A 57671-nucleotide genomic window follows, 5' to 3' on the forward strand; every position below is an offset into this window, starting at 1 on the left:
TAAGGCGGATATCATAATGTGTAGCTTTTGGTCATTTTGTTATTTAGATAAAGTGAAACCCTCAAAAAACAATTGTGTATTCAAGGTAACGGATGAATTTCATAACTGTTTGCTCACTGCTATTGAAAGCAGCGATAGTCCTTTAAAAGAGGAGTTGATAAAAGAAGCAAAATCAGACTTTGCTCCACATACTACAACGCCTTATGGGGTAGCACACCCCAAAGATTTTTTATATCCAGAAAAAGCAGAACTTACCCAAGCACTCTACGATTTCGTCTGTAAGGCAGCGGAAGCTACGGGGTGTAGGGTGAAGTAATAAATCTTTCATAATTTTGAATACAAATAAAAAAAATTATAAAATGAATATACAAGAGCAAAATGTTCCCCAATCCTACCGAGATTTATTTGCTACTATTCCTGAAAAATCTAACTTTTTCTACGAATATGCACGCCGTAAGAAACCCACTCTTCCTAAAAGAGTTTATGTAATACAAGGTTTTTTCTCTCTTACTCGTGAAACCGATGATCGTGGTGAAGAGATGATACCTACTTATCAACTACTTGCACAAAAAGACTTTTTCTACAAATCAATAGAAGGTAATAGTATAGACAAACTTCCTTCAGTTGAAGTTCTAAAAACAGCTTTTGCCTTTGGTGTTTCCGATGGTGGTATACTTTTCTTCCACCCCGAAAATCATAGTGTGTGGGTAATATATGATGACCTTTATACCGAATTAGTAGCTGATACCTTTGATGAATTTCTTGAAAAAGCAACTTTCCAAAGACAGTGGGATTTTAAATAAAAATATAACATACATTTAAATAATTTTATATATGCAAAAAGTTCCTACCTATCTAAGTGAAAATACTTGTAATATAAAATCAGGTGATTATCTATCAGTGGATATACAATCGAAAAATGGAAATACACTCTTTGAAGTGTATTATTATGGTGATTTATTTGAAGCAAAAGGAGAAAAACTGCCTTTTATTGTAAATTATTATACTGATGAGGTTGAAATCCCTTGTAAAATAGTAGCCAAAGACACAGAAACAGGCGAAGAAATATTGCTTTTTGACGGCTACCGACACGGCTATAATGCGATGTTTTGCGATGAGTTTGACCCAGAAGAAGTTAAAAAACGAGCTTTGGTAAAATACGATATTGCTCCTTGCAAAATCCACATAGATTTTGGGTATTCTATTGATTACGAAGAAGAAAAAGAAGATTATGAAGTAGACGAAGAAGATAGAGTAACCCTTATCAATGGAGAAACTATTTCTTGGGAAGAAGTGAAAAGAAATGGCTTTGACTATATCTCTATCATCTGTCAAACTGAAAATGGAGAAAAAGCAGAGATTGTATCTTTAGAATTAGCTTAAATAATTAGCAAATTATTACTACCTTTGCACCCTAATACCTAACACCTGAAACCTAACACCTATGGTATATAATCACAAAGAAATAGAAGCCTTTTGGCAAGAATATTGGGCTAAACACCAAACTTTCAAAGCCCAAAACGACAGTACCAAACCTAAGTACTACGTGCTTGATATGTTCCCTTACCCCTCAGGGGCGGGCTTACACGTAGGGCATCCGCTGGGCTATATCGCCAGCGACATCGTGGCGCGCTACAAGCGTCACAAAGGGTTCAATGTGTTGCACCCTCAGGGTTATGATAGCTTTGGTCTGCCAGCCGAGCAATACGCTATCCAAACAGGGCAACACCCTGCGGTTACTACCGCGCAGAACATCGCTCGTTACCGCGAGCAGTTGGATAAAATAGGCTTTTCATTCGATTGGAGTCGCGAGGTGAAAACTTCCGACCCCGATTACTATCGTCATACCCAGTGGATATTTATACAACTCTTCAACTCGTGGTATAACAACACAACCGACAAGGCAGAGCCTATCGAAACGCTTATCGCTCTCTTTGAAACAGAAGGCAATAGCAAGGTCAATGCTGCCTGCGACGACGATACCCCCACCTTCACTGCGGAACAGTGGCGTGCTTTTTCATCAGAAAAACAACAACAAATCCTCCTCAAATACCGACTTACCTACTTGGCAGAAACCGAAGTAAACTGGTGTCCTGCCTTAGGTACTGTACTCGCCAACGATGAAATCGTCAATGGCGTATCCGAGCGTGGGGGTCACCCTGTAATTCGCAAGAAGATGACTCAATGGAGTATGCGCATCACCGCCTATGCCGAACGCCTCTTGCAAGGTTTAGACACCATCGATTGGAGTGAGAGCATCAAAGAAAGCCAACGCAACTGGATAGGAAAATCAGTAGGAGCCTCTATCAACTTTGTGCTCGCCTCCGGCGAGCACAAAGTTGAGGTCTTCACCACTCGCCCCGATACCCTCTTCGGTGTTACTTACCTTACCCTTGCCCCTGAACACCCCTTAGTATTGCAAATCACTACTGAGGAGCAACGTGCTGAGGTAGAGGCTTATATAGCAGCTACTGCCAAACGTTCAGAGCGCGACCGTATGGCGGATACCAAAACCGTATCAGGAGCTTTCACAGGGGCGTATGCCGTGCACCCACTTACCGGCAAGCAAATCCCTATTTGGATAGGCGATTATGTATTGGCAAGCTATGGTACAGGGGCTGTAATGGCAGTGCCTGCTGGTGACGACCGCGATTATGCCTTTGCTAAACACTTCAAGGGCGCCAAAGGAATGCCCGAAGTGATTAACATTTTCGATAAAGATATTTCAGAAAACGCCTTTACCGACAAAGAGGGAATGACTTACCAAAACTCTGACATTCTCAATGGTTGCACTAACTTTAGCGAGGCAGTAGCCAAAGTGCTAGAAGCCTTAGAAGCTAAGGGCGCAGGCAAAGCCAAAGTGAATTACCGTCTCCGTGATGCTGTCTTTTCACGTCAGCGTTATTGGGGCGAACCTTTCCCTGTATACTATAAAAACGGCTTGCCACAGATGATAGGGGAAGCTTATTTGCCTATTCATCTGCCTGAAGTAGAGAAATACCTCCCTACCGAAGAGGGCAACCCACCGTTGGGCAATGCGACCACTTGGGCGTGGGATACTGTAAACCATAAGGTAGTGAGCAATGAGCTTATTGATAACCAAACGGTATTCCCGTTAGAATTGAACACTATGCCAGGTTGGGCAGGCTCTTCTTGGTATTGGTTGGAATATATGATGGAAAAAGACGCACGTGGAACCTTCCCTACCAAAGCCGTAGTAGACTACTGGCAAAACGTAGACCTCTACGTAGGAGGTAGCGAACACGCCACAGGACACTTGTTATACTCTCGTTTCTGGAACAAATTCCTCAAAGATCGCGGTTTTGCCCCTACTGAAGAGCCTTTCAAAAAACTGATTAATCAGGGGATGATATTGGGTATGAGTGCCTTTGCATACCGAGTGTTATGGGAAGTGAAAGATGAGCAAGGTAATGAAGTGAATTTAGTTGAAGTAAAAGAGCTTTCATCTAATAACTTTCCTCCTATATTTGTTTCAAAGAAATTCAAGGATGATAAGTTGGCGATTGTTTTATTAGAGAAGATTTTCCCTAAATATCCTCAATGGGTGGAGTTTATGAAAAAACTCTCAGGAAAAATAATTAATACTATTATCCAACCTATCCACGTAGATGTTTCTCTCCTCAAAGATACTTCTGATGAATTAGATATTGATAAATTTAAGGCGTGGCGTAAAGAATTTGCTAATGCTGAATTTATCTTAGAAGAAGACGGCAAGTATATCACAGGGCGCGAAGTCGAAAAAATGTCAAAATCTAAATACAATGTGGTAAACCCTGATGATATTTGCGAACAATATGGAGCTGATACATTGCGTTTGTACGAAATGTTCTTAGGACCTTTGGAACAAGCTAAACCTTGGAACACAGCAGGTATTTCGGGGGTATACAACTTCTTGCGCAAGCTATGGCGTTTGTATTTCAATGACAATGGTTGGCAAGTAACCGATGAAGCCCCTACACCCGAGATGCTCAAAGCACTGCATAAAACGATTAAAAAGGTAAATGAAGATATTGAGAATTTCTCCTTCAATACTTCAGTGAGTCAGTTTATGATATGCGTGAATGAGTTATCATCGCTAAAATGCCACCATAGAGACGTTTTAGCGCCTCTTGCGGTATTGGTAGCTCCCTTTGCTCCACATATCGCTGAAGAGCTTTGGAAAAGGCTTGGAAACACCGAAAGCGTGGCGTTTATCCCTTATCCCGTACACGAGGACAAGTATTTGCAAGAGGACAGCAAGGAATATCCCGTATCGTTCAATGGCAAAGTACGCTTCAAACGCGCTTATGCTACCAGTATGACTCCTGCCGAGATAGAGCAAGCCATCCTTGCCGATCCTCAAACCGCAGAACAGCTACAAGGCAACACCCCTAAAAAGGTAATTGTAGTGCCTAATAGGATTATCAATATAGTGAGTTAGTAATGAATTTCAGGGGGTTAGTTTTTAGAATTTAAAAATTAACCCCTAATTATAATGAATTACAACTATGAACCCAGAAATCACACAAAAATTCTCAGATAAGTTTCTCCCCGAAGAAAAGGAAATCATAGCCCTTATCGAAACACCTACTAATGGAGCAAGTTATTATAACGGAGCTTGGGTGCCTTCTAACGATCCTTTAGCTTACATAGATGTAGAAACAGGAGAACTTTTTTATAAAAACACTCGCATAGAATGGCTTGTTGAAAAAGATTGGAAACATTTCTTTCAGGCACAAAAGGCATTTCGCCTAAAAGTACGCCCTATAAAACCCGAAAACGCTTCTAAAGTTTTCCAACACACATTTATGTTGGTCGAAATAGTAGAGGAGAATGTAACAGAACCTCGTTTTGAGGCTATTTTAGAAGAATATAATACCGAAGTAACCTATGAAGACGATGATTTTTCGCTGGAGTTGAACAAAATATACGGCAGTTTCGAAGGAGGAATGTATTACCAGGAGGAAAAAGATGGGCTTTCACTAAATGTTCATACCGATGATATCGAAAAACTAAAAGAACTCCTAAACCTTTTTAGGCAAACAGCCCTTGCTAACTTCAAAGCGTGGATAGAACATCTCAAAACCTTTGCTGCAGAAAAGCTCACAACTTTAGCCAACAAATGGCAAAAAGAAGAAGATGCCAATGCTCCTGAGATTACTCCTAAGCACTTTGCTGAGCGTATGAGTATAACAGAGTTAGTTCTCTTTGATGATGAGCGTTTCTGTATCTATTTTGACGATGACGATATGTTCTGGGGGCACGCTATTACCGTATATGGCAACCTCAGCGGCAATCTCAAAGAGGCTACTATCGAGGGGTAAAATATTTAATACTTAACAAAACTCAAAATCAATGATTATTCCTTTTAGCACAAAGAAAAAAATCAAATATCTGTTTTTCTCTATCCTATTGATTCCTATCGCAATAGGGTTAATTGTTCTTACTCTATCCGCTCATAAGATACGAATATCTCTCTTAGGGATATCCTTAGGATTATTGGCAGGAGGTTTTTACCTATTATACCAATTTACAAAAGATCTTATAGCCCTTAGAAAGAGTAATGAGGGGGTTATCCTTACTCCTGAATACTTGGAAAGTCATACCAACACCCTAGGCAAGGAGGTAGGACGGATTCCTTGGAGCGATATAGCCTCTATAGAGAGGAAAAAGTTCTATGGAGTACTTATCCATATCAAACTCAAAGATCCTCAAAAATACATAGGTAGAATTAAGGACAAAGACCTGCAAAAAGGATTTGATGGTATCTATATGGACAATAGTGAACTACAAATCTCTTTTGAAGAATTAGAAAGACTTATCAATGAGTACTTTCAAAAATATAGATAATCAAAAGCCCTGATATTCTTATTTTAATAAACTATCTTGAAAAAATCTCTGAAATGGTTACTAGTATCACAGAAATAGCATATCCTATGGAAGAGGAAAGCAGACGAATCTTGGCTACTAGAATAAAAAAGAGACTATCCCTTTGCTGATAGCCTCTTTCATTTTATCCTAAGGATTCTATTCTCCTTTTTTATTTTTATAGCTATTATAACCTGAGAAAAGCATAAAAACCCCAAAAGCAACAAAGAAAAGAAGCACTCCTATAGCTCCTGCTATATCATAGATGAAGTTAATAAGCCGGTTCATCTCAATAGTTCCTCCTTCTTGCTCCCAACGAGTAATTTCAAAGTATTGCCATATTCCTACTCCAATGACAAATATTGCAATAAGGATAGCTATAATAAGAGGTTTTTTAGGATTTTTATCTCCCTTACCTCCATACATACTTCTTTCAATAAATTTTTCGTCTGACATATTTTATTCCTTTTTACGTTTTACATTTTCTATATTTCCATAGGTACGGACTTGGAACCCGCCCTGGATACCTTGAATTTCAAATGTGATTCTGTCTTGATCTAGTACCTTGAACTTGCCGTGGAAAGTACCTGCAGCATCCAGTTGTTCTAATACATAATCTTCTGCTCGAGTTCCCTCTGGTAAGTTTTCTATAGGCAAAAGCTTACAGATACTATCAGGAGTCACTTCCAGAACCTCTACCCAAGCTCCTGTATGCCCTATAGCTGTTACTTTCCCTTTTTCATCATACCTCTTGATGGGAACATCTACTTTATATTGCTCCCCTACAAGTGGTAGCTTAGTAAGTTCTGTAAAGGCTTCTTGCTTCTTACGAGGTTCTAGTACTACTTCCTTGAATATTGCCCAGATAATAGCCATTAGGACTAGCAGAACAATCCCTAAAAATATCTTTCCCCAGAGAGTAACTTTCCAGCCTTTGTTAGGAACAGGACTTATTGATTTCTGTTGCTCAAAAAACGCCTCCATCTCAGGTGTCCATTTAGAGGTTGGAATATCTTTTTTATCGGAAGCCCTATAGAATACCCCAAAAGGCTTTTTATGATACACCTTTGTAAGAGGAGTTACTGCTAATAACTGGTGTAGGACAAGGCGCATCGCCTCCTTCTTTCCTATAAGAGGACATACAAGGTCGAAAGTGGTAATCTCCTTATAGGGAATATATTGGTTTGAAACGGTATAGAACATCTTTGCTTTTTTTATTCTTCTACAATAAGATCCTGATATTCTTTTTTGAACTCAGCAGGTCTGAATATCTTCTTATAAGTAAGGTTCATTTTGGAACCATTATCAGTAACCGTGATGCTCTCTGGAAACTCCTCATTAAGCCCATAACGCCAAGGTTTTCCTTCTGTGTGAGGAATAAAGTAACCTTCTACTGCTTCAAAGGGTCCATAATACACATCTCCATCAAGGGTAAAATCCTTAAAAAGAAGCTTGTACATATGATTCTGTTCAATAGGAATATCTGAATAATTCTCTGCTACTAGTACATATTTGGTATTGGTAGGATTGATAATAGAACCTCCTTGACCTTTGGCATATTCAAAACTAACTTCCTCTCCTTGAGGTGTTTTAAGGGTATGATTCCCTACATTAAGCTCTAATTCTTCGAAGGAATTGGCTTTAAGCTGGTATTCTTTCCCATCGATAGAGAAAGTGATGTCTGCAGAGGTAGGATTATCTACCACTATCTCTTCTTTATCCTTTCCACAAGAGGCTAGCCCTAAGGAAAGGATGGATAAAAGTAAATACTTTTTCATCTGTAAAAAACTTTTTATTAAAAAATTAGATTTATAGGAGGCAAAGGTAAAGTATTTTTTTGAAATAAATAAAAATTATTCCTCCTCTATTATTTTTTTGTTTTTATTGCGAAAAATTAAAGTTTTTTTCTTATATTTGTAGTCTTAAAACTAAAATTTTAAAAACATCTAGACTTATGGACAGACATTTTTTATCCCTTGCCTTAGCAGGAACCGCTATTTTCGTGACACAGAACGTTATAGCGCAAGAAGAAACCCCTAAAATAGAGGAAGAAAAGTTACATACATTTGAAGTATCAGCTCAGCTACGTCCTCGCTTTGAGTATCGTAATGGAGCTTACTTACCTCTTTCTAAAGGAGATGAGCCTTCTATTTTGGTAAATAACCGTACGCGCCTGAATTTTGATTATGCAAGTACAGGTAATTACCCGTTAGGAGTGCATCTTTCTTTACAAAATGTGAACATCTGGGGGCAAGCACCACAGATACAAGTAACAGATAAGACAGGTGGACTTTCTGTATTTGAGGCTTATGCAGTTTTCCCATTAGCTGATAAATTTTCAGCCAAAGTAGGTAGGCAGATGATAGCTCTTGATGATGACCGTATCTTTGGTTCTCTAGACTGGCATCCTGCAGGAAGAAGCCACGATGCTTTAAATATCAATTGGAATCCTAATGAAAATTTACAAATCAGAAGCTTCTTTGCTTTTAATCAAAACTATTTAGATGGAACTCGAGTTATAAACATTAATAGCCCCAAAGGACAACATTTTGTTTCTTCCAATGCACAACCTTATCAGCATATGGAAACCCTTCACGCTCATTATGCTTTCTCAAAAGCAACACAGCTTTCTTTCCTATTTAGCAACCTAGGTTTCAGAAATGATACTGCTCAGAAAACCTATGATATGCAGACCTTTGGAGTACATTATATAGGAGCAGCTGCTGATTGGAAGTATGGTTTCTCTGGTTATGTACAAACAGGTAAAAATGTTAATGGAACAACTAAAGGAGCTTACCTACTTGCCGTGAATGCAGGCTACAAGTTCTCTCCGGATTTTTCTCTAAATGCAGGTCTTGACTATCTTAGTGGAAATGATAGTAGCGGTACTTCAACTACTGATAAAGCTTTCAATCCTTTTAGTGGCACAAACCATAAGTTCTACGGATTTATGGATTACTATTATGTAAGCTTCTCTCCTTCTGTAGGGCTTATTAATCCATACCTAAGCGCTAATGTACGCATCAATGAAAAGAGTAATTTATCAGCTACTTATCATCATTTTTCTTCTGCAGGAAAAATGGCAGATGCTAATAGCAACAAACGTCGTAGCTTAGGCAACGAAATAGACCTTGTATATAACCTTAAAGTACAGCCTTTTGTAAGCCTACAAGTAGGATATTCTACTTACTTTAGTAATAAACATTTGGAAGCTCTTAAAGGTGTTAGTCAAGCTCGTGGTTATCAAGATTGGCTCTGGTGTAGCCTTAACATCAACCCTAAATTATTCTCTGCAAAATTCTAGTGTTTCCATTTATTATATTGAAACTGACGGTATATCACATATATTCCGTCAGTTTTTCTATTCTCTTATAGGTATTAAAAGAATTTATAAACAAAAAAAGGCAACACTTCTTTGAAATATTGCCTTTTGGTGACCGCGAGAGGCTTCGAACCCCTAACCCTCAGAGCCGAAATCTGATATTCTATCCAGTTGAACTACGCGGCCAAATTCTTATAGTTTAAATAAAAATAGTTCTTTGTTGTCCTAAGAAAGCACTTTCTTAACAAGAGTAGCAATTAGCTTCCCATCTGCTTTTCCTGCAAGCTCCTTAGTTGCCTCTCCCATTACTTTTCCCATATCCTTGAGAGAAGTAGCCCCTAATCGACTCACTATCGCTTGTAGGTGGGCGGTTACTTCCTCCTCTGAGAGCTGTTCTGGGAGGAATTTTGCAATAATTTCAGCTTGAGCTAGCTCAGGAGTTGCCAAGTCCTCTCTGCCTTGTTCTTGGTAAAGCTGTGCGCTTTCTCTACGTTGCTTTACCAATTTCTGTAAGAGCTTAATCTCGTCTTCTTCGGAAAGTGTATCACCTGCTTTTGCCTCTGTCTTAGCAAGCAATATAGCAGACTTCACTGCACGCAAGGATTCCAAAGCAACTGTGTCTTTTGCTTTCATAGCCTCCTTAAGGGCTTCCATTATTTTTGACTCTAAGCTCATTATATTGTGTTTAATTTCAAGGGCAAAAGTACGTATTTTTTCAGAAATATAAAAATTTTTTTCTTCCTTCCTCTTCTGGTTCTTTTTGTCTTAATTGGTGAAGAGTAATTCACGATACTTGGTTAGTGTCCAGAGCTCATCATCCACCATAAGTTCCAGCTTATCACAGTGGTAGCGTATGGGATCAAAGAAAGCCTTGACCTGATGGCAATATGCGTGTGCTTTTTCCTCAAAAGTAGGAAGTGTATTGGCTTGCTTGCGAGCTTGGATCATTGCCTCTACATTGGTATGTATCTCCTTAATATGTCGGGAAATCCGCTGGATCAAATCTATCTGTTCAGAAGCTACGTCTTGATAATTCTCTGCGAAAATCTCCTTAAGTCCTCGTACATTCTCAATCAGTGTATTCTGATAGCGGACGGCTGTAGGCACCACGTGATTCCGTGCGATATCTCCTAATACACGAGATTCTATTTGTATCGTTTTCACATATTCCTCTAAAGCTATCTCATAGCGTGCTTCCACCTCTACCCTACTGAGCACTCCCATTTCTTCAAAAAGAGCCAAGGCTTTAGGAGAGATATTCTCTGTAAGAGCCTCAGGAGTTGTTTTGTGATTCGAAAGACCTCGACGAGCAGCCTCTTCCTCCCATTCCCTGCTATAACCATCTCCTTCAAAACGTATTTTTTTGCTCTGTTTAATATATTCTCTGAGTACCTTAAAGAGGGCATCTTCTTTCTTGATTCCTTGCTCTATAAGTGCATCTACCGCCTTTTTGAATGCTGTCAATTGCTTAGCTACAATGGTATTAAGTACCATCATTGGCTTCCCACAGTTGGCTTTGGAGCCTACCGCGCGAAACTCGAATTTATTCCCTGTAAAAGCAAAGGGAGAAGTTCGGTTACGGTCAGTAGTATCCAGAAAAAGATCGGGTATCTTGCCTACTACATTCAGCTTGAGGTCTGCTTTTTCCTCCATAGAGAGCTCCTCAGAAGCATCCTCAAGAGCATTGAGCACCTTGGTTAGTTGTTCTCCTATGAAAACGGAAACAATCGCAGGGGGTGCCTCATTGGCTCCCAACCGATGGTCATTACTTGCTGAAGCTACAGAAGCTCTTAATAAGGGTTCATATTCGCATACTGCCTTGATGGTACAAATAAAGAAAGTGAGGAATTGTAGGTTCTTCATCGGAGTTTTTCCTGGAGAAAGCAAATTGACTCCTGTATCGGTAGCCAAAGACCAGTTGTTATGCTTCCCTGAACCATTAACTCCTACAAAAGGTTTCTCGTGGAAAAGGACAGTGAAACTATGTTTTTCAGCTACCTTTTTCATCACATCCATCAGCAGGGCATTCTGATCCACCGCCAAGTTGGCTTCTTCAAAGATAGGAGCAAACTCATACTGATTAGGAGCAACCTCATTATGCCTTGTTTTGATAGGAATTCCCAAGAGCATACACTCCTGTTCGAGTTCTCTCATATAACTAAGAACACGGCTGGGAATAGCTCCAAAGTAATGATCCTCCATTTGTTGCCCTTTAGCAGCTTGATGTCCCAAAAGGGTACGACCTGTGATGGTAAGGTCAGGACGTGTCCTAGCCAAAGAGGCGTCTACCAGAAAATATTCCTGCTCCCAACCAAGAGTAACCATTACTTTTTTTACATTTTTATCAAAATACTGGGCTACAGCCGTAGCGGCTTGATCTATTGCGGTAAGTGCCTTGAGTAGAGGCGTCTTATTATCCAAGGCTTCTCCTGTATAAGAAATAAAAATCGTAGGAATACAAAGAGTAGTTCCATATACAAAAGGTGGAGATGAGGGATCCCAAGCAGTGTAACCTCTCGCCTCAAAAGTATTGCGAATACCTCCATTGGGGAAGCTTGAAGCATCGGATTCCTGCTGTACGAGCTGCCCTCCTCCGAACTTCTCGATAGCTTGGTCTCGCCCAATAGGTTCAAAGAAAGCATCGTGCTTTTCCGCTGTTCCTCCTGTAAGGGGCTGGAACCAGTGTGTATAGTGAGTCGCCCCCTTGCTCATTGCCCAATCACGCATCGCTATAGCTACCTGATCCGCCATAGAACGTTCTATCTTTACTCCTGAGTGAATGGCTTGCATTACTGCCTCAAACGCTTCACGGGTCATCACCGCACGCATCGCTTTTTCATTAAATATGTGAGAGGCAAAAAGCTCTGAACGTTTAGAAGACTCTGTTACTACTACAGGGACTTTTCTTTGTGCTTCTGCTAAAGCATTAAATCGTAATGGGGTCATTATACTTGATTTTTTAGTTATTCTAACATCAGAGCGCCTACGGTAGCATTGCTGGTCTCATCAATGAGGATAGCACTTCCCATAGGAGGATTCTCAGCAAAAGAATCATATACTAATGGAGTTGCTGCTTTTATTCGTATCTTAGCAATTTCATTAAGCTTTATACTTTCTACGTCCGCTTGTTGTTCAAGGGTATTTACATCTATCTTATAGGTAATCTCCTTTACAATTACTTTTACCAATCGGCTACGTTGTTGTAAAAGGTATTTATTCCCTTCCTGCAAGGAACGTTTATCCATCCAGCATACAATGGCTTCAGCTTCCTGACTTTCAGAAGGTTTATCAAAATCCTCATTCACAAAATAGTCTCCCCGTGAAATGTCTATATCATCTTCTATGTGTATCACCACAGGATCACCCGCTTGGGCTTGAGCCACTTCCTCTCCATTACGCTCTATCTTACTAATAGTAGTAGAAGCTCCCCCTGGAAGAATAACAATGGGGTCTCCCTTATGATAAATACCTGAAATTATCTCTCCTGCATAGCCTCGATAATCGTGCAAGGCTTCTGTCTGAGGACGAATGACATATTGTACTTGAAAACGCGGTTTCTGGTAGCTGTTTTTGTTAATTTCCACAGCTTCTAGAAAATCTAAAAGCGAACTTCCCTTATACCAAGGCATTGCCTGAGTAGTATTTACAATATTATCCCCTACAAAAGCTGAAATAGGGAAGTAATGTACGCTCTTGAGCCCCAATCGCTGAGCTATTTGCTCATATTCTTTCTTAATAGCACTGAAAACGTCTTCAGAATAGCCTACCAAGTCCATTTTATTCACCGCTACTACAACCTCAGATATATTTAGTAGCGAAGCAATAATGGAATGACGGCGGGTCTGTTCTGTTACTCCATTTCGAGCATCCACCAAGATAATTATCAGGTCGGAATTGGAAGCCCCTGTAATCATATTACGTGTATATTGAATATGCCCCGGAGCATCAGCAATGATAAATTTACGCTTAGGAGTGGAGAAGTAACGATAAGCAACATCAATTGTAATTCCCTGCTCGCGTTCGGCACGTAAGCCATCCGTGAGAATAGCAAGGTCTACACCATCTTCATTTTTATTCTTGGACTGTTGTTCCAACACTTCTAACTGATCGGCTAAGATACTCTTGCTATCATAGAGCAAACGACCAATGAGAGTACTCTTCCCATCATCCACACTTCCTGCTGTGATAAATCTTAATATATTCATTTCTTAATTGATTCGTTAGAGTTTTTTAGTTCTTTTTTACAATAGTGTCATTGGGTTGTACAATGGCTGGCTGTTGTGCCTCAATTGTTTGTATTTCAGCATAAGGTACAGCGTCCAGCTGTTTCTTAAGAGGTGCTACAAAGGCTAAGTAGCGTTCCTTAAGCTTCCCATCAATAGGTACTGCATCGGGGAGTTTTTCCTTAAGCGGATCCACCTGTTGTCCATTTTTCCAGAATCGGTAACATACGTGAGGTCCCGTGGCAAGGCCTGTACTTCCTACTAGCCCGATGACTTCGCCCTGAGCTACAGATTTACCTTTTTTAGCAATAATTTTAGACATATGGAGGTATTGAGTCTCATAGGTGTTATTATGGCGTATCTTTACATAATTCCCATTCCCTGAAGTATATCCCGCTTGAATAACGGTACCGCTTGCTGTAGCACGGATAGGAGTCCCTGTAGGAGCTGCATAATCGGTACCAAAGTGCCCTTTCATCTGATGAAGAATAGGGTGGTAGCGCATCCCAAAATGGGAAGTGATCTTGAAGATATCCAGAGGAGACTTCAGGAACATTCGCTTCATCATATTCCCATTTTCATCATAGTAACCATACTTCCCTGCTGCTGAATCCAAGGGAAAGTTAAAGGCATAGAAAGACTTTCCTTTATGCTCAAAGAAGGCTGCTTTCACCTGTACCAAGCCCGCATTGATGGTATCATCTACATAACGTTCGTCATAGATAATCTTGAACTTATCATCCTCTTGGAGATGAAAGAAGTCAATAGTATAATCAAAAATCTGAGAAAGCTTATAGGCTGCCGCAAAGGACATTCCAGACTTCATTACATCTTCAATCAGATTATTTTTGATATAACCGCCCCCTTCTCTCTCCACAACGGTTACCTTGCGATCAATCTGCCTTACTGCGATAGAATCGCTTACTTTAACCTCTATGAAATGTAACAAGTTCGGCTGATAGATGAAATACGCAAGCGAATCTGGCTTTTTTTTATCGAAAATAAAGGCATAAGGTTGCCCTGCTTGGAAGTCTTTCGGACGAAGATACTCCTTGGCTAGTTCTGCCAAAGCTGCTACTTTTTTAGGAGAAACATGCTGTTTATTAAGGAGCTCTCCGAAGGTATCTCCTGACCTGAGTGTATCCTTCACTACATTGTAATCCAGAAGATTAAACCCATATTCGTAAGTTGGCTTAGGAGGTGGTGGTAACTCCTGTGTGGGTGGAAGTTGCTCCTTAGGTTTTTCCTTACAACCTATCATCATAACAGAAAGACCTATACAGAAAATACTCACTCGTAGCATTCTATTCATAGATTGGGGTTTTAAAAGCGAGCAAAGTTCGTGTTTTTTCCTGAAAAATAAAAGCTTTTTAAAAAAACTTTTTCATTTATTGAGAAGAAAAAGAGAGGAGAAAGAAATCCCTTAGAAGATGAATAACTCAGCTAGTGAGGAAAAGAGATGAATTTTCTCTATAGCAAAATAAGCAAGGGATAACTAAAAAATTAAGGCTTGATAACAAGAAAATATCATCGTTTTAACGTGCCTCCTGCTTGACTTTTAGTCCTAAATGTTGTATCTTTGCAAAAATTTTTAAAAAATTATGGATACACTCATTCAAGAACTGAAAGAAAAAGTAATAGAAGTATTGAACCTAGAGGAAGTAAGCCCTGAGGATATCGCTACAGACACTCCTCTTTTTGGTAATGATGGATTAGGGTTAGACTCTATTGATGCTCTGGAACTCATTGTTCTTTTGGATAAAAATTATGGCATTCGCCTTGCCGACCCTAAGCAGGGAAGAGAAATCTTCTATTCCATCGCTACAATGGCGGACTATATCAGTAAGCACAGAACTAAATAATGAATCCTGAGAGAATCGTTATTACAGGAATGGGCATTTGCTCCTGTATAGGGGATAATGTACAGGAAACTTTCACACATCTTTCCCAAGGCAAGTCTGGGCTTTCAACCATAGAACTACTAGATACCTTACACCAAGACCATATCAAGGTAGGGGAGGTAAAGCACACTAATGAAGCCCTAACCAATATCCTAGATATTCCTAAGGAAAATAGTTATTCACGAACTTCTCTACTGGGAATTTTAGCCTTACGTGAAGCCATTAAGAATGCCTCTCTTGATGAAGAATCCCTTCATTCGCTTGGGCTAATAATGGCTTCTAGTGTAGGAGGAATGGATATGACCGAACGGTATTTCTACGACTATGCTACTAATATTCCTGCTCGTAGGTATATTACTTCACACAATATAGGAGAAATTACCCAGCAAATGGCGTCCTACTTTGGGATAAAAGGCTTCGTAACCAGCCTTAGCACAGCTTGTTCTTCTTCTGCCAATGCAATTATTACAGCTGCCAACCTCATCCGTACAGGGCGAGCACGCACTCTAGCAGTGGGAGGAGCGGATGCACTTTCCAAATTCACTATCAATGGTTTCAATGCCCTAATGATCCTTTCTGATAAGGAAGCAACTCCCTTTGACGAGCATCGCAAAGGACTGAACTTAGGAGAAGCAGGAGCTTTCCTAATCCTAGAAGCAGAATCTGAGGCACTTAAGCACGGACGCAAAATCCTTGCCCAACTCTCCGGATGGGGCAATGCCAATGATGCTTATCACCAAACAGCTTCCTCAGAGGATGGGGAAGGAGCTTTCCTAGCCATTGAGAAAGCCCTCCATTGTAGTGGGCTCTCCCCTAAGGATATTGACTATATCAATGCTCACGGAACCGCTACAGTGAATAACGACCTCTCCGAAAGTCGCGCTCTAATCCGTATTTTCTCTGAAGAACAAATGCCTGACCTGAGTTCTACTAAACCTTTTACAGGACATACGCTTGCAGTAGCTTCAGCAGTGGAAGCCATCATTAGTATCTTATCTATAGAAAAAGAGATGATATTCCCTAACCTGAACTTCCAGACTCCTATGAAAGAAGTGAATATCAAGCCGGTAACTGTCCTTAAGCAAAAGCCTATTCAGCACGTTCTTTCTAATTCCTTTGGATTCGGAGGTAACTGTTCAGCACTGATTTTTTCAAAATATCTATCTTGATGTAAAAACCCTTAAATCTATAAAAAAATGTTTAACAACGCTATTTTCAACCTTCACAGAGTCTCTCGCTTAAAGCTCTTAGCTTATTTGGAGAAAGCTACTCCTGAGCAACTTGCCCTTATCCCTGAGGGATTCCACAATAATGTCCTCTGGAACATTGCTCACTGTGTGGTAACCCAACAATTGCTTTGTTATGAAAAAGCAGGACTTACTCCCCTTGTAAGCAAAGACCTTATTGACAAATATAAGAAAGGAACCTATCCTAATGGACACATTCCTTCAGCTGAAGAAATTGCTTCTCTTAAGGAACTTCTTCTAAGTACCCAGGAACAGCTTGAAGCCGATTACAAGGCTGGAAAATTCAAGGATTTTACGCCCTACACTTCTTCATATGGCTTTACCCTCAATAACATAGAAGATGCTATTGTATTCAATAATACGCACGAGGGAATGCACGTAGGGGTAATTATTGCACTCAACTATTTCCTATAAGCTCCTAAAAGGTGCGTATAGGCAGTAGCTTCTTGGCTTCATTCTTTGAGAAAGATTGTAGGCGACCCCTAGCAAGAGAAATGCCATAGGATTGCCAGTGGTCTTTCTCAGAGGATGTCCAATAGGCTTCATTAGGCAGATGCAGAAGGCTTTTATGCTCATAAATAGCCAATAATTCTGCTATTGAAGGAATATACCAATCCGAGTGCCCTCCTGCATTATATTGCTGTATATAGGCTCCTATGCTGCCTGCTGAGGCACAGGAAGAGCTCAGAAAGCGTGTATTCCGTTGTCCCTCTGCCAAGCCTCCTCTTGTCTGTCCTAAGAGAGTTCCTACACAACCCCATTGGAGAGCGTCCTGTGGCAAGTCTTCTTCCAGAGGAATCAATAAGCCGTGTGAAGCCCCCGCCACATATCCAGGGTCTCCCTCCCGTAACAGATAGGCTACACGCCCTCCTTGATGCCGATCTCCTATACTTAAGGAAGCTGTTCGGAAAGTTTTCACCTCTGAATAAGCTGTTCCTGCAATATTAGTGGCAAAAGCACGTACGTAATAGGTCGTGTTCCGTTCCAATCCTTCTACCCTATGGAAAAAGCTTCCTATAATATTTTCCGAAAAGCCTACCTGCTGAGTATCTGCTCCTCCTAATACAGGATTTGCTTGTGAAGTACTCCATAGGAAACCATAGCGTGTAAGAGCTCCTCCACCATTAAGTAAGAGTTGCCCTGCAAACTTAGCCGAAGAGGAACTTATCTCTGTTATTTCTCCTATAGTAAGTGTTGGGAGAGTTACAGTAGCCGTAGTGAGAATTTCTGTATTGGAATAAGCTGTTCCACGTTCATTGGTGGCAAAAGCGCGTACATAATAGCGTGTTCCTATAATAAGAGAGTAAATAGTAGCTGTAAAAGTGCCCACTCCTGTCCCTGCTTCTACATAGGCATCGGCTAAAGTAGGTTGTGGATTTGTTTTGCTATACACAAATCCTCTTCGTGAAATCACCCCAGCCCCGTCATTCCCTACGGTTCCTCTTATCTCAAAGGTAGTCGCTGAGGAAGACACATAACTAATCCTTAGTTGCGAAGGTAATTCCACTGCTATGGTGGTAAATGGCACCACCTCACTGTAAGTAATTCCAAATTCGTTCTTAGCATAGGCTCTTACAAAGTAGTTCGTCCCCTGAGTGAGCCCTGTAAGAAGGATAGAGAAATTTCCCAATTCCTCTCCCGATACAATTATTTTTGTACCATTACCCTCTACAGGATTATTGGTATGGACACTATAGAGAAAACCTCTTTCGGTAAGAGAACCGCCTTGGCTTGCCTCCACTGTAGCCAACAACCTTACGGAAGTAAGCGTACGTTCCTGATAGGAGAGAAATCTTACTCCTGTAGGAGGCGCTGTAGGAAGCGTCTGGAAAGGGATGATATTCCCATAAGTAGTTCCTTTGGAATTAGTTACAAAGGTACGTACATAATAGGTAGTTGCAGGAGCAAGTGCTGATAAATCATAGATAATGTCCCCCTCTGTATGTTGGCCTTCTACTCTTATAGCTCCGTTGTCTAGTGTAGGTTCTCGCTGAGAATCACTATAAAGAAACCCTGCCTCAAAGGTCTCTGTCCCTCCTGTATGCCCAAGCGTTGCGGTAAGCCTAGCGGTAGTTTTGGTTATTTGAGAGGGAGGAAGTAGGGTAGCTCCTTGAGGAAGAGATATAGGAAGTGTCCGGAATTGAACAACATTGGCTAATGCCTTCCCAAAATGTGTCTGTGCAAAAGCGCGTACATAATAGGTAGTCTCTGCTCTAAAGTTTGCTAGAGTAAGTGAAAGTGTATCTGTAGCAGAGGAACCCGTCACCGAAAGAGTGTGGTCTTCACTAGTAGGGCTTTCCTGCGTGGTGGAATAATAAAAACCATAGGTTTCAATAGGATAGCCTCCCGTATCGGAGAGAATACCCTTAAGAAGTACTCCATAGGCTCCTACTTCAGGAGTTGCCGTAGTAAGCACAGGCAAAGAAGGTTTTTCGGTAGTGAATTGGCGCACTTCTCCCACGGCGGTTCCTTGTGCATTGGTCGCAAAAGCCTGATAATAATACGTAGTAGCAGGGCTCAAGTCTGTTGCTTTCAGTGTATAATCTCCTCGCCCTATCCCTTGGGTAGTATGTACGATTTTCCGCTGTCCAGGCTCAGAGAGTTGCTCAGGACTTGTGCCATAATAAAAACCCCAAGTAGAGACCCACGCTCCATAATCATCATTAATAGTTCCCCTAAAAGTAACCGTATTTTTTCCAACAGATTCTTGTGGGTAGGTTATGATAGTTCTAGGAAGCTGTTCCTTGAAATTATAGACTTCTTTGCTACAGGAAAGAAGCATAAAAGGCAGAAGAATGCAAATATATTTTCTCATTACTTATTCCGTTTAAGATTATAGGTAATTCCTAGGGTATATTCTGGTGCATAAAGCTTTTCTGTAATAGCTATAAAGGACATTCCCCCTATGAGGTTCCATCGGGGTATCAGCCGAAAAGTCGCTCCCAGATACCCTGGTAGATAAGTCTTTTTCTCTAGCGAACGCTGGTGATTATAACCATTCTCAAAGGGATAATAGTGTTGTCCTATACCTCCGCCTATATTGAGATAAGCCCAATAAACAAGCCGAAAATTCGCCCCTCCTATGAATTCAGTTTTATTGGCAGGGAAGTCTTCTCTGGAGACTTGTTCTAGTTTTTGCCTGCTGTGGAAAGAAGTCCTAGCAATAAGAAAACCACCTATCCACCTATCCACCCGAGCAGATTCCGCACGGATACCATAAGGGGCAATGCTTCCTCCCTCATAACCTATTGAGAAGAAGCCTCCCCAGTCCTGCAAGCGGGATACTTGTGGAGCCTCTTCTTGCCCCCAAGCCCATAAAGAGAGCAAGAGGGTAACGGATAATAAGAATCTTTTCATTGTTTAGTATTTTCATTTTTTCTAGAAAGCAAGGCTAACGAATCTTCTTTAAAGAAGCATCTATCGCTTGGTCATAAAGTACATTCTTCTTATGATAGGCTTCTTTGTAAGCTTTCAGGGCTTGCTTTATCTCTTCTCGTTCCTGTGAAGAAGTATTTTTATTCACCTTACGAGCACGGGCTATTGCCTGATAATAATCCAAATGGAAAGGAGCTAACACCTTATCTTGCTGATATTCTTCCACTAGGCTTAGCACCTGATCATACTCCCTGTGCTCAAAGGCTCTACGGAGGTTATCTAGCTGGTCCCTCTCAGATTTTCGGTTGCGAACAAGCAAAAAATCAACCTCCAAAGCAGGATATTGCTTCAGGTGTTCCTGAATCTGAGTTACTTTCTGGATTCCTTTGGGGTTCTTAGCACGTGAGAGATAATCCTTCACCTGTCCTCGTAGGTTTTCTAAACGGTTATAATCGAACTTGGCTATGTTCTCATTGTAATCCCGATCAATTAGAGCATATTCGGACTGAATAACCAAGAAATATGCATCCAAATTCCCCTGAAGCTGTACCCCTTTGAGCAATTCCAACACTTGTTCATATTGACCTTGCTTATAGGCAGAGATTGCCCAGAGGAGTACATCCTGAGACTGCCCTTGTACAAATGATGAGAAAAGGAATGTGATATAAAGAAATATCTTTTTCATTAGTTCCAAATTTACATAGATAGGTCATACATTGACTCAACAGCTCTGTTCTTCTTTTCCCACAGATTATACATATCATTGAGCATTTGATCCATTTCTTGTCTGGCTCTTTGTACCTGAGTATTGTTCAAGAACTCTCCTTCGACGGTACCCACCTTAGTTTTGTAGTCGTTATATTGAGTGGAGTCAAAGTTTCCATCTTCTCTGAACTGAGCGGTAGATTTTTCACAGAAAATTTCAATCTCTGCAGGGAGCTTCTGGGTATAATTCTGGTACCAGAGTACTTTGGCTTTTATGGCATTTATTTGCTTTCTATCGGCTACTCCCACTGAGGAAATATGTTCTAAAATTTCTAGAATCTGCTTCTCAGGAAATGGATTTTTCGATAGCAAACTTTGTGCCTTAATTAGGGATTTCTCTGTATAAGTATCATTGAGAGCATTCAGGAGTGACTCCTTAAGGGATTCTGTAAGGTCTCCTTGTTGTGCATAACCTGTAATTTCTGTTCTTAGGTTGTTATATTGCGCTGGAGTAACATCCTTTTCGCTTAGTTGGCTAATTTCTTTTCTTACTACTTCCTGTATAGCCAGCGTATCGGCTGAGGTAGTAGTCTCTGTACCTACTCCAGAACTATAACTCATACTAGAAAACCACGTATAGAGGGCGATAATACCACCAACCCCTAAGGTAATAAGGATAAAATACAGTGTTCGTTTGTTCTCGTTCATTAGGATTTATTTTTGTTGTGTTTTATTATCTTTAGAGGCTGTTGCCACTTGCTTAAGGGAGCCTATGCTATCCTTGTAGGCACGTAGTCTCTCCAGTTCTTTCTGCATTGTATCTTTCTCGGAAGCAAGTTGTTTTTTTTCATTTTCCTTAAGGGCTATTTGCCTAGAAGCTTCACTGTCACTATAGAGGTAGCCCACTGCACTGCCTATAGCTAAGCTCAACAGACCTATAATCAATACAGAGAACCAGCTGAGCTTGGGGAATTTAAATTCGGTTGTTGCCTTTGCTTGTTCAGGACGTGCTACTGTGAGGAGCTCCTGACCTGAGGGAACAGAATGCTTTGTACTATCTTTAGCCACCTTATAGAAGAGCCTATCTCCTTCTAAGTAACATACTGTGATTGAGGTTCTTTCCTTGATTCCTTTGATTTCTACATCATTCACCCAGAGTTTCTCTATATATCCTTGAGGATTCTCTACTTTAAGATTCTTTACGGAAAAAGTACCTCCAGAAATAGGTTGTTTCTCCCTATAAAGAGCAGACTTATAGTAGAAATTATCCTCCTGTAGTGCTAAAAATTTATAAGTAGAGAGTTTATTCCCTTGTACAGGTATTCCTTTATCTCCAATCCATACTTCACTAATATAGTTATAGGAATCATTCAGGATAAGCCTTTTGGTAGCAATCCCTTCCAATGGTTGCAAGCGGAACTCTGCCAAATGATTTCTATCAATCGATTGGGTAAATATATAAAGCTTTTCCGCAAAATAAGCTCCATCTCTTTCCAATAGAGTATTCAGATCATCTTGAGCAGAAAGAAAAGCATAATATTCGCCACTCTTAATTTTTCCTTTATCAAAGGTGTATTCCAAGGGGGCTAAGTCTTTTTCCACTTCCTTTAATAAGGAAGGATAGTCAGCGCTATAGCCTGGGGTTTGTAAGGATTTTTCATATTCTTGGGCTATACGAGTGAGCTGTTGCTTAAGGTTCTTTAAGCTTTGGGTAACCTCTATAAAAAGGCGTATCGCATAGAAGCCACTACGCTTTTCCCTATCAAGGGTTCTTTTGATAAATGAATAACATTTTGCTTGTCCTTTTTGAGCTACAGAGAATACGGGAGCCTCACTGAGCTGCATCGCCACATTACGCTCATCAGTAAGGAAGAGCTTTGTATCGAAACTCGCTAGGGCATTTTCACTAACATATTCGGTATTCAACCCGTTAAAAGTACGTTGGATTAATAGTCCTATTTTCATAATTGTCTTATTTAAAATCGTTTTAAAAATTTAGATAAAAAACCATCTCCACTCACGACAAAGCTATCGGAGAGAATCTGCTCGACGATGTTCTTAGAATAAGTTGTATTGTATTCCTTGAGTATTTTGTCATAACATACTTCTCCTATCGAAAAAGGAAATACCTTGATAGGGAACTTATTACGACTGTTTTCCTTGGCATCTATACAGTTATTCAAGAGGTTCTTGAACTCATCTTTTACAAAATCATCTGCCAGCTTAGCATCGGACTGTGAGGAGAACAGAGCTTGTTCCTTCTTCAGTACATCAAACTTATTGACCACAATGTAAAGCGCATCTGTCTTTTCTAATATCTTGTAGGATTTCAGCATACTGAGAATCGCCACATAGATATCTCCTTGCTTATATGCACTACTATAGGAGTTTTCCAATCGATTCTTATGCTCAAGGGCATCTAGAACAAAAATAAGAATCTTACGGTTATCATTCTTGATATAATTCACAAAGCCTTTGACTTCCTCATTTTCAATTCCTTCCTCAAATATTCTATGGTAGTTCTCCCCAGGCACCTCTACAATATTCAGAGGATGAGGTACTTTCTTGCTATCCTTAATAGAAGCCGCAATATAGTTATAGCTTCCTGCGGTAGTAGCTAAAGGAAGAATCCCTTTCTCCAAATCAGACGTAAGGTGAGCGGCATACTTATTACCTTCTTGATTATAGGAATCAGGAATCATAATCCCTTCCTTATTAGCATAGCGCAACAAGCCTCCAAGCATTACAGATTTCCCAGATCCAGCAATTCCAATGAAAAATATGTCTGTCCTACCCTTATCCATAGGAGGCAAGTCCTCAATAGCCATTGGGCGTACAGGCTTACGCTGGGAGTGGTACTCCATCGCATTGATAATACGCTGAGGGATTCCTGCTGCCAAGAGGTCATTATAGGTATATATTCCTTTTCGGATGGCATCTTTGATTTCCTCTATCCCTACTTCATTATTGATTACTTTCTGAATCTCTGCTATTTTCCCTCCTTGAGGAGGAACTACAGAAAGAGGAGGCGTATCACTGACGAAAATTGTCTCCTCAAAAAAGTTTGTGGGAGCCGTTGGGGCATCTTCTATGATAAAAGTTCCTTCTCGTTGCTCCTTACGTTGCCTGAGAATTTCTAATTTTGAAGGGTCTAATCTATTGAGTTCAAATTCCTCCAGTGTGATATCCCCACTGATAACCCATTGGTCTAGCTTATCTATCGTAAAGTTATTATTATTACAATCGTTTAAGATTTGTTTCTTCTTTATTTTATCCATTGTTTATTGATTAATATGTAGTTACTCTTTTGTCCTCCTGATTTTCCTCTTTCCCTACATAAGCCCTTACCTTATAGGTGAAATAAGGAATAAGTATAAAAAGATGAATTGCCACCACCACTAATAAAGGAATTAGGTAATTGGGTGTATAATGCTTATTTAGCTGCCAGAAACTATCCAGCGGAAGTCCTTTAGGAGCTCCCGCATACGTAAGGGGTTCTTCCTGCATAGGCAACTGAGAGAGTTTTTCATTAACCAAGCTATAGCTCTCTGTTATATATTGATTGAGCTTCTTGTAATCACTTGTTACCCTGAGCCATTTCCATTCTTCGAAGGCTTTATTGAACTGTTGGGCTTGAGTAATTCTAGTGGTAATATCTTTTTCATTCTCTTGTGCTTTCACACGGTAAGGCTGTATCTTTGCTTTAGCTAGCTCAGCAACATCAATATTTTTAGAAAATGAAGCGAGAATCTGAGGGTCGATAGTGTAAGGATCAGTACTTAGAGCATCCTTAAGAGCAGCCGTTCTTTTCTTTTTGTATTCGGATAGGCGCTTGGTGAGCTCTCCCTCATAATCCTGCAAGTTCTTCTTCACACGTTCCTGATATACAGAGGAGAGTTTCTCCACTTGGGCAATTTCCTGAGCCACTTCCGCCTGTACCTTGGGCTTGGCATTCGTCTCTATATTCAGTGCGTGTGCCATTAGCACAAAACTCCCTATTGCTAAAATTCCAAATATCAAAAATAGCAAGGAAAAAGGGGTTCTATAATGCTGAGTTACCATTGACTGCTTATTGCGCTTAAGTATCTGAATAAGGGTGTAATAGAGGATTATAATCAAAGCACTAATAAGAAAACTTATCAGAATACTTCCTGAAGTCAGGTATAACAATCCATAGAAATTTCCCATAAAGAGTACTACTAGAAAAATAAGGGATATGACATCCACAAAGGCAAAATGATCTTGCTTAAACATAATTGTTAGAAAGTTTTATTATATAAAATGGTTAATTGATTCTTCTCGGTTGTATTTTTCATTAGTTGAGCGATAAGTTCTTTTGCGCTCAGCTGAGGATACTTTGTCCTGAGTGCTATAAGAAAAGCACTTACAATAGGAGCTGCAAAACTTGTTCCTTGGGTAATTTCAGTTCCACCACCTGCCAGTGCTACCTTGAGTTCTTCTCCTGGTGCGTAGAGTGTTGTATATGCCCCATAATTGGAGAAATCTGCTTTTTGGTTATTCTTATTCACCGCTCCTACTTTTATTGTAATTTCTGACCGCTGGAAAGGGTCAAAACCTGTGAGTACATTATCATTCCCTGCGGCTAATACCACCACTGTCTTATTCTGCTCAGCATATTGAAAAAGTTCTTTCCAGAAGGCTTCTTCATCCTTGCCTTCATTATCTATATAGGCTTTTTGGAAAGCTTCTGGGGTACCCTCTAGCCCTTCCAAGTTGGCTCCTAAGGAGATATTCACCACATCTGCGTGGTTCTTCACTGCATAGAGTAATCCCTTAACGATATAGGTAGAAGTCATAAATCCATTCGCATCAGCTACCTTAATAGGAATGAGCTTACAGGAGGGAATCATCCCGTGAATATCCTGAAACTGATTCCCAAGAATCAGAGAGGCAACCGCCGTTCCGTGATTAATAGCGGAAGGACTTACCTCTTGGCTGTTATCAGTCGCATTATAGGGCTTTATCCATTTGTTGGCTATAGAAAGGTGCTTGAGGTCAAAACCATTATCAATTACCGCCACCTTCAGGTGAGAAGCGTCTAGCGAACGGATAGGATAGAGGTTCTCCATTCGCCAATAATGATCATTAGCATCTAGAGCCACCTCTTTATCAAATAAGGCCTCATCCCATACGAGTAAAGGATATTTTGAGAGCTGTTGCTTAACCTGTTGCTTGAATGCCATTCGCTCCTGTTCTTTTACCTTTACCTGTACATAGTTAATGGTGCTATCTATATAACGAATCCGATACTGAACAGTATCAAACTGTTGTGCAAAATCTTTAACAAATAAATGTGTCTGATATACCGTATCCTTAATGGCAATATTGACCAAGTCCGAAACAATCTTACGCCTGCTAATAGTGTCAATAATTACCTTATCTCGGTCTATGGGTTTTATAGTATAGTATCCGCCCCGAATATAGGAAGGCTGCCCTATTACACTCACAGGAGGATTCCCCTGGGGCATATTCTCCTTAAAGTATCTACTCAAAAGCAGATACCAGAATATCACCCCTGCCACCAATAACAGGAAGAGAATCAAGTAATAGAAAAAAGGGTACTTCTTCATCATTTTTTTATTTTACTGAGGACAATTAAGCTGATAAATCCACTTAGTATCTTCTTCAGGGGCTTGTACTTCTACAATACATTCTTGAGGCTTTCCATTCTGTGCCGTATAGTTCCATTGCAGTTGCCCTTCTCCTGAAACTAAGTCCTGTGTGGTGGCTATAACTCTATTGTCATAATAAACCGTTAGCATATCAGGGACTGTGTACATATCATACTGCAAAATTACTCTTCCTGAATGGCTTCCTAGTGAGTGCTTGGTTACCGTCTTCCCTTGACCTCCTGAATTTACCTCTGCATTGCAATCCACCACTGTAGGCGTATCAGGTGTAGGCATCTGCTGGGTCTGATCGGCAGGCATAGCAGAAGCATTAGGAGCAACGACATTCTGACAGCGAGGATGCCATAAAAGTGCATAAATAAGCAATCCTAACAGAAGAAACATCAGTAGGTAGAATAACCACCAATTTCTATACCAAAAACGATTTTTCATAGCTTAATAAGTAAGAGATTTAACAAAAAACACTACACATATCAATCCCAGAAGAACAGCCAAGAGCCAATAATACTTAGCAGCAAACTCTTTAAGAAATTCTAAGAAAGAATTACCTTTTTCCTCTGGTTCTTCAGGAGCTTCTTCCTCTGGTTCCAGAAAAGGCAAAGGCTCTGGTTCTTCTAGAGGAGGCTCAGGCTCCTCAGAAGTTTCTGGAATGGGTTCTTCCTGAGGGGTTTCCTCGGGAGTTTCCTGCTCAGGTAAGGGCATAGGTGCTATGGATTCTTCTAGAGGCGTGCTTACTTCAGGGGTTGGCTCCTCGGCAGTATTGGAATCCCCGATGCTGATTTCCGGACGCTGAATCTGATAATTATCAAACGCCCAACCCCATACAATACAGATATCTTTTCCATTACTAAAGAGCTTATTGTCCTCTTTTCGGAAGACTTTCTCTAAAAGCCCTGCCCAATTATGAGAATCGGCATCCGTACTCTGGGCTAACAAATTGATATGCTTCTGGAGCTCATCCCTAAAGGCAAAATACTTCCGCTGTGCTTGAGCATCTACCGTTTCCTTAAGATTCTCAAAGGGAGCATACCATTCCACTTGATAATTCTGTAGAATAGGCTTGGCTAGGATATTCCTATAAGCAGGCGAAATTCGCGCCTTGATAAAGTTATTTACCAGTTCATAAGTGTTAAAAAGATGCTTATTATCGTGCGAAATCGGCACGAAAGTATCTGTGGAAAGGGTATAAAACTTATTCATTGTCTTCAAAAGGTTAGTTGTCTATCTTCAGGTCGGTATATTGAGCTAATAAGTCCTTGAGAGCATTGTTCTCAGCCTCATCATAGGTGATGAAGCCACTATTGATAAGCAAGGAAATACGTAAGAACTCTATCCAACGATTATATTTCTCTAAGGCTACCGAATTTACATTCATCTTATCATTATCAAAGAGGCTTGCTAGAGTAACATCATCGGTAGGGGAGGTTTGCTGGAAATAGATATAGCTCTTGCGGGTATCCATCTCCTTAATTTCACGGCTTTCTTCTCCTGAGAGAAACTGCATATCGAAGTTATAAACTATATCATTGATAAGCAAGGCAAATGTCTCTGCCATAAATACTTCTTCTCCTTGTATTCCTTTAATTTCTGACACTCTATTATCAAATATCTTAATGAGCTTTTCAGGGATATTTCGCTTCTTAATAAGAGTTTTATAATGGTCTGTAATGGCTTCTATATTATTCTTAGTAATATTATATCGAGTGAAATCCTCCCATTTGTTCTCGTCCATCTGCTTGAACCAATGTTCTATCAAGAGCTGGGTATAGTACTGGGATTTGCTCTTGCTCTGAACAGGAGTGAATAGGTCGGTAAGCTTTATGCCATAGAGTTCCAGCTGTTGTTCCACCTCTTGCTTACTGGAAAGCCACATATTTTCCTTAAGAATCGCTACGACCTCTTCCTCAGTAGTAGCAGTCTGTAAATGAGGATATTGGGTATGGAGGATAGTAGCGGCATCTAAGTTCTTATGGGTCTGTTCTTCTACATCTATTAGCAAATGCTCATTCAGCAAGTTATAAAGGGTTATAGGGCTTACACTGAGCTGTTGTACAAACTTATTAAAAAGCGAGAAGTCTCGAGTAAGTGCCATATTAAATTGTAATTGGAACTGACTGACTAATTGCATATTCTTAGTTCGCATTGCTGAAATGTCATCTGTATGTACAAAAGCAAGAAGTGCCTGAGAAAGTCCTCTAAGAGTCTCATTAAGCAAAGCGATATAGTGATTTACCTTGATCAGATTATTAGACACTTTTTCAAGATTTTCTACAATAAGTTCTGAACCATCTTTACCCACTGCGGTAGCTGCTTCCCAAGACTTGTGAGGATTCTCAAAGTGTTGTTTTACAAAGTCAAATTCTACAAATGACTGTCGTAAAGCATTCATAAAGTCCTGTCGTTCAGGTCGCAATCCTGTTTCTCTTTTCTCCGTCTCAAAGCCCTCATAAGTAAGCTTAGAATAGTTGAAATCCCTTAACAAGTACATATTCTTAAAATAAGGGGATTGTGAAGACCATTTGGTATGCCAATCACGGGAATTGGTTACGATTTCTCCCTCGAAGATAGCATTAAACCTTGCCTTCCACTTATGGTTGAGCTTGGTGTAGTCCTCCCTATACTCATTATCCGCACCGTCCTTATAGGATATTTGTTCGTTAAAAAACGTATAAATGACAAATAGAGGAGGTACGGGGGCATTTGCCAAAGCAAGTGTCCGTTCCTGCTGATTACTTCCTATATTCTTAGCAATCCAATTGAATAACAAATAGGAAAGCTCATTGACTTCCAATTGCTTATCATTATTACAGAAAAGGAGGTTATTAATACTATAATCATCAGAATACTTATTGAACAAATAGGATACTTTCCCTCGCAGAAGCATTTGTTTTTGGTTATCCTCATTAGCAATTCCTTCTTCCTCAATAGCCAATCGAGAGCGTGCTCCTGGAAAGTCTAGCAAGTCTGAATTCTGTAGAAAAGGTTTCGCTTCCAAGAGTGTCAAAGGAATAGAAAAAGTAAGTTCCATTGTGAGTACCGAAAGGTAATTCAGGTCTATATTTACCTCTTTCCCTTGGGCAGTCTTAATCAAGGTTTGCTTATGTTCCTTTCCTAATTGCTTGATACGTTCCACATCGAGAATAGCTCCTTCTTCCCGAAGAACAGTATCAAACTTCAGATAGGCTTCCTTAGCATAATCCGTCAAGGAAAGATGATGGATAATCTCATTAAAGATGGTCGTAAGATGTGTATTTCTATTCCATAACACCTCAAAGATATTCCCCCAATGAGTATGATCAAAACGGGATATAATCTTAGCTATTCGTTGGAAAAAATGAGTCTCTCCTAGTCCTTCAAATAATAGTGTATATTTGGAGAGATGAAGCTTAAAGTAGTCTCTTATTTCTAGAATATCAAACTCCGTAAGAACTTCCTGAGCTATCTGAGTCTCCTGTAGCTCAAAACGCTGTAGATGTGCCTCTAGTTCTCGCTTACTGATAAAAGACGTAATCTCCTTCAAATCCAAGAAGAAAGCATCTAGAATAATTATCAAAATATCCTTAGGAGAAAGTAATTTTACTTTCAAGGGAAAGTCCGGATACTTAACCTCTTCACCTATAGTAAAGCGAGTTACCAAGCCTGTACTCTCCTTACCTCCCGCAGGATTAATCTTCTGAAGAAAATCATAAGCAACCCCTCCACTACTAATTTCAAAAGGATGCCCTTCGGTGGAAAGTAAGTTCTTAATCAGGTAAGATTTACCCACTTGGCTAGCCCCAAAAAGAGCCATTACAGGCTTGGCATCTATATGCTGTAATATCTTATGGAAAGTATTGGTAGCTCCTTTGAGCTGTAAGAGAATCTCATTACGTTGCTCATACTTAAGATTCTTCTCCACCCACTGGACAGTAGCCCTCACTACGGATTGTTTTTGGTGTATGAAGTTCTTTATCTGAGCTATATCTTCTGTTGAATAGTTTGTCCTCATTTTACTTTGCATTTAAAATAAATTCACATTTGTCCAACCAATACCCCTTCTCATCTTCAAGGGTTTGGTAATGGAGTGTAAAGTATTTATTAGGCTTATCATTTCCCTGAGCATCTTCCACACGAGTAATCTGGATCACCTCTTTGCTTTCCTCATAATCACGTGATAGTTCTACCTTTAGAGGTAAGTTCTGACGGATAGTATTCTTTTCTTTTTCTATTTGCTCCTTGATGAAGTTCTGATCCTGTGAAGGGTACTTTCTCCTTATATGAGCTTCTATTTCCTTTTCGTCCATTCGGATACTATACAAGTCTGCATAAGGATAGTTCTTCGCCAGATATTTAGAATACCCAAAATGAAAAGGTATTGTACTCACTTCCAATTCATTGTCATTTTTCTTAGGAGAGAGAATTGTTTCTTTATTATTATCTGTAATTCGAACAATGTAATCGGCTGTAGAGATTAATTTCTGGGTTACTTCTGAGGTATCTATTTTCAACTCCTTGATTTTAAATAGCTTTCCTGCCATCAAAGCAACAATAGCCCCTACACTTACCACCGTCTTAGGATCGGTAATGAAACCATTTCCATCGGCGAAAGGATACCAACGTCCTATCCAATACGTATTAAGGTTAATCAGATTACTAGGAGAAATCGTCAAGTATTTCTTGAAAATATTCTCAAAACTTCCCAAAGAAGCGGGCTTACCTGAAAGCACCACAAAATCACACTGGAATTGATTAAATACCACACATATTTGCCTAATTAGAGCATCAAATACTGAAGTAACTATCGCATTGACACGCTCAGGATCTATTTTCCAAGGAATTTCTAATAAATCAAAGCCAAAATGCTTCTCAAAGCTATTCAAAAGCTCTTTATTCTGGAATTTTTTACCTATGATTTCCTCGAATTTTTTAATTTCAGGAGTCCCTTCGCTCTTATTGGCACTTTTTAAGTAAGCCAAAGCTATCGGAATAGCTACCTGATGTACAAAAGCCTGCCTAATCACCCTTCCTTTGTATCCCATTTGATTGGTATCTTCCCCAAAGAAGCTATTGAGCCGTTCGGACATATTGGTAATTCCTTGCCGTATACCATAGTTCTGAATTACCCCCGAAGCTCCTTCCTCAGCAGGAGTTTTCTCTTCTCCTTCTATAATAATTTTCTGGATAATTTCCTTTAACAGGTCATCACCGGCAAACTTAAAGCTATCCCAGAAGAGGGGAGTAGGCTTGAGCAAATCCGAATCCTTTCCGTTCTCTGTAAGGGTGTATTGATGTACAAGGATATCTGTGGTTCCTGCTCCTATATCCACCGAGGCTACTTTAAGTGAGGGTTTTCCTTTGAATAAGTAATTATCAATCACATAGTTATTCCCTTTGAGCTTCTTAACTATCAGGCTATAGAGGAATACGAGCTGGCAACAAGTAGCCTCATCATAACTCCAGTCCTTACGGCTTTCCAAATCAGAAAGTTTCTTCTTGATATCGGAAGTAGCAGGAATGATTTCAGGTTTCTCAAACCAGAAATTCTCATAATTTCCATCGAAATAGTAAGTAGCGTAATTTTTCAGTAGCTCACAAGCCTCTTCCGCCGCTTCTCGTAGCGCTACCTGTTCGGCTTGAATCATTGCGGTAGGGCAGGAGAGGGTGATACGCTTGAGAGTACGTGGAATCGTCATTTGACCGTGCTCTTCCCTGAAAGCATAGGAGTTAATCTGAGTATAAGCGTGTACCAGAATCTCTAGGAATACAAACTTCATTAGCGATTTCCTTGAGAACATAGGCTTGGACATAAACATCTCATTCCTCTTAACTAGCTCTCCATCCGTCCTGAGCTGGTTGGTAATTCCATTAAGATATACTTTTCTAATATTTCTATAATCCTTAGGGTTGAATTCCCATTCTCTATCAGAAGGAATATCATCCCACAGATAACGCTTAGGGCTGGAATTATATGTTTTCAGTTCATAACCCAAAGAAAGATCTGTTACAGAAGAATTGATCAATTCTTCTGCTTCCCAGCCAATTCTCACTAGGCTGGGTACAGTAAATTTCTTATTATCAGAAGTATCATTGATTTCTCCAAATTTTGATTCTGAGAAAACAACATTCATAGGAAAAGGCTCTGCATATTCCTTATCAGGCTGGGTATAATCCTGAATAATAAGCTTCTTAACACTTTCAAAATCAAAAGAATTATCATCTTTATTTTCAAAAAGCAAAGCACAAGTAGCAGAGTTTCCTACATCAATTACTAAATCTACTTCCTTTTTCTTCATCCTATCGGTGAAAAGCTGAATTTCAGGAATTTGCATTAGGCTTCCTAACCACTTGATAAAGAACAAATACCTTGCTACATAACGCTTATAAGGCTTATCATAACGGTTTTCCTCATTCTTTCCATAGAAAATGTCTGCTATATACTTATCAATCCATTTGGAAGAAAAATGAGGGTCGGAGAGTACATTGGCTATATTCAAGTCCGAATCCGAAAGCTTAAAGAGGTTTTCATCTCTATTCAAGCTCAATTGTGGGCTCGTTCTATCATTTTCATTCTGTGCCAAAAGCGTATCCACTGCAATAATCACCTTAGCAGTAGTGAATTCCTCATCATAATCGACAAAAACTCTCACCCAATCGGTAGGGTATAGGACATCCTTATTAATAGAATTATCCTTGAAATAAGGTAATGGAATCCATTTTCTTCGGAAAGTCTTCAATGTATGAGAGAGATTGGATTCCTCATCTGCCGTATAGAAAGATTGTAGTAGTGATAAGTCCATATCCTCCTTAATCCGACCATTGGCAAGATAATCCCCTTGATAGAGTTCTTGCTTTCTAAAAAATACAGAATCTCCATCTTTTGTATATTTAAAAAGAGGGTCTAATACATATTCATCGGTATTTATATCAAAAGAATCCCGATAATAAATCTTATTCTCAGGAATTTTTCCAAAATCTTTATTAATTTCTGTAGTGAATTTGATATATTGGATGCCCGAATTGGCAATAAGGGATATTCTTTTCATTATTTTTCTATTTTATTAATACTTTTCGCGTATTTTTGCCAACCTTCTGTATTTCTGTAAGTACCTATATAGCCCATATTCACATAAATAGCCTGTAGTGGATGATCATTATGAGTAAGCTCACCTGCTAGCTCAGGTGGTTCATTCCCTTGAAGGGTAATTACTTCAGGACAGGCTTCCCCAAAAAGATATTCTCCCAAGAAAGTAACACTACTAGGGAAAGTAATTTGCTTAAGGGCATTACAACCATCAAAAGCATACTTATGAATCGTAGTTAGTCCTTGAGGAAGTATTAAGGTATACAAATCGGCACAAGCAGAGAAAGCTCCGCTATTAATAGTGATAACTTTGCTTAAGTAAGGATCGGATTGCATATCAATAGTAGAGGCTTTAATCCTGAGCCATCTCTTGAGTGTTTTCCCATCAGTACTAAGTACATAATCATTAGGAGATATTTCCCTTTTTTCCTCAATAGGAGCTGGTTCTGGAACTACCTCTATTATAGGCTCTTGAACAGGCTCCATAGTAGGAACAATAGTCTCCTCCTGTATAGGTTCTTCAAAGACTACTGTTGTTTTCTCTGTAAGAGGAGCTTTCTGTTCCTTGGGATCTTCTCCATATCTATTTGCTCCTTTATTGCCTTCCATAAAAAGAAGAACAAAAGGATTATAAATAGGAAAGATTACTAACCAACCACTATTGCCTATATCGTGGCTTCGCTTAACCAACTGTGCCAATGCAAACCAAAAATGGAAAATTTCAAAAAACAGAATAAAAATACCCATAATATTTTCATTCCGTGTCGATGTCAATGAAATCAGTATTGATAAAGCCAAATTAGACAGAAAAATAGATAGCCATAATTCTGTACGGCGAATACGCCCCTTGAACGAAAAAGGTCTCTTAAACATATACAATATTTTTCCTAAGTTCTGTAAGAAAATACAAAAATCAATTTTTCGCCAAAATTACAATATTTTTCTGAAAAAATCACTACCTTTGCAGTCTATTTTTGTAAATACAAAAAAATGAGTACAGAAACAACAACACCTTCTGTAGCTACTGAAAAACAAGCTAAACCTCAATGGCTTAGAGTAAAGCTACCTACAGGGAAAAAATATACCGAATTACGTAGCTTAGTAGATAAATATCAGCTTAATACCATTTGTACCTCTGGAAGTTGTCCTAATATGGGAGAATGTTGGGGACACGGAACTGCTACTTTTATGATTCTAGGAAATATCTGTACCCGTTCTTGTGGCTTCTGTGGAGTGAAAACAGGTCGTCCTGATTCTCTTGATTGGGAAGAACCTGAGAAAGTGGCTCGTTCTATCAAGCTAATGAACATCACACACGCAGTGATTACTTCTGTAGATAGGGATGACCTCAAGGATATGGGTAGTATTCTCTGGGCTGAAACTGTCAAAGCTATTCGTAGAATGAATCCTAAAACTACTCTAGAGACCCTCATCCCTGACTTTCAAGGAGTAGAAAGGAATCTTAACCGTATTCTTGCTGTTGCTCCTGAGGTAATCTCTCATAATATGGAAACCGTACGTAGGCTCACTCGGGAAGTACGTATCCAAGCTCAATATGACCGTAGCTTAGGAGTACTTCGTTACCTAAAAGAGAATGGAGCACGCCGTACCAAATCGGGTATAATGTTAGGACTAGGAGAAACAGAAGAAGAAGTTATCCAAACCCTTTATGACCTAAAGGAAGCTAAGGTGGATATAGTTACCATTGGGCAATACTTACAACCTTCTAAAAAGCACTTGCCTGTAAAACAGTTCATTACTCCTGATCAGTTCCAAAAATACAAGAAAATAGGAGATGAACTTGGTTTTAGGCATTTTGAAAGTAGTGCCTTAGTACGTTCTTCCTATAAGGCTTACAAACACGTAGAATAGAAAATTCTTTTTTGTTTTCTAAATATCATCATTTTATTTTGTTTTTAAATTCAATAGGAGGCATTGTATGTGCCTCCTATATTTTTCTAATTCCTAAATACAGATTCTTGCCTATTAATTGACTCTTGATGGATTGCCTTGAAGAGTTTTTCAATAAATTCATCACTTAACCCCTTTTCCTTTCCTGTCTGAAGCATTCGCTCAAGAGCTTCATTCCAACGCTTATTCTGTAGGATAGCCACATTTACTTCTCGCTTAAGCTTCCCTATATGGTCAGAAGCTTCCATACGCTTTTTAAGAATATCAAGTAGTTGTTCATCTAAAATATCTATCTGAGCACGTAACTGTTGGAGCGTACTTTGAAAAGCCTCTTCATCTGTAGTTCTTCTTCGAATACGTAAGTCCTGCATAATCTGTACCAAACTCTCAGGAGTTACCTGCTGAGTAGCATCACTCCAAGCCTCATCAGGCGTAGAGTGAGTTTCTATCATTAGTCCATCAAAATTCAGGTTCAGAGCCGTCTGAGATACTTCAAAAATCAATTCACGCTTTCCTGTAATATGAGAAGGATCACAGATGATAGGAAGCTGAGGAAAACGACTCTGTAGCTCTATAACCAATTGCCATTCAGGAATATTTCTGTATTTTGTTTTTTCATAAGTAGAAAATCCCCTATGAATTACCCCTAGTTTCTTGATATTTGCACGCTGAAGGCGTTCCAAAGCACCTATCCATAAGGCTAAATCGGGGTTTACGGGATTCTTCACTAGGACTATTTTATCAGTACCTTGTAGAGCGTCTGCTATTTCTTGAATGATAAAAGGACTCACTGTAGATCGTGCGCCTATCCAAAGCATATCTACATTATGCTGTAGTGCTAGCTCTATATGGTCTTTGTTGGCTACCTCAGTAGCGATTTTCAATCCCGTTTCTTCCTTGACGCGCTCAAGCCACTTAAGTCCTAAAGCTCCCACTCCTTCAAACATTCCAGGGCGGGTACGTGGTTTCCAGATTCCTGCTCTATAGTAGGATACATCGGTATCCTTCAGGCTATGAGCTATGCTCAGGACTTGTTCTTGGGTCTCTGCACTACAAGGACCTGCGATAACTACAGGGTGTGTAAGCTGTAAGTCATCTAACCATTTTCTGTTCTCTTGGGTAATTTCCATTTCTATATTTTAAATTTATATTATTTTTGTTATTATTGCTGTATTACTACCTCCAAAGCCTGAAGCAGTCTTGAGCAGATAAGTGATAGGAAGCTCACAGGTTTGCTCAATAATATGCAATGGATAGGATACTCCTAAGTTAGAAAAACCCTCACTGCGTATGGCTTTTCCTTCTTTTGCCAATGCAATACTCAAAACTAATTCCAACAAACCCGAAGCAGCTAAGGTATGACCAAAATATCCCTTATAGCTATTCAAAGGTGTCTCTTGCAAGCCTGATCGAAAAAAGGCTATAGATTCCATTTCGTCATTATAAAGGGTTCCTGTTCCGTGAGCATTGATTAAGTCTATCTGCGAAGCCTCTAAAGAGGCTTGCCTTAAAGCATTCTGAATACTTAAAAATAAGCCTTCACCTGTACGAGAGGGACCTGATATATGATTCGCATCATTGATAGAACTACTGCTAAGAATCTCTCCTTGAGCTCCAAATTCTTCTTTGGTAAGAAATAGTGCAGCAGTGGCTTCACCAAGGGTAATTCCATCACGTTCTTTATCATATGGGCGGCAAGGCTTGGAACTCACCGCTTGAAAAGATTGAAATCCCGAAAGAACAAATTCTGAAACCTCATCGGCTGCTACCACAAGAGCATTATCATAGCTTCCCATTCTAATAAGCCTATCAGCTACTGAAACCGCCATTGCTCCGGATACACAAGCATTGGATACCACTATAGGTTCCGTTTTTATTCCTATGAAAGAAGCTATTTTTTTAGCTATTTTAGTAAGGTAGGGCAAAGTATCTCCATCTGAAGAAGTATTCAATTTTGATATATTCCCTTTGGTAGTAGCAAATACAAAAGCCGTTCGTTCTCTAGTAAATATCATAGGTACAAAAGGTAGCACCGCTAGAAGAGTTAGCCGCTCCAGCCAAGACAATTCCATTGAAGGGCTTACATAGGGAAAAGCATCTTCTATCATCTGAGAAGGTATTTTTCCTAAATATATATCCGAAAGACTCCCAAAATGAGGGTAAAACTGTATACCTACCTGTCCCTGTAAAAGAGCTTCTACATTTTCTTGTACTGTAATCCCTAAGGGAGTTACACAATTATAGGAATGAATATATGCCACCTTTTATTTTTTAGTTTTATGACCTATTTTTTTACCTGATACATACCATTCTTGAAAACTCAAGATACCTTCTCCTGCTATATCTATACTATCCATTTTCCATTGGAGTGCTATTGTATCTCCTTTTCGGAAAGGAATTTCATCATCATAGTAAATAATCCCGACAGTATCCTTTTCTTTAGAAACTAAGAAAAAGAAATAATCATAATCTGTAATATTTTCTAAAAAAACAACTGTATCCTTGTATATTTTTCCTATTTCAAGTACTTGATCTCTTCGTAAATCACTACTTCTATTGAATTTCCCTATATTTTCAAGAACTTCAGTTATTTTTCCATTGTCTATAATTATTTTCCATCGTATAACTACATATTGTCCCACTGAATAGTCCAAGTCCATATAGGTCATACTTTCAGCTTCTACAGGAAAACTTATTTCTTTTCCATTCTTTTCAACTGTTAAAGTAGTAGGAGTGATTTTTTTAATCAAAACAACATCATTGTAATAGTGATCAAGGCTTAGTTCTTTATCAGGTAACAATTGACTTCTGAAATTTTTTACCAAAAGAGTTGTATCTATAGAAGAATTTATTTGTTCTTCCATAACTACACTATTTGCATCTACACTATCCGTATTAGGAGTATTTTCTCTACAAGAGAGTAATAAAAGAGATAAAAGAATACTATACTTTTTCATATTTTCTTAGTTCTACATATTCTATAGAGGTGAGTTCTATATTTCGCTCTCTAAAGGCATTATAAATATTCTTGATAAGATCGGACTTGATGATATACATATTTTGTGGTTCAAAGGTTACCGCATTGATCTCATAGGTAGCATTGAGTTCATTGAGGGAGATATGATATATAAGGAGTTATCTTATCTGTTACGCCCTTGGTAGCTTGTGCAGCGGCGATAAGAGTCGCATCCACATCCTCCAAGCGGGCATCATAGCGTACTTTCACTTGGGTAGTTACCACCAGTCCATTAGTACGACCAATGGAAGAAAAATTCATCGTGGAAGAAGAAAGTATCATAGAATTAGGTACGGTAACCTCTTCATTATTAATAGTTTTTAGGCGAGTAACTAAGCTATCTTTATGAATAACCATCCCTATGTAATCCCCTACCTTGATCCAATCATTCTCCCGAAAGGCACGCATATAGGTAATGAATATCCCCGCCATTCCGTTAGATATAGTAGAGGAGGAACCCAGGGAAATAAGTAGCCCTAAGAAAATAGATACTCCCTGAAAAGCCGACGATCCTGACCCTGGTAGATAAGGGAAAATTACAATAAAAATAAAGCAAATAAATAATATCCTAAGAATATTATAGGTAGGCTTAGCAAATTCCTTATAAAATCCTTTTATTTTAAGAGCTCCTCGCTCTATTTCATAGAGAAAATAGCGCATTAGTTTCAGTACCATACGCCCAATAAGGATTATAATCCCTATGATGATTAAGTTAGGCAAGTAATCCACTATAGCTGTACCTATCTGACTAAGAGGATCTAAAATAAGCTTTAATAGTCTTTCTGCCCATAGTTGGGTAGAAGGAAAAAGTTTTAACCCAACAGGAATACTTACAAAAATAACAATAAAAAAGACAATTAACTTCAATAAGAACAATACTTTAGTAAGGATATAATTCATATTTTCCTTATTGAGTATTTGATAGTTCTTAATTTTTATTCCTTTTTCAAAGAAAGAGTGCCTAAGAAGAAGCTGTTGAATTTTTCTAAAGAGAAGATTTAATAAGTAAAAGAATGTAGCTATAGCGAGTATCAATAGTGTCAGCTCACCAATTCGCATAATACGCTTCTGCATACTGTGCTCTTCTCTATACTGGGTTACTGCTCTGAGAATATCATTTTGTAATGACTTAGCCAATTCTATTTGGGGGAGATGTGCTATTATAGCATCTTCTTCACTTACAGCCTGTACCCACTCTCCTTGATAAGTTATCATCAGTAGGTTATTGTTTGAGTCTATCTTAAGTGAATCTTTTCTGAAAATAGGAAGTTCCACGAGTTTGCGAAGTTTCTTTTCAGTATACTCGGCACGTTCTAAGGGAGAATAAAGCCCCAAAGTTGTATAAATTGTATCATTCTCCAAGCGTATAGGTGCTCCATTGGCTTTGGAATAAATACGCTTGATTTCTTCTTGTCGTTGTGCTTTATAGAGTGAATCCTTTTCCGTTTCTATATGGCGTGTATCCAAAAGTAATAAGGATTGTAGCTCTTGACTTAATACATTTACTTTCAAGGAATCCTGACTACGCTGTATTTTTAATTCCTTGACCTGGCGTTGTAACTCCTGTAAGAGACTATCCTGCTGCCCATATACAGAGAATGATAGGCTTGCCAAAAGAAGCAAAAGACGTATTTTCATTCTTGAAGTAATTTTAAGGAGCAAAAATACAAAATAAATAATTAAAAATGAAGATTAATTAGTATTTTTAAAATAATATTCCTAAAAAGAAGAAAAATATTTTGTGTGAAGATAAAAAAATTGCCTCTTATGAGGCAATTCCTTTTTTTAACCAATAAATTCCAATATTATGAAACAGCGCAAAGGTACGATTTTATTTCTAATAAATAGAATTTTTAACTAAACTTTAATCTGTTAATTACAGTTTTCTGAAATAGTGGTTTGGCTATCTTTAGCAAAATTACTACTCAAAGTTAAGAGGTTACGCTGATTGTTACTTGCTTTCACACAAAGTAAGTCTGGATTCCCTGTAATATTTAGTTTGTTCACTAATCGTGTAGCTCCTGATATATCTAACTGATTAAGCCTATTATTACTTAGATTAAGATTAGCAAGCGTGGTTACCCTTATGGTAGCTGTACGGATTTTATTTCCTGAAAAGTTTGCTTCATTAAGTGATATAAGGTTATCTATTCCATCTAAGGAAGTAATATCTTTGTTAGCAGCATTCAATACAATAATACCAGTTACCTCATTAGTATCTAGAACTCCATTTCTGTTGGTATCATACCCATTATCCAGTAAGTACTGACGAAGAGTATAACTAGGCTCATTAGTATTATTGTTATTATTAAGAACGGCTTGATTTCTTTTGGTGTAATGAATATTCTCCACTGTATTATTTACAGAAGTTTTATCACAAGCTATACACAATAAAGTAAGTGTACTTAAGAGTATTTTTTTCATTATTTACAATTTACTGATTCAAGTGGCAAAGAAACATCTTTTTTTTGAAAAAATCTTTTTTTTAACACTTAATCTTTTGTTAAACTTATGTAATTATTCTTTTAATTACGTTTTTAGCATAGAATTTGTAATATCCATATAGCTTGTTGATAATTCTCTAAATGATTCATTTTCAATTATTGCTTATAAGCTACTTTTTGTTGATAATTTACCTATAAAAATTAATAGAAAACTTGCCTTTTTAGAAAACTTGTATATACAAGACCTTGATGAAATAAAACAAATTTATTTTTAATTTTTTATCAACCTTTTCAGAAGCTTTTTTGTAGATTTGTAAGCATATTTTTTATTTATAAAATTATCAAACATCACTTGTATAAAACAGTGAATAACTTATATGATATTCTATAAATCAGTAACTTACTATATACAATATTCGTGAATAACTCGTGATAAAATACTAAACTAATTACTTACTCATTTTTTCATTATTTTTTTCATCTATATTCACACCTTATCATCAATATCATTTTTTTATTTTAAAAAGAAATTATTTTATATTTATAGAAGATATTTCGTTTGAAAATAATTTTTTAAATCAAAAAATGAAATCTTTGTATATTTGCACTCTCTATATACACTTACGAAATAATATTTGTCGAACAGACCATTTAACTTATGACAAAAAAGAAAATTAAACAGAAAAAGAAAAGAAATAAGGATTACAGCAAGGATATCCTTGTAATTCTTCAAAAGAATAGTGGAAAAAGTTTTTCTTGGAAGCAAATCGCTGAGAAACTCAAGGCTACTTCTACTGAGATGCGGAACGATTTGATTATTTCTTTGGCTAAATTAGTCAAACAATCTCATATCAGTGAAATTACTCAAGGTCAGTATCAGGCTTTAGAAGCTACTTATTACCATAGGGGAGTGGTGGATATGGCTTCCAATGGGAATGCTTATGTGATTTGTGAAGATTTGGAGCAAGATGTTTTTGTGCCTAATAACTTACTTAACAAAGCACTGCACGGTGATGTGGTAGAAGTATATGTATTTCCCCGCCGTAGGGAAAAGCTAGAAGGAGAGATTACCCAGATTATAGAACGAAAGCGAACTACCTTTGTAGGAATCGTTCAGATGCAGAAAAATTTCGCTTTTGTGATACCTACTGACCGTAGAATGTATACGGATATTTTCGTTCCAAAAAACGACTGTAATGGAGCTGAGGACGGAGATAAAGTTTTGGTACGAATTACTCAATGGACATCCCGTGCCAATTCTCCTTATGGGGTAGTAGAGAAAGTTCTTGGAAAACCTGGTGAACATCATACTGAAATACACGCTATTTTAGCTGAATATGGATTGCCTCACGAATTTCCAGCAGAGGTAGAGGCGTATGCTCAGAGCTTAGATACTTCTATCAAAGAGGAAGAGATTGCCAAGCGTAGAGATATGCGTGGAGTGCTTACTTTTACCATAGATCCACGTGATGCTAAGGATTTTGACGATGCACTTTCTTTCCAAGTACTTGAGAATGGAAACTTTGAGATAGGGGTACACATAGCTGATGTCTCTCACTATGTACAGCCCAATACGATTTTGGATGATGAGGCTTATCAGCGAGCCACTTCGGTATATTTGGTAGATAGGGTAGTGCCTATGCTCCCTGAAGTATTGTCCAACTTTGCTTGTTCATTGCGCCCTGAAGAGGAAAAATATACTTTCTCGGCTATCTTTGAACTCTCTCCGAAGGCAGAAATTCGTAATACTTGGCTGGGACGTACGGTGATTCGCTCCGATGCACGTTTTGCTTATGAGGAAGCACAGGCGGTTATTGAAGCTTTTGCCACTCCTCATACAGAACCAACAGATTTTGTGATGCCTCAAGAGATTTCTATTCGTCCTGAAGGAAGCTATACTGTTTCTAAAGAGATAGTAGAAGCTATTCTTTCGCTCAATGCCTTGGCGCAAATTCTTCGTGAGAAACGTATGCAATCGGGGGCTATTTCTTTTGATAAACTGGAAGTAAAATTCCTCTTAGATGAGAATAACAATCCCTTGGGAGTATATACTAAGGAGAGTAAGGAAGCTAACAAACTTATTGAGGAGTTTATGCTATTGGCTAACCGAAAAGTAGCCGAATATGCCTCTAAGCTCCAAAAAACATTTGTTTATCGTATTCACGATGTCCCCGATGAGGAAAAACTCCTACAGATGCAGGGGGTTATCTCTCGCTTTGGTTACCGCCTGAACCTCAAGGATAAGAAGAATATTTCCCACTCTATCAATCACTTGTTAGAAGAAGTACACGGCAAGAAGGAACAGAATTTGGTAGATACTTTGGCGATCCGCTCTATGAGCAAGGCAGCGTATTCTACTCATAATATTGGGCATTATGGTTTGGCTTTTGACGATTATACTCACTTTACTTCGCCTATTCGCCGCTATCCGGATGTGATGGTACATCGCTTGCTACAGCGATATTTAGATAAAGAAGCCTCCGCAAATGAGGCTGAGTACGAAGAGAAATGTAAGCATTCGTCTCAGATGGAGAACTTGGCTACTTCTGCTGAGAGGGATTCTATTAAGTATATGCAAATCAAGTATATGGAGGAGCATAAGGATCAGGAGTTCTTAGGAGTGATTTCAGGAGTTACTGAGTTTGGCATCTATGTGGAAATTATAGAAAATAAGTGTGAGGGGATGATACGTGCTCGTGATATTAAGGACGATTACTATGTATTTGATGAAAAAGCTTATGCACTGATAGGGGAGGTGAGTAAGAAGCGCTATACCTTGGGAGATGAAGTATGGATACGTGTAAAGAATACTGACCTTATCAAGCGACACTTGGATTTTGAGTTAGTAAAATAATTTTCTATTCTTAAGAAATCGAAAGAGGCTATCCGAAAAGGACAGCCTCTTTTTGAGTACTTTATGGTTATTTTATTCTATGGAAATTGTATATTTAGGATCAATATTGGTACGCTCATCAAATACGAAATCTATATAACCAGCATCATCTTTTTTACCACTAATTTCTTGTTTGAGGCGTCCTACCTCTTGCATTTGTTTGTCAAATGCTTTTACAGTTACGGTGCCCGCAAAATCTTCTTCAAAGATGAAATATACAGAGATTTTGTTATCATTTCCAGACAAACTTTCTATTTTGTGTCCTCCCAGTTTAATTCCTTTTTTGCTAAGATCTTCAGAGAGTTTTATAAAGGAGTTTCCTGCTTTATCCAATCCTTCACCTACACCATCAGCAAACCCTCTGGTACTTCCTCCAAGAATTTCTCCTGCTTTGGTAGCTGTCTTATTAGCTACTTCTTCAGTAGTATTGGCAATAGTACTTCCCAGATTACACGCTGAAAGAATAAGCGCACTTACTGCTAAAATAACTTTTTTCATAATACTTCTTTTAAATTGGTGCAAATATACGAAAATTATTGATTAATAATTTATTTTTTAGTATTGATTTTTCTTATCAGATTATTCATACATATCATTTATATCTATTGTAAAAAATATATATTTTTTTGAAAAAATATTTGTATATTCGTAGCTGTAAAAATTATAAATTTTTTGATGTATGGAATGTAATTATTTCTTATTTTTTTCTCTATTTTTAGGCGCTTCTTTGATGGCACAACAGAAAGATTCGCTTTCTCAAAAGCAAAAAGCACCTGATACAGAAGAGAATCGTAATGTAATGCTAAATGCATCTTCTAATACGGGTCCTCGGGAAGTGAATATAGGGCTTCCCTCTTCGGTAGGAGGTATTACAGTTTTGGAGAATGACTTACCTGTGGTGTATCATTTCTGGCCTGAGCTTCCCAGTCGTACGTGGCGACCTTCACAGAGCTTGGATATGGCTGGACTTGTGTCGGTAAGCGAATCCACAGTTACTCTCGGGGATTTTGGTTATGCGGTGAGTTCTTATACCAAAACAGGTAGCGATAGAACACAGCTAGTAGGAACTATCAAAGGCAATCATCACGGCTATTATTTAGGTGATGTGAACTTAAGCGGACGTTTTGGAAATAGTAATTGGCATTATGCTTTAGGTGCTTTGGTTACAGGAGATCCAGGGGAAGCCAAGCACAAAGGAAGTAGACTTATTGATGATACTCAATTATTCAGAGGCGTAATGACCTACCGATTTGATGAGAAAAACGAGATTAACCTTGGTTATAAGTATGCTCATTCGAAGATTATAGGTCATTACGCCCCTTTTGTATATCATACCGATGGAAAGGTAACGGAATACAAAGGCATAGGGATAGGTACAGACTCTTATATGCTTAGTGATGGATATGTTATTTTTAAAAATATACTTACAGGAGAGCCTTACAGGGCTAATTTTGAAGGTAGTGATTCACCACTTTGGTCTTTTTCTCATACTTTTGACTTATGGGGTAAGCACGATATGGGTAAGGATTGGCTCTTGAAGCATTCTACTCGTATTCGCTATGCGGAATCTTCTGCGCCTATTCCGCTTTTGGCAGGGACTGTAGTTAGAGGGACTGATAGCTATACTTATCAGGATGGTACTCCTTATATAGGCGAATATGTACAGCGTATGTTGGCTATTTTTTCTCCAAAAACTCCTACTACTACTTGGATGACACGCTTATGGGCAGAGAAGAAAACAGCTACTCATCAATGGCGTTTTGGAGTATTGGGACAGTATTATAGAGAAGATCATTATCACCAAGATCGTACTTTTCTTTTTCATTCTGTAGAGAAGCAACCTCGTATGCTTTACAAAAATGGAACTACAGATCCTTTCTTTGATTACAATGTAGGAGGGGAGTATCACGATGGTTATGAAACTAAGATTACTGCTTATGCCTCTGATAGCTGGGCGGTAACTCCTTGGCTTGATTTGTCCTATGGAGCTAATTTTAGATATCAGAAAATGGAGGGTGACTATAGCTTGCAACCTCGTGTAGCTACCAATACGGTACTTCATCAGCCTTTCACTACTTTTAATCACGATTGGTATCATCTCAATGGAGACCTAAGAACAGTAATAAAACTTACACCAAAATTTGGCTTGCTGGGTAACTTCACTTATCAGGAGAAGCACGGATACTTGGAAGATTATTCAGGTGCTTATACACCTGATTTTGCTAAAACCAAAACACCTTTCTTGTCTGGAGGTATTTATTATAATAATAATTGGCTGAGCTTAGTTTCTCAGGTATCTACCCTTACACGTAATAATTATCAGACACGCTTGAGTATTTCTGATAGGCATAGTAACCAGAATAGGGTAGTTTCTGTTCATTACGATATTAAGACCATAGGATGGACTACCGATATGGTATTAAAACCTTTCAATAATTTTCAATTACACTATCTCATTACATTGCAGAATCCAGAATATAATAACTATAGTTGGGTGAATCCGTTCAACTCACAGCCTATTAGTTATGATGGCAACGTAGTGAATGGAATCTCTAAAGTACTGATGGAAATAGATCCTAGTTATAGTATTAATAAATTTCGTTTTGGGTTGAATTTTCGTTATTTTAGTAAGCAATATGTGAGCCTTACAAATCAATTTTTCATAGAACCTCGTTGGGAATCTTTCTTTTCTTCTTCATATGATATCAATAAACATTTTAACTTAGGATTTAATGTAGTGAATATTTTCAACCAGACGGGAGCTTCTACAAGTATAGCTAATTCGGAGGTGCCTTATGCTAATATACAAGATGCAGAAGGTACTTTAGTTACAGGTTCTTATATACGTCCGCTTACTTTTGAGTTTCAGTTGAATTTTAAATTCTAATTTTCTATAAATATAAGGAATATATTTTTACATTATTATTTTACTACTTACAGTGTAATAGTACAAAATGATATACAAGACATAAAAGTAATTAATATTTTAGTCTAAAACAGCAAAACTATTTTTAGTTTCCTGTTTTTTTACTAAATTTATATAGAATACAAATTGTTCCACGTGGAACAATTTAAAAAAATAATATTATATGTTCCACGTGGAACATATAATATTATTAAAACTTTTTAGATATATCATTTTTTTGTACTTTTGCATTTTATTTTTATTATATGAATCCTCCTATTACAGATAATTTAGTTTTGGGTAGACAATTGCGCTGTCCTCATGGTTTGCTTGCTACAGAGATAGGTGATTATATTTTTGCTTCTAATCGTAATATGATAGAAACAACTATAGATTATTTTTCCTTACAAGGAGGAGAATCTTTACTAGAAATAGGTTTTGGAAATGGAAAACATTTGTCTTATCTTTTTTCTAAAGCTAAGGGAATTTATTATACAGGAATAGAGCATTCCCTTCCAATGATACAACAAGCTAGAATAAATAATCAAAAACTCGAAGAAGAGGGAAGTGTAGTTTTCTTGCAAGGAATAGGAGAGGAGTTGCCCACTTTTGCTACTTCTTTTTCTGTTTGTTTTTCAGTGAATACTTATTATTTTATTACAGATTTTGAGAAATATTTCAAGCAGATTTATAATTTACTTATTGATAAGGGAAAATTGGTATTAGGTTATATAGATAAAGAATTTGGAGAACAAATGCCCTTTACTAAAGAGGTTTTTACTTTTTATTCAAATTCTCGACTTAAAGAATTATTTCTTTCTATAGGTTTTTCTTCTTTTGAGATTTTTTCTTTTACAGAGGAAATTTTTTCTAAAAATGGAAAAGTTGTTACAAGACCTTTTTACGTAGCTGTAATTAATAAATAAGTGATGTTCCACGTGGAACAATTGATTAAAAATATAAAAAATGATTTTAAAATAGCATTTTTAAATCATTTTTGTGTATAATATATATTCATATTAAAAAATAAAAATAATTGAAATTTGATAGGTTTCTGAAAGCTGTTTTTTAAAGTTTTAATTACTTAAGTGAACTTTTATATTTCTATCATTAAAAAATAATTGTTATGCCTACTATTTTATGTTTGGAGACTTCAGGAAAGAATTGTTCTGTAGCTCTCTTTGAAGATATGACTCAAATAAGTTTGATAGAAGAACAAACAGAACATTTTTCGCATTCAGAGAATTTGCATATTTTTATTGAGAGAATTCTTGAGCAAACAGCTATTTCTCGGATAGATGCAGTAGCTATTAGTGCTGGACCTGGTTCTTATACAGGCTTACGGATAGGGACTGCTACTGCTAAGGGCTTGTGTTATGCTTGGAATATTCCCTTGATAGCTATTTCTACTTTACGTATATTAGCGGAGAAAGCTATGGCTTGTTCAGCGGATTTTTCTTATTGTATTCCTATGATAGATGCTCGTAGGATGGAAGTATTTACTACTGTATATGATGCTACTATGCAATCTGTAGAAGAGGAGCGAGCAGAAATCCTTACCGAAGCATCATTCTATAATTACCTTGAGAAAGGAAAAATAGTATTCTTAGGAGATGGAAGTGATAAGTTTCAAGAAATTTGTAATCATCCAAATGCTCATTTCATAACAAAGCAGTTTCCTTCTGCTAAGGATATGGGTGGTTTAGCATTTATCAAGTATAAAGAGGAAAATTTTGAAAATCTTGCTTACTTTGAACCTTTTTATTTGAAAGAGTTTTATTTTGCTAAATAATTGTTCCACGTGGAACATAATGATATTTCAAAAATATTAAAATTAATTTTAAATACTAAAATTTCAATAATTTACGTAGTAAATATATATTTATATCAATAATTAAAAATAATTGAAATTTGATAGGTTTCTGAAAGCTATTTTTTTAGCTATTTAAAAAATAATTGGTAAATATGACTCTTATAGAAAATTTGAAATCTAAAAATATAACACTCACTCATAATGGAGAAAAAGTTTCCCTTGAGGATATTAATGAGGTGATACCTTTTGATTTTGTAGATAAAGAAAATCTTATAAATTTTTATATTTCTTATAATGGAGGTGTTTTTGAAGAGAAAATCTTTTTTCCTTATGAATTTAAAAATAATAAGTATAATCTTATTATAGAAGGTTTTTACAAATTTTCTTTGGTAGATTCTAAAAAAATACTTTCAGATTCTATTGAGAAAATAATTCTTATACGTTCGGGCTATTCAGAAGAGTTTGATGATTTTATGGATTTTCATTTTCCTTTTGCTTATGGAGCAGGAGGGGATTTCTGGATAGATATACAAACGGGAGAAGTAAAGTTTTCCGATTATGAATTAGAAGGCTATAATGTGGAAGCAATTATAACAGTAGCTTATTCTTTTTCGGATTTTTGTATGAAATTATTCAAAAAATAATGTTCCACGTGGAACAAATAGTATTTCAAAAGTTAAAAAATTATTTTAAGTATGTATTTTTCAATGATTTTAACCTATAATGAATATTCATATTAAAATGAAAAAATAATTGAAATTTGATAGGTTTCTGAAAGCTGTTTTTTTAGAAGAAAAGGATATATTTTGTAAAAATGTAGAAATATAAAATTAAAGTTCCACGTGGAACATTTTTTTGAAATGAAAGTAAAAGATTATAGTGTAAGTGGAGAGGACTTTTCTTTGGTATATGATGATATATATAAACTATATCGAACCACTCCTGTACCTGAAAATTTAGAAAAGTATTACCAAAGTAAAGCATATATTTCCCATACTGATGGAAATAAAGGACTCTTCGAACGGCTCTATCAATTAGTAAAAAAATATACACTTCAGCAGAAAATAAAGTTGATAGAAAAATATGTATCTAAAGGAAAACTCTTGGATATAGGAGCGGGTACGGGAGATTTCTTGCGTGTAGCTCAGGAAAGAGGCTGGCAAGTGAGTGGAATAGAACCCGAAGCAAAAGCTCGTCATAGGGCAGGAGAGAAGGGTATTTTCCTTGAGGAAAAACAAGAAAATATTTCGACTACTTTTGAGGTTATTACCCTTTGGCACGTATTAGAACATATTCCTCACTTACAGGAACAGATTCATTTCTTGAAAAATCACTTGAGTAAAGAAGGGTTACTTCTGATAGCTGTTCCTAATTATAAAAGTAAGGATGCACAACTCTATAAAGAATATTGGGCAGCTTGGGATGTACCTCGTCATCTTTGGCACTTCTCTCAAGAGAGTATTCGCCTCCTCTTTCAGCAACAAGGATTTGAGCTTATAGGTGTGAAACCTATGTATTTTGATGCTTTTTACGTAAGTTTGCTTTCAGAAAAGTATAAGTCAGAAAAAATGAATTTTCTCAAAGGATGTTATAATGGCTTGTGTTCTAATATTTCTGCTTTCTCTACAGGAGAATATTCTTCTCTTATTTACTTGTTAAAAATAAAAGAATAAACAATTAAAAACTTATTTTTATTAGTTTAAAAAGGAGTGAAAAGTTAAACAATTATTGAATTTCTATTTATTTTGTTAAAAATAAAGGAGATTACTATTTTCTTTCGTACATTTGTACCAAGTTTTGATAAAGTATATGTTATGAATAAAGTTATCCTAAGTATCAGCCTTTTACTAAGTCTTGCCTCTTGCCAAGAAGCGCAAAAAATTGCTTTTGTAGATAATAGTAAGCTTTTAGATGATTACCAAGAAAAGAAAGATTTGGAAACAATGCTAAAAGCAAAAATTGATAAATATCAGCATAAGCGTGATAGTATTTCACAGGCTTTTCAGATAAAAGCACAGGCTTTTGAAGCACAAGCAAAAAGCCTAGCCCCTGCTGTTGCAGAACAGCGATTCAAAGAACTATCTCAGGAAAGCCAAATGCTTCAGCAACAGTTAATGGCTGAAGAACACGCTATTCAGGAAGAAAGCCGTACCAAAATGGATACCTTACTTAAGAAAGTAAAGAACTTCATCAAAGAATATGGTAAAAAGAATGATTATGACTTCATTCTAGGAGCTAATGATGGAGGAAGCGTTCATTATGGTAAGGAAAGCAAAGATATCACTGCTGAAGTAGTAAGAGCATTGAATGAAAAAAAATAATTTTTCACGATAATTTACTTTTTTGATTGGTTTTTAAAGAAAATGCTCCACGTGGAACATTTTCTTTTTTTATGCCATAAAGAAGAAAAACTCTAAAAAAGAGCTTTTACTGAATGAAGAAAATTAGGAAAAATACCACTCAAAGCTAAGAAAATTCCAAAGCCTACTAGGAAAAGGTTAATCCCTTGCTTAATCTTGTGGATATTAGTAGGAGTAAGCTTATGGCGAAGTCGCTTAGCGATAAGAATCTTGATGATATCCACTATCAGGTAAGTGCTAAGAATAGTACCTAAGAAAATAAGTACTTCTGTAGGGGTAATGCCCTCTCGGGAAGAGAAAGCAGCAATAGTTGCTAGCCAATATGCAAACACACCTACATTGATGATATTCAGAAGAAATCCTTTGTAGAAAAGCGTAAAGTAGTTCTTGTCTTCTAGAGTAGTAATATGCATCTGGGGAGGATGCTTACGGAAATCTTTGCGTTCCTTCAGGTAGGAAAATAGTCCATAAATGATGATTAAAAGCCCTCCATAGAGGAATAAATTAGGATTATTTTCTATATAAGCAGAGAGTTGGGAAGTACCCCAATAAGCTAAAAGAATAAAAAATATATCGCCTGAGATAGCTCCTAAGTCAAAAGCCAAAGCAGAACGAATACCCTTGGTGATGCTCGTTTCTATCAGGATAAAGAATACCGGTCCTATGGTGAAAGCAAGCATTATTCCCAATGAAATGGCTACAAAAATACCTTCTATCATCTTATAAATAAAAAGCAAATATACAGAAAAAATGGTAATTATAAAAGAAAAATTTTTACAAAAAAAATAAACCCTAAAATATATTTTAGAGTTTATTTCCAATTGATTTTTATGAATAATAACGAAATGCTCAGTAGGTTACCAAATCTTGATATATTTTTTTTCAGTGATGCTATCAGCCTGTTTTATATCATTTACATAAGCCTCTTTTAGCTGATAATAGATACCACATCTTTCAGTCATTCCATAATTACCTAATACATCTATCTTATAAGTTTTGGTTCTGTTCTTAAGATAAAAGGTTTCTTTCTGCCCTGTGAAAAGCTTAGTTAGGTCAGGAATATTATATAACATATGTATAGCATCTCTGTCTCTAATAAGTGAATAATGGGAAGAAAAATTTATAGATTTATTACGATTTTTCTTATCTACTTCTACTCCATTTACCTTTCTGAAAAAGTAGATAGAATCTTGGTCTATTTGCCTATTTTTCATAAAATAAGGATACTCAGGAGCATTTCTTGGGACTATAACATACAGATTATAGGGAAAAATACATTCTTGTTGGTTATCTTCTGCTCCTTTATTTTCTTCTTCTTTTTTACAATAGGTAAAGAGGAAGGAAGCACACAGTATAAATAACATTTTTTTCATATAAAATATATTGGTTTTATCTTTTGCAAAAATATAAATAATATTTTATAAAAACAAATTTTTTTTGTAAAATAATAAAAATATACGAATAATTGTTCAATAAATATATTTTTTTACTGAATAATTATTATTTTATAACGAATCTATATTATATGTAAATCATTGATAATAAATAAATTGCTTGCTTATCACAATAAGCAAGCAATGTTATATATTTTAGTAATGTTTTTAGTTTTTAACTATTTTTTTCTCTGTCGGAGAGCCTCAAAAACTAAGATACCCGCACTTACCGATACATTCATTGAATCAATTTTTCCATTCATAGGAATAATGATATTCTGAGAGGAAGCCTCTAGCCAATCTTTGGAAAGTCCCTCATCCTCAGTACCTACTACAATAGCTGTAGGATTCTGGTACGAGACGCTATCATAGGGAACTGAGGCAGAGAGAGCTGCACAATAGATAGTGAATGACTTCTCACACAAGAAATGGAGTATTTCCTTCGTACTTCCTACAGCAATAGGAGTGGTGAATACTGTTCCTATACTAGCGCGGATAATATTGGGGTTATATAGGTCTGTTTTAGGGTTTGCTATACATACACCATCAATACCAGCTGCATCGGCAGTTCTTAAGAGAGCTCCTATATTTCCTGGTTTTTCAGGTGCTTCAGCTACCAGTAGTAGGGGAGAGGGCTTCTGTATAGAAAGGTCTTGAATCTTATGTGTTTTGCTTTCAGCCAATGCAAGAACTCCTTCAGTGGAAGAACGGTAAGAGAGTTTTTCATATACCTGTGAGGAGATTTCAGTAATGGGATACCCCTTGAAAGAGGCTTCTACTTCTTCCAAAGGACAGATAGAGGGTGTAAAGAAAATTTGCTTTATTCGATAATGAGCTCCTATGGCAAGTGTAATCTCCCGCTTTCCTTCTATGAGAAATTCATTATGAAGCTTTCGCTCTTTGGACTTCTGTGTAAGGGCAAAAAGATACTTCACCAGAGGGTTCTGTGTACTGCTAATCTGATTCATTAGGTAGGTTATAAAGCAATGTTATCAATAAGCCGAACTCCCTCCACATATACCGTAATGAAAGCTCGGTAGGACTCACTAGATTTTTTTTCCTTTACTTCCTTAAGGGTATCAGCTTTTGTAATAGTAAAATATTCCAAATCAAAACCTTCCTTCTGTGAGAACTGCTCTTTCACGAAGGCTTCTACTTCAGCTACTGAAGCTGTAGTGAATAGTTTTTGAGCTTCTTGTAGTACAGAATAAATGAAAGCTGCCTGCTTACGACCCTCAGGGGAAAGCCTTTCATTACGAGAACTCATTGCCAGCCCACTTTCTTCACGGATAATAGGGCAGGGGACAAGGGTTACAGGGAGCTTCCTTTGCTCAAGCATACTTTTGATAATAAGAATCTGTTGATAATCCTTTTCTCCAAAATAAGCACGAGTAGGTTTTACCAGTTCAAAGAGCTTTTCCACAATGGTAGCTACTCCTTGGAAATGTCCCTCACGGAATTTGCCCTCCATTACTTTATCTAACCCTCCAAAATCAAACGATATAGCTTTGGGAGTATTCTCGTACATTTCTGAGATTTCTGGAGCAAAAATAACCACTTTCTGTGATAAGCGTTCTATAGTTTTTATATCTCCAGAAAGGTTACGTGGATATTTTTCTAAATCTTCAGCATTATTGAACTGAGTAGGATTCACGAAGATACTCACCACGACAATATCATTTTCACTTAGAGCTTTTTGAATCAGTGATAGATGTCCTTCGTGTAAGGCACCCATTGTAGGAACCAGTCCTACAGCCTTTTTTTCTAGGTAAAAAGGAGCTAAAAACTGCTGCAAATCTAATTTTTTGTTAAATATTTTCATTGTTTTAAGAATTATAGAAATAAAAATTGAAAAATAAACGAATTATAATAATTTTTTTGTAACTTTGTCCCGAAGATAGTCCGAAAATTGGTATAATACGCTATGAAAGATAAAAAGATTCTTTATGTAACCTCTGAGGTATTACCTTACCAGCCTGAAACAGAAATTTCAAAATTGTCTTTTAACTTAGCTAGAGCCCTTAATACTACAGGGGGTCAGTTGCGTATTTTTACCCCACGTTACGGGGATATCAATGAGCGACGTCACCAGTTACACGAGGTGATTCGCCTTTCGGGAATGAACTTGGTCATCAATGATGTGGATATGCCCTTGATTATTAAGGTAGCTTCTATCCAGAAAGAACGTATGCAGGTCTATTTCATTGATAATGATGAATATTTTAAGCTCGAAAACTCCTTTGATAAGGGTGGAAAGCTTTATCCAGATAATGATGAACGTTGCATTTTCTTTGCCAAAGGTATACTTGAGACAGTTCGAAAGCTGAATTGGTCTCCGGACTTGATTCATATACAAGGCTGGTTAGGAAGCTTACTTCCTTTGTACTTACATACTTACTATAAGGAAGATCCTATTTTCTCTCATACCAAGGTGATTACTTCTTTCCTAAGAGAACCTTTTGAAGGTAATCTCAACGAAGCTCTTCTTAAGAAAATGGCTTTTGATGATATCACTGCAAAAATCGCACCAGAACTTAAAACTCCTAATAGTATTAGCCTTATCAAGATTGCTAGCCGTTACTCCGATGCCATCACTACAGTCAAAGGAGTACTTCCTACAGAACTCATCAGTTATATAGAATCCTTACAAAAACCCTTCCTAATGGAAGAGGAGGAAAGCCTTCAGAAAGCTTATCCTCCCTTTTATAAAGAAATTATTCATTAGTTTATTTTACTTCCAAATTAAAAGGAATTCTTGCCTGTAAGGAGCCTTGTACTTGCATAGGAGCTTTGATTCTCTGGAGTTGGTCATAAGTCTCTTTTCCAATCTCTTCTCTTAAGAGGGCTTGTAGCTCTGCTTTAGTAGAGGAATTCCATCGTGCCTTGAGATAGTCTTCTACTTCCATCTCAATGATAGGGTAGGAGAGCACTATATAATCCTTAGGAAGCTTGTTTTCTCCTGCAACATATTCAATAGTAGTATTAAGGTCTCCTATCTGGTCTATCAGTCCATTCTTAAGGGCATCAACCCCTGTCCATACCCGCCCTTGTGCAAGGGAATCTACTTGATTCCAAGTAAGCTTACGTCCATCGGCTACACGCTGTACGAATTTTTGATAGAAAAGCTCTATTCCTTCGGAAATGACTTCTTTGGTTTTCTCAGGTGTTTCTTCAAAGAAGCTATAGGTAAGGGCATTAGGATGGGTTTGTACTTGTTCTCCATTAATTCCCCATTTGTCGGCAAGAGCTTTGATATTTGGAATAAGCCCAAATACTCCAATGGAACCTGTAAGTGTTTCTTTGTCTGCGAAAATGCGTTTAGAATTACAGGCAATGTAATACCCTCCTGAGGCAGCTACATTTCCCATAGAGGTATATACGGGTTTTACCTTTTGGGTAAGCTCTATTTCCCTATGGATAAGCTCTGAGGCTAAGCCACTTCCACCGGGGGAATTCACCCTAAGTATAATAGCCTTTATGGATTTGTCTTCTTTGGCACTGCGTAAGGAAGCAATAATGGTTTCGTTACCCACCCTTCCTTTTTGGGACTTTCCGTCAATAATTTCCCCATCACAGAAGATAACCGCTATTTTATCATTTTTTATTCGTTTTAGAGCCTCTTTTTGGTGTTTTTCGGTAACTTCCTTGGTATATCTTTCAATGGGGACAAGGCGAATATCTTTCCATTCTTTGCTTCCTGTAGCTTTACAAAGGCTATTCTCGAACTCATCTCGGAAAGCAATTCTATCTACCAAATGATGTTTCAGGGCGTGTTCTGCAGTACGTCCCCAGAGGCTATCAGCAGCTTGATTAAGGCTTTCTCGAGAGAGGTTTCGGCTTTGGGTCACTTCAGAGAGGTAGCTTTCCCATAAGGATTGTAAGTAGGTACCGATTTGCTCACGATTAGCTTCACTCATTTTGTTCTCTAGGAAGGGTTCTACGGCACTTTTGTACTTTCCGTGGCGGAAAACTTCCATTTTCACACCGGTCTTGTCTTCAAAATCTTTTAGGTAGAGCACCTCAGCACTGAGTCCTTTTACTTCTACTGAGCCTAATGTTCCTACAAAAACAGAGTCGGCTACACTCTGTAGAAAATAATCATATTGAGAGGCACTTTCACTGAAAGCATAAACAAATTTTCCAGAGGTCTTGAAGTCTGCTACTGCCTTACGGATGTTTGCTAAGTGTGCCTTTCCTTGTACACCTTCCACTGAGCTGATAACAATTCCCTTAATGTGATCATCTGTTTTGGCATACTTAATGGCTCTAAGGATAGCAGGAAGGGTATTATCTTTGGCAACCTCAAAATTGAAGTCTTTAATCCGAATCGCTTCACTGAACTCATATACAGGTTCCTTAAAGTGGAGTTCCAGTACGGAGTTAGGCTTTACTTCTAGTTCTCCTTCTCCTTGTGATGACACTGAAGCAATAACTATAAAGGTCAAAAGCATCAGGCATAATGAGGCAAAGAGTCCTATAATGACAGCCAAGACCGTCTTGAGAAAATTTTTCATATGGTTAATTTAGAAATTACATAAAAGCAATAATCATATATCCTACTACAATAGCCACGATGGTAGCCACAAAACCGGGGATTTGGAAAGAGTGGTTCAGCACATATTTTCCAATGCGGGTGGTTCCTGTTCTGTCAAAATTGATTGCTGCTACGACTGTTGGGTAGTTCGGAATAAAGAAATATCCATTAACGGCAGGGAACATTGCAATAAGAGCCAAAGGAGAAATTCCTAAGAGCAATCCTAAGGGGTAGAGCATACGCACGGTAGCTGCTTGGCTGAATAGGAATATAGACATCACAAAAAGAGCCACCGCAAAAAGGAAAGGATAAGCAGTTACAATATCTGCTATATGTTTTTCAAAGAAATCCAAATTTCCTTTGAAATAGGTGTCTCCCATCCAAGCAATTCCAAAGATAGCAATTACCGCTTGCATTCCTGCGATGAATACAGAGCCTTTCACTGCTTTAGAAATGTCCGCTTTGGAGAAGATAAGCATCAGTCCGGCGGTCGACATCATTACGATTTCGATAATTTGGGTCATTTCCATCTGTACCATCTTATTATCTATCTTAAAGGTGGGACGTAATGCATCTATAGAGCCAAAGAGTACGATAGAGAGCACTCCTATGAGGAAGATAATTACGGAAATCTTAGCGCGTTTCTGTTGTTCAGGAGTAGGTGTTTCTTTTTCGTTTTTATCAGTCTTGATAAGCCCTTCCTGTACACGGCGGAGATATTCAGGGTCTTTTTCCAAAGGCATCCCAATAAAGCTCACTGCAATAGCCCCTACAATTACCCCAATAAGGGTAGCAGGAATACATACCATAAGAATATTGCCCAAGGTAATTCCTTTGCCCCCTAAGAGTTCTGCAGAGAGTAGGGCAGCAGTAGCCGCTGAGATAGGGCTAGCGGTAATAGCCTGTTGGGACGCAATCACTGAGATAGAGAGTGGACGCTCAGGGCGCACTTTGCTGTCGGTAGCAATTTCCGAGATGATAGGTAAGAGTGAATAAGCAATATGTCCTGT

51 protein-coding genes and 1 tRNA gene (2 of these 52 running past the window's edge) are annotated in these 57671 nt (G+C 37.9%); 19 read left to right on the forward strand and 33 right to left on the reverse strand.

Annotation, left to right across the window (positions count from 1 at the left end):
* The 6 genes from RYK20_RS00380 to RYK20_RS00405 all read left to right on the forward strand — a co-directional run.
* A protein-coding gene (locus tag RYK20_RS00380) for a pentapeptide repeat-containing protein (protein WP_314894000.1) crosses the window boundary here: on the forward strand, positions 1–316 show its 3' end. Its footprint begins 680 nt before the window's first position; only the last 316 of its 996 coding nucleotides appear in the window; its start codon lies beyond the left edge, outside the window; the stop codon is at positions 314–316.
* Positions 317–359: 43 nt separating this feature from the next.
* A complete protein-coding gene (locus RYK20_RS00385) occupies positions 360–803 on the forward strand; it encodes a hypothetical protein (RefSeq protein WP_314894001.1) in 444 nt (147 codons plus the stop codon).
* Positions 804–834: 31 nt separating this feature from the next.
* Complete coding sequence (locus RYK20_RS00390; RefSeq protein WP_314894002.1) at positions 835–1383, forward strand: hypothetical protein; 549 nt, start codon at positions 835–837, stop codon at positions 1381–1383.
* A gap of 61 nt (positions 1384–1444) precedes the next feature.
* The gene (locus tag RYK20_RS00395; protein WP_314894003.1) at positions 1445–4441 is read left to right on the forward strand and encodes a class I tRNA ligase family protein; all 2997 of its coding nucleotides are present in this window, start codon (positions 1445–1447) and stop codon (positions 4439–4441) included.
* Positions 4442–4508: 67 nt separating this feature from the next.
* Positions 4509–5324, forward strand: a complete 816-nt coding sequence (locus RYK20_RS00400; protein ID WP_314894004.1) for a DUF2262 domain-containing protein — start codon at positions 4509–4511, stop codon at positions 5322–5324.
* A 31-nt stretch (positions 5325–5355) separates the two neighbouring features.
* Positions 5356–5850, forward strand: coding sequence for an STM3941 family protein (locus RYK20_RS00405; RefSeq protein WP_311456455.1), 495 nt, complete (start codon positions 5356–5358; stop codon positions 5848–5850).
* Positions 5851–6027: 177 nt separating this feature from the next.
* Here the strand turns inward: RYK20_RS00405 and RYK20_RS00410 are convergent, their stop codons facing one another.
* The 3 genes from RYK20_RS00410 to RYK20_RS00420 are packed head-to-tail and all read right to left on the reverse strand — an operon-like array spanning position 6028 to position 7646.
* On the reverse strand, positions 6028–6324 hold the full coding sequence (locus RYK20_RS00410; protein WP_297978638.1) for a hypothetical protein: 297 nt from the start codon (positions 6322–6324) through the stop codon (positions 6028–6030).
* 3 nt (positions 6325–6327) lie between these two features.
* A complete protein-coding gene (locus RYK20_RS00415) occupies positions 6328–7071 on the reverse strand; it encodes a hypothetical protein (protein WP_314894005.1) in 744 nt (247 codons plus the stop codon).
* Between the two features lie 11 nt (positions 7072–7082).
* Entirely contained in the window at positions 7083–7646 is a 564-nt protein-coding gene (locus RYK20_RS00420) for a hypothetical protein (RefSeq protein WP_314894006.1), read from the reverse strand.
* A 176-nt stretch (positions 7647–7822) separates the two neighbouring features.
* Here RYK20_RS00420 and RYK20_RS00425 point away from each other — a divergent pair, with 176 nt between their 5' ends.
* Complete coding sequence (locus RYK20_RS00425) at positions 7823–9172, forward strand: alginate export family protein (RefSeq protein WP_314894007.1); 1350 nt, start codon at positions 7823–7825, stop codon at positions 9170–9172.
* Between the two features lie 127 nt (positions 9173–9299).
* On the opposite strand, the gene RYK20_RS00430 is transcribed toward RYK20_RS00425, so the two are convergent.
* The 5 genes from RYK20_RS00430 to RYK20_RS00450 all read right to left on the reverse strand — a co-directional run bounded on the left by RYK20_RS00430 (position 9300) and on the right by RYK20_RS00450 (position 14725).
* Positions 9300–9376, reverse strand: a tRNA-Arg gene (locus RYK20_RS00430).
* A 39-nt stretch (positions 9377–9415) separates the two neighbouring features.
* Positions 9416–9865, reverse strand: coding sequence for a GatB/YqeY domain-containing protein (locus tag RYK20_RS00435; RefSeq protein WP_314894008.1), 450 nt, complete (start codon positions 9863–9865; stop codon positions 9416–9418).
* Positions 9866–9955: 90 nt separating this feature from the next.
* Entirely contained in the window at positions 9956–12136 is a 2181-nt protein-coding gene (locus RYK20_RS00440) for a glutamine synthetase III (RefSeq protein WP_314894009.1), read from the reverse strand.
* A 17-nt stretch (positions 12137–12153) separates the two neighbouring features.
* A complete protein-coding gene (locus tag RYK20_RS00445; protein ID WP_314894010.1) occupies positions 12154–13395 on the reverse strand; it encodes a GTP-binding protein in 1242 nt (413 codons plus the stop codon).
* Between the two features lie 25 nt (positions 13396–13420).
* Positions 13421–14725, reverse strand: a complete 1305-nt coding sequence (locus RYK20_RS00450; protein WP_314894011.1) for a peptidoglycan DD-metalloendopeptidase family protein — start codon at positions 14723–14725, stop codon at positions 13421–13423.
* A 289-nt stretch (positions 14726–15014) separates the two neighbouring features.
* On the opposite strand from RYK20_RS00450, the gene RYK20_RS00455 reads away from it, so the two are divergent.
* From RYK20_RS00455 to RYK20_RS00465, 3 genes are read left to right on the forward strand one after another with little or no spacing between them, the layout of a single operon-like run.
* On the forward strand, positions 15015–15275 hold the full coding sequence (locus RYK20_RS00455; protein ID WP_297978628.1) for a phosphopantetheine-binding protein: 261 nt from the start codon (positions 15015–15017) through the stop codon (positions 15273–15275).
* Positions 15275–16483 carry a beta-ketoacyl-[acyl-carrier-protein] synthase family protein gene (locus RYK20_RS00460; RefSeq protein ID WP_314894012.1) on the forward strand — a complete coding sequence of 403 codons (1209 nt, stop codon included), beginning with the start codon at positions 15275–15277 and terminating at the stop codon, positions 16481–16483. The genes RYK20_RS00455 and RYK20_RS00460 overlap by 1 nt, the downstream gene beginning before the upstream one ends.
* A gap of 27 nt (positions 16484–16510) precedes the next feature.
* Positions 16511–16975: a DinB family protein gene (locus RYK20_RS00465; RefSeq protein WP_314894013.1), complete on the forward strand. Its 465-nt coding sequence runs from the start codon at positions 16511–16513 to the stop codon at positions 16973–16975.
* Positions 16976–16979: 4 nt separating this feature from the next.
* On the opposite strand, the gene RYK20_RS00470 is transcribed toward RYK20_RS00465, so the two are convergent.
* The 13 genes from RYK20_RS00470 to RYK20_RS00530 are packed head-to-tail and all read right to left on the reverse strand — an operon-like array spanning position 16980 to position 34225.
* Positions 16980–19376, reverse strand: a complete 2397-nt coding sequence (locus RYK20_RS00470; protein WP_314894014.1) for a DUF1566 domain-containing protein — start codon at positions 19374–19376, stop codon at positions 16980–16982.
* Entirely contained in the window at positions 19376–19918 is a 543-nt protein-coding gene (locus tag RYK20_RS00475; protein WP_297978622.1) for a hypothetical protein, read from the reverse strand. Before RYK20_RS00475 ends, RYK20_RS00470 begins: the two co-directional genes overlap by 1 nt.
* A gap of 34 nt (positions 19919–19952) precedes the next feature.
* A complete protein-coding gene (locus RYK20_RS00480; protein WP_314894015.1) occupies positions 19953–20621 on the reverse strand; it encodes a hypothetical protein in 669 nt (222 codons plus the stop codon).
* An 11-nt stretch (positions 20622–20632) separates the two neighbouring features.
* Positions 20633–21349, reverse strand: coding sequence for a hypothetical protein (locus RYK20_RS00485; protein WP_314894016.1), 717 nt, complete (start codon positions 21347–21349; stop codon positions 20633–20635).
* Positions 21350–21355: 6 nt separating this feature from the next.
* Positions 21356–22606 (reverse strand): hypothetical protein, encoded by a 1251-nt coding sequence (locus RYK20_RS00490; RefSeq protein WP_314894017.1) that lies wholly within the window; start codon positions 22604–22606, stop codon positions 21356–21358.
* Between the two features lie 11 nt (positions 22607–22617).
* The gene (locus tag RYK20_RS00495; RefSeq protein WP_297978617.1) at positions 22618–23919 is read right to left on the reverse strand and encodes a hypothetical protein; all 1302 of its coding nucleotides are present in this window, start codon (positions 23917–23919) and stop codon (positions 22618–22620) included.
* A gap of 10 nt (positions 23920–23929) precedes the next feature.
* On the reverse strand, positions 23930–24895 hold the full coding sequence (locus tag RYK20_RS00500) for a hypothetical protein (protein ID WP_311456437.1): 966 nt from the start codon (positions 24893–24895) through the stop codon (positions 23930–23932).
* Between the two features lie 5 nt (positions 24896–24900).
* Positions 24901–26235 (reverse strand): S8/S53 family peptidase, encoded by a 1335-nt coding sequence (locus RYK20_RS00505; RefSeq protein ID WP_311456436.1) that lies wholly within the window; start codon positions 26233–26235, stop codon positions 24901–24903.
* 9 nt (positions 26236–26244) lie between these two features.
* Entirely contained in the window at positions 26245–26724 is a 480-nt protein-coding gene (locus RYK20_RS00510) for a hypothetical protein (RefSeq protein ID WP_297978611.1), read from the reverse strand.
* A 3-nt stretch (positions 26725–26727) separates the two neighbouring features.
* Positions 26728–27492 (reverse strand): hypothetical protein, encoded by a 765-nt coding sequence (locus RYK20_RS00515; protein WP_311456435.1) that lies wholly within the window; start codon positions 27490–27492, stop codon positions 26728–26730.
* 13 nt (positions 27493–27505) lie between these two features.
* A complete protein-coding gene (locus tag RYK20_RS00520) occupies positions 27506–30280 on the reverse strand; it encodes a virulence factor SrfC family protein (protein ID WP_314894018.1) in 2775 nt (924 codons plus the stop codon).
* Between the two features lies 1 nt (position 30281).
* Positions 30282–33314, reverse strand: a complete 3033-nt coding sequence (locus tag RYK20_RS00525) for a virulence factor SrfB (protein ID WP_314894019.1) — start codon at positions 33312–33314, stop codon at positions 30282–30284.
* Positions 33314–34225, reverse strand: a complete 912-nt coding sequence (locus tag RYK20_RS00530; RefSeq protein ID WP_314894020.1) for a DUF805 domain-containing protein — start codon at positions 34223–34225, stop codon at positions 33314–33316. Before RYK20_RS00530 ends, RYK20_RS00525 begins: the two co-directional genes overlap by 1 nt.
* Positions 34226–34342: 117 nt before the next feature.
* On the opposite strand from RYK20_RS00530, the gene lipA reads away from it, so the two are divergent.
* Positions 34343–35224, forward strand: a complete 882-nt coding sequence (gene lipA / locus RYK20_RS00535) for a lipoyl synthase (RefSeq protein WP_297978604.1) — start codon at positions 34343–34345, stop codon at positions 35222–35224.
* A gap of 86 nt (positions 35225–35310) precedes the next feature.
* Here the strand turns inward: lipA and RYK20_RS00540 are convergent, their stop codons facing one another.
* The 5 genes from RYK20_RS00540 to RYK20_RS00560 form a co-directional block, all read right to left on the reverse strand.
* The gene (locus RYK20_RS00540) at positions 35311–36393 is read right to left on the reverse strand and encodes a bifunctional 3-deoxy-7-phosphoheptulonate synthase/chorismate mutase type II (protein ID WP_314894021.1); all 1083 of its coding nucleotides are present in this window, start codon (positions 36391–36393) and stop codon (positions 35311–35313) included.
* A gap of 15 nt (positions 36394–36408) precedes the next feature.
* On the reverse strand, positions 36409–37524 hold the full coding sequence (locus RYK20_RS00545) for a beta-ketoacyl synthase N-terminal-like domain-containing protein (protein ID WP_314894022.1): 1116 nt from the start codon (positions 37522–37524) through the stop codon (positions 36409–36411).
* Positions 37525–37527: 3 nt separating this feature from the next.
* On the reverse strand, positions 37528–38220 hold the full coding sequence (locus RYK20_RS00550; protein WP_314894023.1) for a hypothetical protein: 693 nt from the start codon (positions 38218–38220) through the stop codon (positions 37528–37530).
* Positions 38221–38369: 149 nt separating this feature from the next.
* Positions 38370–39917 (reverse strand): mechanosensitive ion channel domain-containing protein, encoded by a 1548-nt coding sequence (locus tag RYK20_RS00555; RefSeq protein WP_314894024.1) that lies wholly within the window; start codon positions 39915–39917, stop codon positions 38370–38372.
* Between the two features lie 234 nt (positions 39918–40151).
* Entirely contained in the window at positions 40152–40703 is a 552-nt protein-coding gene (locus RYK20_RS00560) for a hypothetical protein (protein ID WP_314894025.1), read from the reverse strand.
* A gap of 678 nt (positions 40704–41381) precedes the next feature.
* On the opposite strand from RYK20_RS00560, the gene rnr reads away from it, so the two are divergent.
* A complete protein-coding gene (gene rnr, locus RYK20_RS00565; RefSeq protein ID WP_314894026.1) occupies positions 41382–43577 on the forward strand; it encodes a ribonuclease R in 2196 nt (731 codons plus the stop codon).
* Between the two features lie 72 nt (positions 43578–43649).
* Here rnr and RYK20_RS00570 read toward each other — a convergent pair whose 3' ends face one another.
* Entirely contained in the window at positions 43650–44114 is a 465-nt protein-coding gene (locus tag RYK20_RS00570; protein ID WP_314894027.1) for a hypothetical protein, read from the reverse strand.
* Between the two features lie 181 nt (positions 44115–44295).
* On the opposite strand from RYK20_RS00570, the gene RYK20_RS00575 reads away from it, so the two are divergent.
* From RYK20_RS00575 to RYK20_RS00600, 6 genes are all read left to right on the forward strand, one after another.
* Entirely contained in the window at positions 44296–46503 is a 2208-nt protein-coding gene (locus tag RYK20_RS00575; RefSeq protein WP_314894028.1) for a TonB-dependent receptor, read from the forward strand.
* Positions 46504–46787: 284 nt separating this feature from the next.
* The gene (locus RYK20_RS00580) at positions 46788–47447 is read left to right on the forward strand and encodes a class I SAM-dependent methyltransferase (protein WP_314894029.1); all 660 of its coding nucleotides are present in this window, start codon (positions 46788–46790) and stop codon (positions 47445–47447) included.
* Positions 47448–47647: 200 nt separating this feature from the next.
* A complete protein-coding gene (gene tsaB, locus RYK20_RS00585; RefSeq protein ID WP_314894030.1) occupies positions 47648–48313 on the forward strand; it encodes a tRNA (adenosine(37)-N6)-threonylcarbamoyltransferase complex dimerization subunit type 1 TsaB in 666 nt (221 codons plus the stop codon).
* A gap of 173 nt (positions 48314–48486) precedes the next feature.
* Positions 48487–48978: a hypothetical protein gene (locus RYK20_RS00590; RefSeq protein ID WP_314894031.1), complete on the forward strand. Its 492-nt coding sequence runs from the start codon at positions 48487–48489 to the stop codon at positions 48976–48978.
* Between the two features lie 216 nt (positions 48979–49194).
* Positions 49195–50007 carry a class I SAM-dependent methyltransferase gene (locus RYK20_RS00595; RefSeq protein ID WP_314894032.1) on the forward strand — a complete coding sequence of 271 codons (813 nt, stop codon included), beginning with the start codon at positions 49195–49197 and terminating at the stop codon, positions 50005–50007.
* Between the two features lie 141 nt (positions 50008–50148).
* On the forward strand, positions 50149–50655 hold the full coding sequence (locus tag RYK20_RS00600; RefSeq protein WP_314894033.1) for an OmpH family outer membrane protein: 507 nt from the start codon (positions 50149–50151) through the stop codon (positions 50653–50655).
* Between the two features lie 92 nt (positions 50656–50747).
* Here the strand turns inward: RYK20_RS00600 and RYK20_RS00605 are convergent, their stop codons facing one another.
* The 4 genes from RYK20_RS00605 to panC form a co-directional block, all read right to left on the reverse strand.
* Entirely contained in the window at positions 50748–51413 is a 666-nt protein-coding gene (locus RYK20_RS00605; protein WP_314800821.1) for a LysE family translocator, read from the reverse strand.
* A 138-nt stretch (positions 51414–51551) separates the two neighbouring features.
* Entirely contained in the window at positions 51552–52058 is a 507-nt protein-coding gene (locus RYK20_RS00610; RefSeq protein WP_314894034.1) for a hypothetical protein, read from the reverse strand.
* A 248-nt stretch (positions 52059–52306) separates the two neighbouring features.
* On the reverse strand, positions 52307–53095 hold the full coding sequence (locus RYK20_RS00615; RefSeq protein WP_314894035.1) for an RNA methyltransferase: 789 nt from the start codon (positions 53093–53095) through the stop codon (positions 52307–52309).
* An 8-nt stretch (positions 53096–53103) separates the two neighbouring features.
* Positions 53104–53949, reverse strand: a complete 846-nt coding sequence (gene panC / locus RYK20_RS00620) for a pantoate--beta-alanine ligase (RefSeq protein WP_314894036.1) — start codon at positions 53947–53949, stop codon at positions 53104–53106.
* Between the two features lie 102 nt (positions 53950–54051).
* Here panC and RYK20_RS00625 point away from each other — a divergent pair, with 102 nt between their 5' ends.
* Positions 54052–54852, forward strand: a complete 801-nt coding sequence (locus tag RYK20_RS00625) for a glycogen/starch synthase (RefSeq protein ID WP_297979569.1) — start codon at positions 54052–54054, stop codon at positions 54850–54852.
* A gap of 1 nt (position 54853) precedes the next feature.
* On the opposite strand, the gene sppA is transcribed toward RYK20_RS00625, so the two are convergent.
* Complete coding sequence (gene sppA, locus RYK20_RS00630) at positions 54854–56641, reverse strand: signal peptide peptidase SppA (protein ID WP_314894037.1); 1788 nt, start codon at positions 56639–56641, stop codon at positions 54854–54856.
* 16 nt (positions 56642–56657) lie between these two features.
* Positions 56658–57671 carry the 3' portion of an anaerobic C4-dicarboxylate transporter family protein gene (locus RYK20_RS00635; protein WP_297979575.1) on the reverse strand. 312 nt of this gene lie beyond the right edge of the window, so the window shows 1014 of its 1326 coding nt (coding positions 313–1326); its start codon lies off the right edge, out of view; it ends in the stop codon at positions 56658–56660.

This window comes from uncultured Capnocytophaga sp., from assembly GCF_963525585.1.
GTDB lineage: Bacteria > Bacteroidota > Bacteroidia > Flavobacteriales > Flavobacteriaceae > Capnocytophaga.

Excerpts from the sequence above, each read along its gene's own strand:
- RYK20_RS00385 (WP_314894001.1), top strand. The coding sequence starts at position 360 with ATGAATATACAAGAGCAAAATGTTCCCCAATCCTACCGAGATTTATTT.
- RYK20_RS00390 (WP_314894002.1), top strand. The coding sequence starts at position 835 with ATGCAAAAAGTTCCTACCTATCTAAGTGAAAATACTTGTAATATAAAA.
- RYK20_RS00395 (WP_314894003.1), top strand. The coding sequence starts at position 1,445 with ATGGTATATAATCACAAAGAAATAGAAGCCTTTTGGCAAGAATATTGG.
- RYK20_RS00400 (WP_314894004.1), top strand. The coding sequence starts at position 4,509 with ATGAACCCAGAAATCACACAAAAATTCTCAGATAAGTTTCTCCCCGAA.
- RYK20_RS00405 (WP_311456455.1), top strand. The coding sequence starts at position 5,356 with ATGATTATTCCTTTTAGCACAAAGAAAAAAATCAAATATCTGTTTTTC.
- RYK20_RS00410 (WP_297978638.1), bottom strand. The coding sequence starts at position 6,324 with ATGTCAGACGAAAAATTTATTGAAAGAAGTATGTATGGAGGTAAGGGA.
- RYK20_RS00415 (WP_314894005.1), bottom strand. The coding sequence starts at position 7,071 with ATGTTCTATACCGTTTCAAACCAATATATTCCCTATAAGGAGATTACC.
- RYK20_RS00420 (WP_314894006.1), bottom strand. The coding sequence starts at position 7,646 with ATGAAAAAGTATTTACTTTTATCCATCCTTTCCTTAGGGCTAGCCTCT.
- RYK20_RS00425 (WP_314894007.1), top strand. The coding sequence starts at position 7,823 with ATGGACAGACATTTTTTATCCCTTGCCTTAGCAGGAACCGCTATTTTC.
- RYK20_RS00435 (WP_314894008.1), bottom strand. The coding sequence starts at position 9,865 with ATGAGCTTAGAGTCAAAAATAATGGAAGCCCTTAAGGAGGCTATGAAA.
- RYK20_RS00440 (WP_314894009.1), bottom strand. The coding sequence starts at position 12,136 with ATGACCCCATTACGATTTAATGCTTTAGCAGAAGCACAAAGAAAAGTC.
- RYK20_RS00445 (WP_314894010.1), bottom strand. The coding sequence starts at position 13,395 with ATGAATATATTAAGATTTATCACAGCAGGAAGTGTGGATGATGGGAAG.
- RYK20_RS00450 (WP_314894011.1), bottom strand. The coding sequence starts at position 14,725 with ATGAATAGAATGCTACGAGTGAGTATTTTCTGTATAGGTCTTTCTGTT.
- RYK20_RS00455 (WP_297978628.1), top strand. The coding sequence starts at position 15,015 with ATGGATACACTCATTCAAGAACTGAAAGAAAAAGTAATAGAAGTATTG.
- RYK20_RS00460 (WP_314894012.1), top strand. The coding sequence starts at position 15,275 with ATGAATCCTGAGAGAATCGTTATTACAGGAATGGGCATTTGCTCCTGT.
- RYK20_RS00465 (WP_314894013.1), top strand. The coding sequence starts at position 16,511 with ATGTTTAACAACGCTATTTTCAACCTTCACAGAGTCTCTCGCTTAAAG.
- RYK20_RS00470 (WP_314894014.1), bottom strand. The coding sequence starts at position 19,376 with ATGAGAAAATATATTTGCATTCTTCTGCCTTTTATGCTTCTTTCCTGT.
- RYK20_RS00475 (WP_297978622.1), bottom strand. The coding sequence starts at position 19,918 with ATGAAAAGATTCTTATTATCCGTTACCCTCTTGCTCTCTTTATGGGCT.
- RYK20_RS00480 (WP_314894015.1), bottom strand. The coding sequence starts at position 20,621 with ATGAAAAAGATATTTCTTTATATCACATTCCTTTTCTCATCATTTGTA.
- RYK20_RS00485 (WP_314894016.1), bottom strand. The coding sequence starts at position 21,349 with ATGAACGAGAACAAACGAACACTGTATTTTATCCTTATTACCTTAGGG.
- RYK20_RS00490 (WP_314894017.1), bottom strand. The coding sequence starts at position 22,606 with ATGAAAATAGGACTATTAATCCAACGTACTTTTAACGGGTTGAATACC.
- RYK20_RS00495 (WP_297978617.1), bottom strand. The coding sequence starts at position 23,919 with ATGGATAAAATAAAGAAGAAACAAATCTTAAACGATTGTAATAATAAT.
- RYK20_RS00500 (WP_311456437.1), bottom strand. The coding sequence starts at position 24,895 with ATGTTTAAGCAAGATCATTTTGCCTTTGTGGATGTCATATCCCTTATT.
- RYK20_RS00505 (WP_311456436.1), bottom strand. The coding sequence starts at position 26,235 with ATGATGAAGAAGTACCCTTTTTTCTATTACTTGATTCTCTTCCTGTTA.
- RYK20_RS00510 (WP_297978611.1), bottom strand. The coding sequence starts at position 26,724 with ATGAAAAATCGTTTTTGGTATAGAAATTGGTGGTTATTCTACCTACTG.
- RYK20_RS00515 (WP_311456435.1), bottom strand. The coding sequence starts at position 27,492 with ATGAATAAGTTTTATACCCTTTCCACAGATACTTTCGTGCCGATTTCG.
- RYK20_RS00520 (WP_314894018.1), bottom strand. The coding sequence starts at position 30,280 with ATGAGGACAAACTATTCAACAGAAGATATAGCTCAGATAAAGAACTTC.
- RYK20_RS00525 (WP_314894019.1), bottom strand. The coding sequence starts at position 33,314 with ATGAAAAGAATATCCCTTATTGCCAATTCGGGCATCCAATATATCAAA.
- RYK20_RS00530 (WP_314894020.1), bottom strand. The coding sequence starts at position 34,225 with ATGTTTAAGAGACCTTTTTCGTTCAAGGGGCGTATTCGCCGTACAGAA.
- lipA (WP_297978604.1), top strand. The coding sequence starts at position 34,343 with ATGAGTACAGAAACAACAACACCTTCTGTAGCTACTGAAAAACAAGCT.
- RYK20_RS00540 (WP_314894021.1), bottom strand. The coding sequence starts at position 36,393 with ATGGAAATTACCCAAGAGAACAGAAAATGGTTAGATGACTTACAGCTT.
- RYK20_RS00550 (WP_314894023.1), bottom strand. The coding sequence starts at position 38,220 with ATGAAAAAGTATAGTATTCTTTTATCTCTTTTATTACTCTCTTGTAGA.
- RYK20_RS00555 (WP_314894024.1), bottom strand. The coding sequence starts at position 39,917 with ATGAAAATACGTCTTTTGCTTCTTTTGGCAAGCCTATCATTCTCTGTA.
- RYK20_RS00560 (WP_314894025.1), bottom strand. The coding sequence starts at position 40,703 with ATGAAAAAAATACTCTTAAGTACACTTACTTTATTGTGTATAGCTTGT.
- rnr (WP_314894026.1), top strand. The coding sequence starts at position 41,382 with ATGACAAAAAAGAAAATTAAACAGAAAAAGAAAAGAAATAAGGATTAC.
- RYK20_RS00570 (WP_314894027.1), bottom strand. The coding sequence starts at position 44,114 with ATGAAAAAAGTTATTTTAGCAGTAAGTGCGCTTATTCTTTCAGCGTGT.
- RYK20_RS00575 (WP_314894028.1), top strand. The coding sequence starts at position 44,296 with ATGGAATGTAATTATTTCTTATTTTTTTCTCTATTTTTAGGCGCTTCT.
- RYK20_RS00580 (WP_314894029.1), top strand. The coding sequence starts at position 46,788 with ATGAATCCTCCTATTACAGATAATTTAGTTTTGGGTAGACAATTGCGC.
- tsaB (WP_314894030.1), top strand. The coding sequence starts at position 47,648 with ATGCCTACTATTTTATGTTTGGAGACTTCAGGAAAGAATTGTTCTGTA.
- RYK20_RS00590 (WP_314894031.1), top strand. The coding sequence starts at position 48,487 with ATGACTCTTATAGAAAATTTGAAATCTAAAAATATAACACTCACTCAT.
- RYK20_RS00595 (WP_314894032.1), top strand. The coding sequence starts at position 49,195 with ATGAAAGTAAAAGATTATAGTGTAAGTGGAGAGGACTTTTCTTTGGTA.
- RYK20_RS00600 (WP_314894033.1), top strand. The coding sequence starts at position 50,149 with ATGAATAAAGTTATCCTAAGTATCAGCCTTTTACTAAGTCTTGCCTCT.
- RYK20_RS00605 (WP_314800821.1), bottom strand. The coding sequence starts at position 51,413 with ATGATAGAAGGTATTTTTGTAGCCATTTCATTGGGAATAATGCTTGCT.
- RYK20_RS00610 (WP_314894034.1), bottom strand. The coding sequence starts at position 52,058 with ATGTTATTTATACTGTGTGCTTCCTTCCTCTTTACCTATTGTAAAAAA.
- RYK20_RS00615 (WP_314894035.1), bottom strand. The coding sequence starts at position 53,095 with ATGAATCAGATTAGCAGTACACAGAACCCTCTGGTGAAGTATCTTTTT.
- panC (WP_314894036.1), bottom strand. The coding sequence starts at position 53,949 with ATGAAAATATTTAACAAAAAATTAGATTTGCAGCAGTTTTTAGCTCCT.
- RYK20_RS00625 (WP_297979569.1), top strand. The coding sequence starts at position 54,052 with ATGAAAGATAAAAAGATTCTTTATGTAACCTCTGAGGTATTACCTTAC.
- sppA (WP_314894037.1), bottom strand. The coding sequence starts at position 56,641 with ATGAAAAATTTTCTCAAGACGGTCTTGGCTGTCATTATAGGACTCTTT.